This is a genomic window from Rhodococcus sp. SMB37 (genome assembly GCF_004345605.1).
GTDB lineage: Bacteria > Actinomycetota > Actinomycetes > Mycobacteriales > Mycobacteriaceae > Rhodococcus.
Window position 1 is genome coordinate 56,620 of the sequence record NZ_SLVY01000003.1, and the last position, 57,671, is coordinate 114,290.

Annotated in this window: 52 protein-coding genes and 1 riboswitch (2 of these 53 only partly in view); of the genes, 24 read left to right on the top strand and 28 right to left on the bottom strand. The window is 66.1% G+C overall.

From position 1 onward, the window contains the following. Both EV641_RS06025 and EV641_RS06030 read right to left on the bottom strand, forming a co-directional pair. On the bottom strand, positions 1-209 hold the 5' portion of the coding sequence (locus tag EV641_RS06025) for an NAD(P) transhydrogenase subunit alpha (RefSeq protein ID WP_054715668.1). 121 nt of this gene lie to the left of the window's left edge; the window shows 209 of its 330 coding nt (coding positions 1-209); the start codon lies at positions 207-209; its stop codon lies beyond the left edge, outside the window. Further along, a complete protein-coding gene (locus tag EV641_RS06030) occupies positions 210-1,337 on the bottom strand; it encodes a Re/Si-specific NAD(P)(+) transhydrogenase subunit alpha (RefSeq protein WP_132471154.1) in 1,128 nt (375 codons plus the stop codon). Positions 1,338-1,594: 257 nt separating this feature from the next. On the opposite strand from EV641_RS06030, the gene EV641_RS06035 reads away from it, so the two are divergent. From EV641_RS06035 to EV641_RS06060, 7 genes are read left to right on the top strand one after another with little or no spacing between them, the layout of a single operon-like run. Next, positions 1,595-1,957: a DUF488 family protein gene (locus tag EV641_RS06035; protein ID WP_054715677.1), complete on the top strand. Its 363-nt coding sequence runs from the start codon at positions 1,595-1,597 to the stop codon at positions 1,955-1,957. A 9-nt stretch (positions 1,958-1,966) separates the two neighbouring features. Next, positions 1,967-2,107: a hypothetical protein gene (locus tag EV641_RS29400; protein WP_199233158.1), complete on the top strand. Its 141-nt coding sequence runs from the start codon at positions 1,967-1,969 to the stop codon at positions 2,105-2,107. Between the two features lie 22 nt (positions 2,108-2,129). After that, a complete protein-coding gene (locus EV641_RS06040) occupies positions 2,130-2,873 on the top strand; it encodes an NAD-dependent deacylase (RefSeq protein ID WP_132471155.1) in 744 nt (247 codons plus the stop codon). Positions 2,874-2,877: 4 nt separating this feature from the next. Next, positions 2,878-3,318 (top strand): HIT family protein, encoded by a 441-nt coding sequence (locus tag EV641_RS06045; protein WP_054715680.1) that lies wholly within the window; start codon positions 2,878-2,880, stop codon positions 3,316-3,318. Positions 3,319-3,356: 38 nt separating this feature from the next. Then, positions 3,357-4,160 (top strand): maleylpyruvate isomerase family mycothiol-dependent enzyme, encoded by an 804-nt coding sequence (locus tag EV641_RS06050; protein WP_241996904.1) that lies wholly within the window; start codon positions 3,357-3,359, stop codon positions 4,158-4,160. A 3-nt stretch (positions 4,161-4,163) separates the two neighbouring features. Continuing rightward, positions 4,164-4,802, top strand: coding sequence for a Type 1 glutamine amidotransferase-like domain-containing protein (locus EV641_RS06055; protein WP_132471157.1), 639 nt, complete (start codon positions 4,164-4,166; stop codon positions 4,800-4,802). 10 nt (positions 4,803-4,812) lie between these two features. Further along, positions 4,813-5,100, top strand: a complete 288-nt coding sequence (locus tag EV641_RS06060) for a GNAT family N-acetyltransferase (RefSeq protein ID WP_054715694.1) — start codon at positions 4,813-4,815, stop codon at positions 5,098-5,100. Between the two features lie 10 nt (positions 5,101-5,110). On the opposite strand, the gene EV641_RS06065 is transcribed toward EV641_RS06060, so the two are convergent. The 4 genes from EV641_RS06065 to EV641_RS06080 are packed head-to-tail and all read right to left on the bottom strand — an operon-like array spanning position 5,111 to position 9,945. After that, entirely contained in the window at positions 5,111-6,751 is a 1,641-nt protein-coding gene (locus tag EV641_RS06065; RefSeq protein WP_199233159.1) for a polyketide antibiotic transporter, read from the bottom strand. Further along, positions 6,748-7,674 (bottom strand): ABC transporter ATP-binding protein, encoded by a 927-nt coding sequence (locus EV641_RS06070; RefSeq protein WP_132471158.1) that lies wholly within the window; start codon positions 7,672-7,674, stop codon positions 6,748-6,750. Before EV641_RS06070 ends, EV641_RS06065 begins: the two co-directional genes overlap by 4 nt. Before the next feature lie 20 nt (positions 7,675-7,694). Continuing rightward, complete coding sequence (locus EV641_RS06075) at positions 7,695-8,348, bottom strand: TetR/AcrR family transcriptional regulator (protein ID WP_054716147.1); 654 nt, start codon at positions 8,346-8,348, stop codon at positions 7,695-7,697. Positions 8,349-8,403: 55 nt separating this feature from the next. Then, positions 8,404-9,945, bottom strand: coding sequence for a carboxylesterase/lipase family protein (locus tag EV641_RS06080; protein WP_132471159.1), 1,542 nt, complete (start codon positions 9,943-9,945; stop codon positions 8,404-8,406). Between the two features lie 86 nt (positions 9,946-10,031). Beyond that, positions 10,032-10,128, top strand: a riboswitch (TPP riboswitch). Here EV641_RS06080 and EV641_RS06085 point away from each other — a divergent pair. The 6 genes from EV641_RS06085 (at position 10,121) to EV641_RS06110 (ending at position 15,300) form a co-directional block, all read left to right on the top strand. Continuing rightward, a complete protein-coding gene (locus EV641_RS06085; RefSeq protein WP_054716157.1) occupies positions 10,121-10,831 on the top strand; it encodes a TenA family protein in 711 nt (236 codons plus the stop codon). Its footprint overlaps the riboswitch before it by 8 nt. A gap of 44 nt (positions 10,832-10,875) precedes the next feature. Next, positions 10,876-11,838 (top strand): ABC transporter substrate-binding protein, encoded by a 963-nt coding sequence (locus EV641_RS06090; protein ID WP_054716152.1) that lies wholly within the window; start codon positions 10,876-10,878, stop codon positions 11,836-11,838. After that, positions 11,819-12,682, top strand: coding sequence for an ABC transporter permease (locus EV641_RS06095; protein WP_132471160.1), 864 nt, complete (start codon positions 11,819-11,821; stop codon positions 12,680-12,682). The genes EV641_RS06090 and EV641_RS06095 overlap by 20 nt, the downstream gene beginning before the upstream one ends. Next, positions 12,679-13,428, top strand: coding sequence for an ABC transporter ATP-binding protein (locus EV641_RS06100; protein ID WP_054716144.1), 750 nt, complete (start codon positions 12,679-12,681; stop codon positions 13,426-13,428). Before EV641_RS06095 ends, EV641_RS06100 begins: the two co-directional genes overlap by 4 nt. 188 nt (positions 13,429-13,616) lie before the next feature. After that, positions 13,617-14,609: an alpha/beta hydrolase gene (locus tag EV641_RS06105; protein WP_132471161.1), complete on the top strand. Its 993-nt coding sequence runs from the start codon at positions 13,617-13,619 to the stop codon at positions 14,607-14,609. A gap of 124 nt (positions 14,610-14,733) precedes the next feature. Next, positions 14,734-15,300: a LysM peptidoglycan-binding domain-containing protein gene (locus EV641_RS06110; protein ID WP_132471162.1), complete on the top strand. Its 567-nt coding sequence runs from the start codon at positions 14,734-14,736 to the stop codon at positions 15,298-15,300. 77 nt (positions 15,301-15,377) lie between these two features. On the opposite strand, the gene EV641_RS06115 is transcribed toward EV641_RS06110, so the two are convergent. Next, positions 15,378-15,944 (bottom strand): potassium channel family protein, encoded by a 567-nt coding sequence (locus EV641_RS06115; RefSeq protein ID WP_054720154.1) that lies wholly within the window; start codon positions 15,942-15,944, stop codon positions 15,378-15,380. A gap of 120 nt (positions 15,945-16,064) precedes the next feature. On the opposite strand from EV641_RS06115, the gene EV641_RS06120 reads away from it, so the two are divergent. Continuing rightward, complete coding sequence (locus EV641_RS06120) at positions 16,065-17,477, top strand: hypothetical protein (RefSeq protein WP_132471164.1); 1,413 nt, start codon at positions 16,065-16,067, stop codon at positions 17,475-17,477. Here EV641_RS06120 and EV641_RS06125 read toward each other — a convergent pair. After that, complete coding sequence (locus EV641_RS06125) at positions 17,474-17,989, bottom strand: O-acetyl-ADP-ribose deacetylase (protein ID WP_132471165.1); 516 nt, start codon at positions 17,987-17,989, stop codon at positions 17,474-17,476. The two genes, EV641_RS06120 and EV641_RS06125, sit on opposite strands and share 4 nt — an antisense overlap. 58 nt (positions 17,990-18,047) lie before the next feature. On the opposite strand from EV641_RS06125, the gene malQ reads away from it, so the two are divergent. Continuing rightward, on the top strand, positions 18,048-20,186 hold the full coding sequence (gene malQ / locus EV641_RS06130; protein ID WP_132471166.1) for a 4-alpha-glucanotransferase: 2,139 nt from the start codon (positions 18,048-18,050) through the stop codon (positions 20,184-20,186). Here malQ and EV641_RS06135 read toward each other — a convergent pair. From EV641_RS06135 to EV641_RS06145, 3 genes are read right to left on the bottom strand one after another with little or no spacing between them, the layout of a single operon-like run. Continuing rightward, the gene (locus EV641_RS06135) at positions 20,171-21,967 is read right to left on the bottom strand and encodes a long-chain fatty acid--CoA ligase (RefSeq protein WP_132471167.1); all 1,797 of its coding nucleotides are present in this window, start codon (positions 21,965-21,967) and stop codon (positions 20,171-20,173) included. The genes malQ and EV641_RS06135 overlap by 16 nt on opposite strands. Further along, positions 21,960-22,451 carry a MarR family winged helix-turn-helix transcriptional regulator gene (locus EV641_RS06140; protein ID WP_054717495.1) on the bottom strand — a complete coding sequence of 164 codons (492 nt, stop codon included), beginning with the start codon at positions 22,449-22,451 and terminating at the stop codon, positions 21,960-21,962. The genes EV641_RS06135 and EV641_RS06140 overlap by 8 nt, the downstream gene beginning before the upstream one ends. Positions 22,452-22,511: 60 nt before the next feature. Next, entirely contained in the window at positions 22,512-23,099 is a 588-nt protein-coding gene (locus EV641_RS06145; protein WP_132471168.1) for a DinB family protein, read from the bottom strand. Positions 23,100-23,201: 102 nt separating this feature from the next. On the opposite strand from EV641_RS06145, the gene EV641_RS06150 reads away from it, so the two are divergent. Genes EV641_RS06150 through EV641_RS06170 form a run of 5 tightly spaced genes read left to right on the top strand, consistent with a single transcriptional unit; the run spans position 23,202 to position 32,113 of the window. Next, a complete protein-coding gene (locus EV641_RS06150; protein WP_054717502.1) occupies positions 23,202-24,680 on the top strand; it encodes a DUF2397 domain-containing protein in 1,479 nt (492 codons plus the stop codon). Beyond that, entirely contained in the window at positions 24,677-25,825 is a 1,149-nt protein-coding gene (locus tag EV641_RS06155; protein WP_241996880.1) for a TIGR02678 family protein, read from the top strand. The genes EV641_RS06150 and EV641_RS06155 overlap by 4 nt, the downstream gene beginning before the upstream one ends. Then, positions 25,822-29,979 carry a TIGR02680 family protein gene (locus tag EV641_RS06160; protein ID WP_132471169.1) on the top strand — a complete coding sequence of 1,386 codons (4,158 nt, stop codon included), beginning with the start codon at positions 25,822-25,824 and terminating at the stop codon, positions 29,977-29,979. Before EV641_RS06155 ends, EV641_RS06160 begins: the two co-directional genes overlap by 4 nt. 30 nt (positions 29,980-30,009) lie before the next feature. After that, positions 30,010-30,504 carry an NUDIX domain-containing protein gene (locus tag EV641_RS06165; RefSeq protein ID WP_054716244.1) on the top strand — a complete coding sequence of 165 codons (495 nt, stop codon included), beginning with the start codon at positions 30,010-30,012 and terminating at the stop codon, positions 30,502-30,504. Between the two features lie 49 nt (positions 30,505-30,553). After that, complete coding sequence (locus EV641_RS06170) at positions 30,554-32,113, top strand: long-chain-fatty-acid--CoA ligase (protein WP_054716247.1); 1,560 nt, start codon at positions 30,554-30,556, stop codon at positions 32,111-32,113. A gap of 56 nt (positions 32,114-32,169) precedes the next feature. Here EV641_RS06170 and EV641_RS06175 read toward each other — a convergent pair whose 3' ends face one another. After that, on the bottom strand, positions 32,170-33,354 hold the full coding sequence (locus EV641_RS06175) for a thiolase family protein (protein WP_054716249.1): 1,185 nt from the start codon (positions 33,352-33,354) through the stop codon (positions 32,170-32,172). A 169-nt stretch (positions 33,355-33,523) separates the two neighbouring features. After that, the gene (locus EV641_RS06180; protein ID WP_241996881.1) at positions 33,524-34,402 is read right to left on the bottom strand and encodes a hypothetical protein; all 879 of its coding nucleotides are present in this window, start codon (positions 34,400-34,402) and stop codon (positions 33,524-33,526) included. Between the two features lie 314 nt (positions 34,403-34,716). Between EV641_RS06180 and EV641_RS06185 the strand changes: the two genes are divergently transcribed. Then, on the top strand, positions 34,717-35,016 hold the full coding sequence (locus EV641_RS06185; protein WP_054716255.1) for a chorismate mutase: 300 nt from the start codon (positions 34,717-34,719) through the stop codon (positions 35,014-35,016). 83 nt (positions 35,017-35,099) lie between these two features. On the opposite strand, the gene EV641_RS06190 is transcribed toward EV641_RS06185, so the two are convergent. Together EV641_RS06190 and EV641_RS06195 are read right to left on the bottom strand one after the other, a co-directional pair. Then, complete coding sequence (locus tag EV641_RS06190; RefSeq protein ID WP_241996883.1) at positions 35,100-35,588, bottom strand: hypothetical protein; 489 nt, start codon at positions 35,586-35,588, stop codon at positions 35,100-35,102. A 131-nt stretch (positions 35,589-35,719) separates the two neighbouring features. Then, the gene (locus EV641_RS06195) at positions 35,720-37,144 is read right to left on the bottom strand and encodes an aldehyde dehydrogenase family protein (RefSeq protein WP_132471170.1); all 1,425 of its coding nucleotides are present in this window, start codon (positions 37,142-37,144) and stop codon (positions 35,720-35,722) included. A gap of 341 nt (positions 37,145-37,485) precedes the next feature. On the opposite strand from EV641_RS06195, the gene EV641_RS06200 reads away from it, so the two are divergent. Both EV641_RS06200 and EV641_RS06205 read left to right on the top strand, forming a co-directional pair. After that, positions 37,486-42,975: a glutamate synthase-related protein gene (locus EV641_RS06200; protein ID WP_132471171.1), complete on the top strand. Its 5,490-nt coding sequence runs from the start codon at positions 37,486-37,488 to the stop codon at positions 42,973-42,975. Next, a complete protein-coding gene (locus EV641_RS06205; RefSeq protein ID WP_132471172.1) occupies positions 42,972-44,729 on the top strand; it encodes a sulfite reductase subunit alpha in 1,758 nt (585 codons plus the stop codon). Before EV641_RS06200 ends, EV641_RS06205 begins: the two co-directional genes overlap by 4 nt. A 77-nt stretch (positions 44,730-44,806) precedes the next feature. On the opposite strand, the gene EV641_RS06210 is transcribed toward EV641_RS06205, so the two are convergent. The 11 genes from EV641_RS06210 to EV641_RS06260 all read right to left on the bottom strand — a co-directional run bounded on the left by EV641_RS06210 (position 44,807) and on the right by EV641_RS06260 (position 55,046). Beyond that, positions 44,807-45,358 carry a hypothetical protein gene (locus EV641_RS06210; protein ID WP_054712789.1) on the bottom strand — a complete coding sequence of 184 codons (552 nt, stop codon included), beginning with the start codon at positions 45,356-45,358 and terminating at the stop codon, positions 44,807-44,809. A gap of 53 nt (positions 45,359-45,411) precedes the next feature. After that, positions 45,412-45,765 (bottom strand): hypothetical protein, encoded by a 354-nt coding sequence (locus tag EV641_RS06215; RefSeq protein WP_054712792.1) that lies wholly within the window; start codon positions 45,763-45,765, stop codon positions 45,412-45,414. Further along, positions 45,765-46,466: an ABC transporter ATP-binding protein gene (locus EV641_RS06220; protein WP_054712795.1), complete on the bottom strand. Its 702-nt coding sequence runs from the start codon at positions 46,464-46,466 to the stop codon at positions 45,765-45,767. The genes EV641_RS06215 and EV641_RS06220 overlap by 1 nt, the downstream gene beginning before the upstream one ends. Next, positions 46,463-47,176 (bottom strand): ABC transporter ATP-binding protein, encoded by a 714-nt coding sequence (locus EV641_RS06225; protein WP_054712798.1) that lies wholly within the window; start codon positions 47,174-47,176, stop codon positions 46,463-46,465. The genes EV641_RS06220 and EV641_RS06225 overlap by 4 nt, the downstream gene beginning before the upstream one ends. Then, complete coding sequence (locus EV641_RS06230) at positions 47,154-49,280, bottom strand: ABC transporter permease (protein ID WP_347238218.1); 2,127 nt, start codon at positions 49,278-49,280, stop codon at positions 47,154-47,156. Before EV641_RS06230 ends, EV641_RS06225 begins: the two co-directional genes overlap by 23 nt. Further along, positions 49,277-50,668, bottom strand: a complete 1,392-nt coding sequence (locus EV641_RS06235) for an ABC transporter substrate-binding protein (protein WP_132471174.1) — start codon at positions 50,666-50,668, stop codon at positions 49,277-49,279. Before EV641_RS06235 ends, EV641_RS06230 begins: the two co-directional genes overlap by 4 nt. A gap of 313 nt (positions 50,669-50,981) precedes the next feature. Then, on the bottom strand, positions 50,982-51,686 hold the full coding sequence (locus tag EV641_RS06240; RefSeq protein ID WP_132471360.1) for an SDR family oxidoreductase: 705 nt from the start codon (positions 51,684-51,686) through the stop codon (positions 50,982-50,984). Further along, on the bottom strand, positions 51,683-52,489 hold the full coding sequence (locus EV641_RS06245) for a TauD/TfdA family dioxygenase (protein ID WP_054712801.1): 807 nt from the start codon (positions 52,487-52,489) through the stop codon (positions 51,683-51,685). The genes EV641_RS06240 and EV641_RS06245 overlap by 4 nt, the downstream gene beginning before the upstream one ends. Before the next feature lie 69 nt (positions 52,490-52,558). Beyond that, positions 52,559-53,098 (bottom strand): hypothetical protein, encoded by a 540-nt coding sequence (locus EV641_RS06250; protein WP_132471175.1) that lies wholly within the window; start codon positions 53,096-53,098, stop codon positions 52,559-52,561. A 47-nt stretch (positions 53,099-53,145) separates the two neighbouring features. Continuing rightward, positions 53,146-53,616 (bottom strand): hypothetical protein, encoded by a 471-nt coding sequence (locus EV641_RS06255; protein ID WP_054712805.1) that lies wholly within the window; start codon positions 53,614-53,616, stop codon positions 53,146-53,148. A gap of 50 nt (positions 53,617-53,666) precedes the next feature. After that, positions 53,667-55,046: an aromatic ring-hydroxylating dioxygenase subunit alpha gene (locus tag EV641_RS06260; RefSeq protein WP_132471176.1), complete on the bottom strand. Its 1,380-nt coding sequence runs from the start codon at positions 55,044-55,046 to the stop codon at positions 53,667-53,669. Between the two features lie 291 nt (positions 55,047-55,337). On the opposite strand from EV641_RS06260, the gene EV641_RS06265 reads away from it, so the two are divergent. Continuing rightward, on the top strand, positions 55,338-56,015 hold the full coding sequence (locus EV641_RS06265; protein ID WP_241996884.1) for a TetR/AcrR family transcriptional regulator: 678 nt from the start codon (positions 55,338-55,340) through the stop codon (positions 56,013-56,015). Here EV641_RS06265 and EV641_RS06270 read toward each other — a convergent pair. Continuing rightward, complete coding sequence (locus EV641_RS06270; protein ID WP_132471178.1) at positions 55,999-56,610, bottom strand: class F sortase; 612 nt, start codon at positions 56,608-56,610, stop codon at positions 55,999-56,001. The genes EV641_RS06265 and EV641_RS06270 overlap by 17 nt on opposite strands. A gap of 1 nt (position 56,611) precedes the next feature. Then, positions 56,612-57,671 carry the 3' portion of a prealbumin-like fold domain-containing protein gene (locus EV641_RS06275; RefSeq protein WP_054712808.1) on the bottom strand. It continues 140 nt past the right edge of the window, so only the last 1,060 of its 1,200 coding nucleotides appear in the window; its start codon lies beyond the right edge, outside the window; the stop codon is at positions 56,612-56,614.

Genomic DNA, 57,671 nt, shown 5'->3' on the forward strand with positions numbered 1-57,671 from the left:
ACGAACAGAATGATCTTGATTCCCCAGTGGGCGTCACCGGGCAGGTGCCCGAGGACCACCAGGGCACCGAGCACGACGATGCCGTGAATGGCGTTGGTACCCGACATCAGCGGCGTGTGCAGCGTGTTCGGAACCTTGGAGATGACGGCGAATCCGACGAATCCGGCAAGGACCAGAATCGCGATGTTCGCGAGCAGTTCGTTGTACATCTAGACGTTCTCCTTCGGCCGCGTCACGCAGGCTCCCTCGAGGATCTCGTCCGAGAAGTCGGGCGCGAGCGCACCGCTCTCGTCGAGCAGAAGCTCGATCAACGCGGACACGTTCTTCGAGTAGAGCTCCGACGCGTGCTCGGGCATCGTCGCGGGCAGGTTCAGCGGGGAGCAGATCGTCACATCGTGTTTGACGACGGTCTGTCCGGGCTCGGTGAGCTCGCAGTTGCCACCGGTTTCCCCGGCGAGGTCGACGATGACCGAACCGGCCTTCATACCTTCGACGGCTCCGGCCGTCACCAGACGCGGCGCAGGGCGACCCGGCACCAACGCGGTGGTGATGACGACATCGAAGCCCTTGATGGCATTCTCGAGTGCCTGCTGCTGCTGAGCGCGTTCTTCTTCGGTGAGCTCACGGGCGTACCCGCCCTCGCCTGCGGCATCGATGCCGAGGTCGAGCCACTGCGCGCCCACCGACCGCACCTGATCGGCGACCTCGGGTCGCACGTCGTATCCGGTCGTACGGCCACCGAGACGCTTGGCGGTGGCGAGAGCCTGCAAGCCCGCAACACCCACACCGAGCACCAGCACCGTCGCCGGCTTCACGGTGCCGGCGGCCGTCGTGAGCATCGGGAAGAAGCGCGTCGATTCCGAGGCAGCGACGAGCACTGCCTTGTAACCCGACACGTTGCCCTGCGACGACAACGCATCCATCACCTGGGCACGCGAGATACGCGGGATGGCCTCGACGGCATACGCCTCGACCCCCGCGGTGGCCAGTGCACCGATCTGGTTCTCCGCGTTGCGCGGGGCGAGGAAGCCGATGAGCTTCTGCCCCGACTTCAACCGGGCGACCTCGGCGTCCGACGGCGGTGCGACCTTGACGACGATGTCCGCCGACCACGCGTCGCCGATCGTGGCGCCCGCTTCCTTGTATGCCGCGTCCGGGATCAGTGCGTTCTGTCCGGCACCGGCCTCGACGATGACATCGAGCCCCTTGGCGATCAGTGAGGGCACAACTTTCGGCACCAGCGCGACCCGCCGCTCGCCGTCGTTCGTCTCACGAACGACACCGACGGCCGGGCGGCGACGGTCCCCGCTCTCCGTGTTCGATCCTTCGCTACTCAATATTCTCTAACTCCTGCGTCGAATGAAATTGCCGCGCGCGGCGCCGCGATCGGCGGCGAATGTGCGTGTCTTCGGCCATGTGACGGCCGCACACGTGTGTTGCAAGCCTTGCCAGACCTACCGCGCCCACTCGCGAGCCGCAACTGGCCCGGCCTGTCTGAATCGAGTCCGAACAGTAAGAAAATGCAAGAATGTGAGGCACCTCACTTCACAGTTGTACCTTCGCATCTGTGAGAAGACGACATCGGGAGGTAGATATGTCGCGACGTGAAGTCAGTGTCGAGCGGGTCTACGACCACCCCGGCGCCGAGGAATCCGTGCGTGTCCTCGTGGACCGGTTGTGGCCCCGAGGACTTCGCAAGGACGCATTCCACTACGACGACTGGGCGAAGGAACTTGCACCCTCGACGGACCTGCGGAAGTGGTACTCGCACGACACCGCGTTGTTCGCCGAATTCCGCGATCGGTACATCGAGGAGTTGACATCCCCCGGCGGTCGCGCCGCGATCGAGCGACTCGACACGCTTGCCGACGGTCGCCCCCTCGTGCTTCTCACCGCGACCCGCGATGTCGGACACAGCGGAGCGGAGGTTCTTGCCGAGCATCTGCGCGGGGAGTAATACGAAGCAATGACCGACGACACGGACCTCGGCGGCGACCCGGCGTGCTGGCTCGACCGCGTCTGTCCGAAATGCGGACTGTTCCTCGACGACCGCGATGCACCGTGTCCGCGCTGCGGGCACGAGTGGGACAACTCCCCCGCAACCTGATCGGGTCCCCTAATCTGACGCCATGGCCGTCCCGACCGCGATCCTCGACCTCGCGCGACCCGCGCGGCGCATCGCCGTCCTCACCGGCGCCGGTATGTCCGCCGAGAGCAGTGTACCTACTTTCCGCGACGCACAGACCGGATTGTGGGAGAACTTCGACGCCGCATCCCTCGCAACTCCGGAAGCATGGAATGACGACCCTCCGCTGGTGTGGGCCTGGTACCAGTGGCGTGTCGGGCTGGTACGGCGAGTGACACCGAACGCAGGTCATCTCGCGCTGTCCGAGTGGGGGCGGCGAGCGGATCTACAGATCACGACGCAGAACGTCGATGATCTGCATGAGCGCGCGGGCAGTGCAGTGCTCGCCCACCTGCACGGCAGTCTGTTCGAACCGCGCTGCGCCGACTGCGAGCAGGTTGCAGACGTTCCCGAGCCACCGGAGAACCCTGTCGAACGACTCGATCCACCCACGTGCCGGAACTGCAGCGGGGTCGTCCGCCCCGGCGTCGTGTGGTTCGGCGAGATGCTGCCCGAGCAACCGTGGGACGCCGCGACTGCGTCTCTACGCAATGCAGATCTACTGCTGGTAGTCGGCACATCGGGGGTGGTGTACCCCGCGGCCGGTCTGCCGTCACTTGCACGGAACCACGGAGTTCCGGTGGTGGAGATCAATCCCGAGGACACGGACCTGTCCGATCAGGTCGACGAGGTGTGGCGTACGACGGCCGCGGTCGGACTGCCGAAGCTGGTGTCGGCGCTACAGTAATTCGGTGGACTCCTGTGTGTTCTGCGCCATAGCCGGGGGCGCGGCGCCGGCCGCTCTCGTCTACGAGGACAACCACGTGGTCGCGTTCCTCGACATCCGGCCGCTGGCGCGCGGCCATCTTCTGGTGGTGCCGCGGACCCACTCGGAACGACTCGAGGATCTCGATCCCGCCCACGGGGCATCGATGTTCAAGGCCGGCCAGCGTTTGGCCCGTGCACTCGCCCGATCCGATCTCGCTACAGACGGAGCCAATCTGGTGGTTAACGACGGTCGCGCCGCATTCCAGACCGTCTTCCACACGCACCTGCACATCATTCCCCGATGGAACGGCGACCGCTTCCGTCTGGGCGTCGGAGTCCTACGCCGCAAGCACCGTGCCCCTGAATCCACCGCGGCGGCCATCCGCGCGGGTCTCGACCGTCTCTCGACAGAGGAGAATCTGTGACAACCCCGTCCGGCAAAGCCGGAACCAGCGAATTTCCCATCGACGTCATCCGGCCGTTGCTCCTCGAACAATTCGAGGTCCTCGACGCACTGTTGGCCGGGATCGAGGGAGATGCGTGGTTCACCCCCACCAACCTTCCCGGGTGGACGGTCAAGGACATCGCCGCCCACCTGATAGGGACCGAATCTCTGCTCGCCGGTGTCGCCGCACCGCATGTCGACATCGATGTGCACACGCTGGGCCACGTCCGCAACGAGATCGCCGCATTCAACGAGCAGTGGGTCGAACACCTCCGCCGCGTCCCCGGACCCGAGATACTGGCCCGCTACCGCGACATCGTGGCGCAGCGGCGCGAGAGCCTGGGCTCGATGACACAGGCCGACTTCGACGCACCGGCCGACACCCCGGTCGGCCCGGCCACCTACGGCCGTTTCATGCGCATACGGGTCTTCGACTGCTGGCTCCACGAACTGGATATCCACGACGCGCTGGGCACAACCGGGAGCGAGGGCGGACCGCGTGCCGAAGTCGGATCCGCCGAGATCTTCGGTGCGGTGCCGTTCGTCGTGGGCAAACGCGGGAAGGCACCCGAAGGTGCGCGGATCACGATCGAGCTCACCGGACCACTCGCCCGCACGATCCATCTCGAGGTGGCGGGTCGCGCGAGCGTGGTTCCGTCATTGTCGGAGCCCGCGACGAGCACAATCACGATGGACTCGGTGTTGTTCGTTCGGCTCGCCGGTGGGCGGGTCAGCGGCGTCGACAAGCTCGGCGAGGTCGATCTCGGCGGAGACACCGAGGTGGGGCGCCGTATCGTCGAGAATCTCGCGTTCACGATCTGACCGATGCGCCTGTTCCTGTCTTCGTACCGCTTCGGGTCCGATCCCTCGCGTCTGCTGCAGGTGACGCGCGGGCCCGGGCGGGTCGCCGTGATCGCCAATGCCGGTGACACGTGGCCGTCCCGCGCCCGCGAATCCAGTGTGACCAGCGAGTTCGGGCCCTTACGTGGTCTCGGATACGAACCTGAGGAGGTGGATCTCCGCGATCACCTCGGCGATCCGGGTGGCCTCCGGGCACGGCTGGCCACTTTCTCCTCGGTGTGGGTGCGCGGCGGCAATACCTTCGTACTGCGCGCTCAGCTCGCCCGCAGCGGCGGCGACACGGTGCTCACCGACCTGGTACGCACCGGTGCCCTCGCATACGCGGGCTACAGCGCCGGGGCGTGCATCGCGACACCGACACTGAAGGGGCTCGAGTTCTCGGACGATCCCGACAAAGTCCTCGAGATCGGGGCGGGCCCGGTGGTGTGGGACGGGCTCGGCTGGGTCGATCTCGCGATCGTCCCCCATGCAGGGGACTCGGTGCTGGGTGACGACGGAGTCGACCGCACACTGGAATATCTTCGCCGCGAGTCCATCCCGTTCGTGGCGCTCGGCGACGACGACGCACTGGTGATCGGAACCGACGATCCGGACCGTATGTAATGTCGTGAGCATGTCGAACAACACTGAGACCGCCACCCGCATCGAACACCTGCCCGAGCAGTCGCGGTTCGCACTGTTCGTCGGCGACGACCTCGCCGCATACGCCGACTACAGCGAAGTCGACGGACTCCGCGACTTCGACCACACCGTCACCCAGGCCGACTTCCGTGGTCGCGGGCTCGCCGGGCAGGTCGTGCAGCACGCGCTCGATGCGACCCGCGAGCAGGGTCTCGAGATCGGCAGTTCCTGCTCGTACGTCGAGAAGTTCGTCTCCGAGCACCCCGAATACCGAAACTGACGCGCTCTCGTCACACCGTCACGTCGCGGCGGCGGAAGCCCACGACCGCCGCCGCGGCCAGCACCACAGCAGCAATGCCGAGCACGAGCATCGGCACAGCACTGGCGCTTTCGTAGGGGACCAGCGATATGTGCGAGAACGGCGAGAGATCGCGCAGCCACTGCGACAGGTTCAGCAGTTCACCGAACCACGCCACGAACACCGCGTAGACGACGAGGATCCACGCGAGGCCGGCCAAACGCGGGACGAAACCTACCAGTGCGAGGGCCACTGCCAAGGCGAACAACACGGCGGGCGCGTATGCCAGTGCGGCACCGCACATCCGGATGATCCAGTCCACCTCGCCGGTCGCGGCGGCCATACCCAGGCCGGTGGCGGCACCCGTGATGACCAGTGCGACGACGACCTGCGCCACGATCACTGCGATGGCCCACAGGAACAACCGATTGCGTGGTGTTCCGGTGACGATCAGCAATCCCAGTCGGCCTGCCTCCTCGTCCCCGCGGACGCGTATGACCGCCGACACGGCGAATGCTGCGATTCCGACGACGAGGAACATCAGCATCGTCGCACCGAACGACGCGGTGAGCGATTGCGCGTCGGCCCCCAGGAACTCGACGATGTCGGGAACACTGTCGACCATGTCCTCGATCGAGTTGGCGAGCGTGCCCATCGCGAGTCCGATGATCGCGAGAGCCACGGTCCACGCGACGAAGGTCCCGCGCAGCAACCGCCATACCGGACCGGGCGGCGTGAGCAGCGCCGACGACGACGTCGCCGGCCCCGGCTTCGGGGCGCGCAGGCCCGCGCCGATGTCGCGACGCCTCGACAGTGCGACCGCGACCGCGAGCAGCACTCCGATCGCCACCACCGACAGCAGCAGCGGCCACCACCGTTCGTCGACGTAGAGGCGGGTCTGTTGTGCCCATGCGATCGGCGACAGCCACGACACCCACGAGCCGGTGGCTTCGATGATGTCGCCGAACCCCCGCACGAGAAACGCCACCGCGAGGACGGCGAGCGCAGAACCTGACGCCGCACGTGAATGCTCACTGAACTGCGCCGTCACAGCGGCCACGGCACCGAACAGCAGGCCGGTAACGGCGGTGGCCACGCCGAACAGCAACGATCCCGTGAAGTCGAGCCCCCCGGCCAGCAGCGCGAGGACCACCCCACCACCGACGATCAGATCGGCTACGGCGACGGACAGCAGCGCGGCCGCGGGCGGCGCGAACGGGCCCACCGGGAGCGCGCGCAACAGTTCGAGTCGGCCGGCCTCCTCCTGTGCACGCGTGTGCCGCACGACGAGCAGAATGTTCATGATCGCGACGGCGACGAACAATGTCAGACTCAGTTCGTTCGCGGTCATCGCGCCGAGGGTGTAGTTGTCGGCACCGTATGCCGGCCCGGTCATCAGTACCGCGGCGGGATTCTCGAGCAGTGCGGCTCGAGCCTGCCTTGCTGCCTCGTCCGGATATGCGGCGATGAGGCTTTCGACGGTCGCGTACACGGTGAGCGCAAGCGCGAGCGTCCACACTGTGATGCGGACGCGATCGAGCCGGAGATACAGGCGCAGGAGGTCGCCGATCCCATTGAACCGGTGGGAATTTCGGACCTCATGGTCGGCGCTGGGGGCAACAGTGGCGGTCATCGGGACGGCACCTCCGCGCTTTCGGATACGTCGGTGGGCGTGTCGCCGTAGTGGCGCAGGAACAGTTCTTCGAGCGATGGCGGGGTGATCGTCAGATTCGCGATGTCGAGTTCGGTGAGCTCGCGTAGCACCGACGTGACGGAGGCATTGTCGACGTCGAAGACGAGATGCCCGTCGTCGTAGGTCAGATCGTGCACACCGGGGAGCGACTCGAACCCACTCGGGAGGGTGGGCACGGTGGCCCGCACCGCGGAGCGGGTCAGGTGCCGCAACTGCGCGAGTGTTCCCGTCTCCACATCCTTCCCGGAACGGATGATAGTCACTGTGTCGCAGAGCTTTTCGACTTCTGCAAGGATGTGACTCGACAGCAGCACGGTCCGCCCGGCATCGCGCAGCGCACGCACTTCGTCGGTGAACACAGCCTCCATGAGCGGATCGAGTCCGGACGTGGGTTCGTCGAACATATACAGTTCGACGTCCGATGCGAGCGCCGCGACGAGCGCAACCTTCTGCCGGTTGCCCTTGGAGTAGGTGCGCGCCTTCTTGGTGGGGTCGAGTTCGAACCGTTCGAGGAGTTCCGCTCGGCGGGAAGGGTTGTCGCCGCCACGGATGCGGGTCAGCAGATCGATGATCTCACCGCCGGTGAGCGCCGGCCACAGGTTGGTGTCGCCCGGGACGTACGCAATGCGGCGGTGGATCGACACCGCGTCGGTCCACGGATCCGACCCCAGGACACGAGCCGAGCCGGAATCGGCACGGAGCATACCGAGAAGCACGCGGATGGCCGTGGACTTTCCGGCGCCGTTCGGCCCGAGAAACCCTGCCACTGTTCCGGTTCCGACTTCGAGCGAGAACCCGTCGAGCGCCCGGGTGGTGCCGAATGTCTTGACGAGATCGATGGTTTCGATGGCGGGTGTGTCCATGGTGCAACCTCCGTGGTCGGTTACGAGGGAGCCGCCTCGCGGGCAGCCAGATATGCGGCGAGCATGGCCGAGTCGGTGAGCAGCGGTTCGGTGTAGAGCTCGAGCACCGGGGGCATCAGACGGTCGGTGTACGAGCGCAGCCACGTGGGCAATGCGTCGAGGTCGAGGGGCTCGTTCGGTCCGGGAACATGCAGTAGCAGCGCGCCGGTGCTGAATTCGACGAGCGCCCGCGCTCGGGCCTCGGGATCCCGACTGGGGCTCACGACACCGGACTCGACACCAAGCTGAAGATACCCTTGCGTGGTCGCGACCAGGTGATCGAGGAAGGACTGAGATCCCGGCCCCCGCGCCTGGAGGCTCCGGATCAGGTAGCCGATGAGCGGGGCATAGCTCCCGACGTCCTCGATCTGAGCGAGCATCGCCGCGACCCCACTGCCCGGTTCGAGGACCGAGGACTTGAGCTCACGGATGCTGTCGAGAACGTACCTATCGCAGTGCTCACGCAGTCCGGCGCGGGAGCCGAAGTGGTGCACGATGAGCGAGGCGCTCACTCCGCACTCCGAGGCGATGGCCCGCAGCGAGACGTTCACACCGTCGCGGGCGACACAACGGATTGCCGCGTCGCGGATGCGAGCACGGGTGGTGAGGTCGGAGACACCCTCGGCTGAACGCATGTTCCAAGGGTTGCACACGTGTTCAACGACGTCAACAGTACTTGCGGAGGCGGGTTCAGGAGAATCCCATCACCTGATCACCCCACACCTCGCGCATCGCCCCTTCCGGATCCGACACAACCGTGTCGCGCGCATCGATGAGCAGGGTCGCCCGCTCGCCGGGCTCGTATTGCGGCCAATGCTTCGAGGCGTCCAGAGCCGCGGGCACCCCATGCTCGGCGAATGCCAGCCATCGACGCTGGATCCGCCCCGACACCTCGATCGCACCCTTGCGACCACCGAGCCAGAAACTCGGGTCACGACCGAGAGTCCCGAAATTACCGAACACGTACGGCAATTCGGTTGCATGCCCGGCACCGATCCGCGCCGCCTTGAGCATCGGCGTCGCGTGGTCGAACCGGTACACCCACGTAGCGGAATGCTCGGCATGCGCTTCCGCAACCCACAACACCGGCATCCGGAACCCCGCATCGCGCGACAAGGCCATCGCACCACTCGGCTTCGGCAGGTCGGGATACGCCGCGGCGATCTCGGCGAGCCGTTCCGGCTCGAGATCGGGACGGTCCTTCGCGAGCGCCTCCAGCATGGCGCGCACAGCCGAATCGTCGACGGGCATCAGCGGCGATTTCATGAAGCGGAAGATCGACGGCTCGTCCTTGTTCGAACCGATGATGAGCGGCACCCGGTGCGACAGGCCCTTCTGGAACGCCGCGACCGGATACTTGGGCACCAGGTCGCGGTCGACCACCGGTGTCATCGCCAGTGTTCCCGGAACTTTCGTGGGGATCTCCCCGACCACAGTTTCGGCCGCCTCGACAAGCTGCTCGTAGGGCATCTGCCGTAACCGCCCCACCCCGGACGACGACACGTCGAGGATCTCGAGAAAACGTTCCGCGACCATCGCGGCACGTTCACGCCCGTATACCGACGTCGCAGGCGGCGACTGCGCGATGGCCCGGTGGAACAGCCCCTCGGCGCGCGGCACGATCATCAGCGTCGTGACCGAGCCCCCGCCGGAGGATTCGCCGAACAAGGTGACCTCGTCGGGGTCCCCTCCGAAGTCCCCAATGCAGTCGCGGACCCATTCGAGCGCCGCAATCTGGTCCCGCAGACCGAGATTCGACTCGAAGGTATCGGCGGCGGTGGAGAACGACGACAGGTCCAGGAACCCCAGCGCCCCGAGACGGTAATTGAGCGTGACCACCACGATGTTGCCCGTCTCGCTGAGCACACGTCCGTCGTAGATCTTCTGGCCCGAATAGCCGATCACATAGGCGCCGCCGTGGATCCACACCATCACCGGGCGCTTGTGTCCGTCGGGTTCCGGAGCCCAGATGTTGAGCGAGAGGCAATCCTCACCGATGGTCATGTCGGAGGAGATCCCGATCGGGCTGTTCCGGCTCTGCGGAGCGATCGGCCCGTATCTCTCGCAATCCAGCACACCGGACCACGGCTGCGGCACGTCCGGCGACCGGAATCTCATGTCGCCACCCGTCGAGGCGGCAAACGGAATACCCTTCCACGAGTACACCCCGCCGTCGCGGTATCCGCGGGCTTCGCCGTACTTGCATCCGACAACGAGCGTCTCGGCGTCCACATGACCTCCCGGTGAGCTACTCGCATCCCAACGTACCCATCGGACACCCAGCCGACAGCCGCTCCGCGAAGGTGCTATTGTCGCCTCCGACCGACACGGGGTGCTCCGCAACAGCGGGGCTGAGATCACACCCGTCGAACCTGATCAGGTAATGCTGACGAAGGGATGTTTCGGGATGACTGTGCCTGCGCACGATTCACCGACCGACCGTTTCACCGATGTCCTGTGGGACCGCACGAAGATTCTGCACGATTCCATCGACGACCTCGAGTTCCTGCGCCGCCTCGGCGACGGCACACTGCCGCTCGAGTCGTTCCGCTTCTACATCGAGCAGGATGCGCTCTACCTGGCCGGATACGCCAAAGCGCTCGCATTGCTCGCCGCCAAGGCGCCGGATCCGGTCTCCGGCGCATTCTGGGCCACGAGTTCCTCGACGGCTGCAACCGAAGAATCGGCGCTGCATCAGCAGCTCCTCACCGGGGGTGTGCTCCCCGCGAACGACGATCCCGTCGCGCATTCCCCCGCGTGCCTCGGCTACGTGTCGTATCTGACGGCCACGGTCGCGACCGAGCCGTATCCGGTAGGTGCCGCCGCGGTGTTGCCGTGCTTCTGGATCTACGCCGAAGTGTGCCGCGACCTGGCGTCCAGCGCAGCCGACGTGCTCGCCGCCGATCCGGCCCACCCCTACGCGCGATGGGTCGCCACCTACGACGACCAAGGATTCCAGGATTCCGTCGCCACCGCACGCGCACTCGTCGACGCTGCCGGGGCCGCAGCCACCGAACCCGAACGAGACGCGATGATCGACGCGTTCACGCTCGCGACCCGCTACGAGTTGCTGTTCTGGGACACCGCCCTGAACACGCAGCCGTGGCCCGCATCGTGACACTGCGGCACCGGATCGCCTCGCTCGCCGTCGCCACCTTCACGCTGTGCGCAGTCAGCGCTTGCGCCGGTGGCGGTTCCGACGACACGATCCGGTTTGCACTCGACTGGACTCCCAACACCAACCACACCGGTCTGTATGTGGCGCTGCAGGAAGGACTGTTCGACGACGCCGAGCTCGACGTCGAGATCCTGCCCTACAACGATGCATCGCCCGACACACTCGTCGACTCCGGAAACGCGGAGTTCGGCATCTCCTCGCACGGGGGGTCCACCTTTGCCCGCGCCGCCGGAGCACACACCGTCGCGGTGCTTGCACCGCTGCAGCACTGGGCCACCGCCATCGCCGTCAAGGCCGACCGTAGCGACCTCGCCCGACCCGCCGACCTCGACGGCCGCACCTATGCGGGATTCGGCGATCCAGGCTCCTCGGCGACCCTCGCACAGGTGATTCGCAACGACGGAGGTCGCGGCGAATTCGAGGAAGTAGTACTCGGTACGTCAGCGTACGAAGCGGTGTATTCGGACACTGCGGACTTCACCGTCTCGTTCCTCGCATGGGAGGGGCTCGAAGCCGAACACCGTGGGTTGCCGATGCAGTATCTCCCCTACACCGAATACGGCTTCCCCGACGCCTATTCCATTGTCGTGAACGGCAACGAGGATTGGCTCGACGAGAATCCGGATCGAGCCCGCGCGTTCGTGCAGGCTCTCCAGCGGGGGTACGAGATCGCCGCCGACGAACCCGATCGGGGTGCCCGCGCGCTGCTCGACGCCAACCCGGGGGCGTTCCCCGACGAAGAGCTCGTCTTCGAGAGCCAGCGGATGCTCGCCGCCGACTACATGCGCGACGAGCAGGGTCGCGTCGGCACTCTCGACGCGGAGAAATGGGCAGGTTACGCCCGCTTCCTGTACGAACAGGGACTGCTCACCGGTCCCGACGGCGCGCCGTTGACCGCCGAACCCGACTGGTCGACCTACCTCACCGATGACTATCGAGCGCCTTGAACCCGGCAGCTCCGACACCGGGGTCACGGCAGACCGGAGCAGCGCTGTCCGGCGCCGCGTGAATCGCGCGCTCCCGGCGATCGTCGTCGCGGTCACACTCGTCGCTGTGTGGCAGTTCTACGTGATGGTCAGCGGAATCCGCCCACAGGTGTTGCCGTCTCCCGCGCGCGTACTGCAGCAGGGGTGGGCACATCGCACCGACATCGCCGGGCACGCTGCCGCGACACTGCAGGTCACGATCGTCGGGTTCGCGGTGTCGTTGACCTTGGCCTGGGCACTGGCGATCGCCGTCGATTTCTCGCCGTGGCTGCGGCGGGCGTTCGTGCCGCTGTTCGTGGCGTCGCAGACGTTGCCGATCATCGCGATCGCCCCGCTCATGATCATCTGGTTCGGGTTCGGTCTGCTGCCGAAGATCCTGGTGATCGCCCTGGCCACGTTCTTTCCGATGGCGATCGGATTGATCGAGGGGTTCGCAGCGACAGACCGGGAGGCGGGCGCGCTTCTGCGCAGCATGGGCGCCACGCGGTGGCAGGTGTTCCGGTACGTGCGGCTCCCGTCGGCACTGCCGCGGTTCTTCACATCGCTGCGCATCGGCATCACATATGCCGTGGTGGGTGCGGTGTTCGCGGAGTACGTCGGCGCCACGTCCGGGCTCGGCATCTATATGGCCACCCAGAAGAATTCGTTCCGCACCGATCTGGTGCTTGCCGCGGTCCTCGTCACCGCGATCGTGTCACTGGTGTTGTACCTGCTCACCTATGTGGCCGAACGCATGATCGCGCCGTGGGCCCTCAGCACCGAGAACCGAGCCCCCGAGAATCGACCCACAGGGAGTCGCGCATGAGCGCCGTGACCGTCTCCGGCGTCCACCGATCGTTCGACGGCAACCACGTGCTCGACGATATCGGATTCGACGTGTCCCCAGGCGAATTCGTCTCGGTCATCGGCCCCAGCGGGTCGGGGAAGTCCACCCTGTTCGGGCTACTGGCAGGGCTCGACACCCCCGACGTGGGCGCGGTCATGGTCGGAGGGGCACCCGCGGCACCGGGACGCGCCGCACTGATGCCCCAGAAGGATCTCCTCTTCCCGTGGCGCACCGTCCTCGACAACTGTGCGCTCGCACTCGAGGTACAGGGTGTGCCACGCGGGGAGGCACGCGAGCGGGCGCAGGCCCTGTTCCCCGCGTTCGGACTCACCGGATTCGAGGATGCTCGCCCGTCCCAGCTGTCCGGCGGGATGCGTCAGCGCGCGGCGTTGGCGCGGACCGTGATTCAGCAACGCGAGATCCTGTTGCTCGACGAGCCGTTCGGCGCTCTCGACTCGCTCACCCGTACCGGCATGCAGCTGTGGCTGCAGGATGTGTGGCAGCGCGACCGCTGGACCGTCCTGATGATCACCCACGACGTACGCGAGGCCGTTCTGCTGTCCGACCGGGTTCTCGTCCTCTCGCCTCGACCCGCGAAGATCATTCACGAAGTCCGGGTTCCGCTGCCGCGACCACGGTCGTTGGAGTCGCTGACCGACCCGGAGTTCGTGGCATTGGAACGTGAGCTCGTGTCGGTGCTGCACGCGCGATCCGACATACATTGAGCGCTCACGTGATTCGGTGTAGCGGAATATCGAATCGGTAACAGGACGCCACCCCACCTGCATCGGACATTCCACCCCATATCTATCGGATTACAGCGCTCACCTGCACCGTATGTCGGGCGTACCTTGGGGAATCCGTAGTTCGAACACCTGTCCGGCAGTGGCGATGAGCACGAGGAGGCGACGACATGAGCGGTGCGTTGTCCGACCCATTCGTGTGGCCGACACCTGTGCGTACTCCGTATGTCAGGGAGTTCGACGGCGTCAGCATCGCGTCCCGTGCGCTGAGCGCCTCCGTGCGCCACACCGTGCGGCCGTTCCTCGATGCCTGGGCGCTCACCCCGACACTTCCGTGGCCGACGGGTCTGGTCGACCGGGCTGCGTTCCCTCTACTGCCGGTGCCCGGGACCGAACATCACCGCATCGCGTTGGACGCGTGTCCCGCCGAGTTCGTGCGCGCGCCCGGCGCCGACCGCACCACCGCGGTGCTGTACCTGCACGGCGGCGCGTTTCTGTGCTGCGGTCTGACAACGCATCGTCAGTTGGTGTCGCGCATCTCGGCGGCAGCGGGCGCGCCGGTGCTGTCGGTGGCCTATCGGATGCTTCCGCGTCACCCGATCCGACGCGCGGTCGACGACGGCCTGTCCGGATTGCGATGGTTGGCCGCCCACGGCTACCCGATCGAACGGACCGTCATCGCCGGCGACTCCGCGGGCGGGTTCCTCAGCTTCTCCGTGGCTCACGAAGCACTGGGCCTGGGGCTGGGTCGGGCAGCGGGCACCGTCGCGATCTCGCCCCTGACCGATCTCGACCCCCTCCACAAGCTCGAACACCCGAATGCTCAGAAGTGTGCGCTGTTCCCCCGACGCGCGGTTCCGGTGCTGTCCGCACTGATCGAGCGGGCCGAGCGGATCGACGACCGGTACGAACCGGTGTCTTCTCCTGTCGATCTCGACCTGGCCGGCATGCCCCCGGCACTGATCCAGACCGGATCCGAGGAAATGACCTTCGTCGACGCCGAGACCATGGCATACCGTCTTGCCGCGGCAGGCGTTCCCACGGAACTGCAGGTGTGGGAGAAGCAGGTGCATGTGTTCCAGGCGGCCGCGTCGCTGGTTCCCGAGGGCGGCCGTGCAGTCGCCCGGATCGGGAGGTTCGTGCGTTCGCTCGACACGGTGTGATCCGGCGAACAACGAGACCCGCATCGGCGTCCACAGGGAACCGTCGGGACGGCGGTACTGTGCGTGACGGCGTCCGGTTCGAGCCGGTTGCCCGAATCACAACGAATCGATCGAAAGGGACAGCGTGAGCTCTCTCAATGCCGGCCAGAGCCTCGGTGTGGGGCAGGAACTGAAGTCCGACAACGGCAAGTACACCCTCACCCTTCAGCAGGACGGCAACCTGGTTCTGTCCGAGGGAGGCAAGGCCGTGTGGGCTGCGGGAACCAACGGCTCGGGCGCCGTGCGCGCGAACGTTCAGGAAGACGGCAACTTCGTCCTGTACAAGGACGACAACTCCCCGGTGTGGGCGTCGGAGACCAGCGGCAACTCGGGCGCGCGTCTGACGGTGCAGGACGACCGCAACGTCGTGCTGTATGCAGGTTCGAAGCCCGTGTGGGCGAGCAACAGCGTTGCTCCGAAGGCTGCCGAGACCGCTCCGAAGCCGGCCCCCGCTGCGCCCGCTCCGGCAGCCGATCCCGCGCCCGCCGCTGCTCCGGCACCGCGCGTCCACACCGTCGCGTCCGGCGACACCCTCTGGGCGATCGCCGAGCGTTTCTACGGCGACGGCAACCAGTACCAGCGCATCGCCGATGCGAGCGGAATCTCCAACCCGGATCTGATCCAGCCCGGCCAGGTGCTCACCATCCCGTGATGCCTGCAGGCTCGTAGCGTCGACGTCCCATCACCGGACCCGGTGGTGGGACGTCGTCATTCAAGGACCCTGGTCGTTCACGGACCCTCACCCGGTATGGGATCCTCCCCCACCTGCTGCCGACGATGCTTCGCCGTGAGCATGAACAACCGCACCACCAGGGCGAGGAAGATCAAATTGCACACGATCTGCGCCGAGACCACCGCCCTCGTCCCATCGGTGACCGCGGCGATGTCCCCGAATCCGACGGTCGCGAACACCGTCAGGCCGAAGTACAGGGCTCCCATCCGGGTCAAGACCTCGGTGAACCCCTGCGGTTCGACCTGCGAGAGCACCGCGTACAGCGACGCGAAGCCGAAGATGTACACGGTGGCGGTCGCGGCGATCCCCTCCATCGCCTGGGCCACGGGATGCGGAGACCGCAGGACCCACCACACCTGCCAGCCGCAGACAGCGCACACCACCGCCGATCCGCACACCAGCAGGACGAGTGCGGGGAGGTCGTCCAGTTCGGTGAACGGCAGCGTGAAGTAGGCGACACCCACCACGCCGAGCGTCGTCACGGTGCGAAGCAACGCCCGCCACGTGAGTCCGCGCAGCTGCGCTGACCTGTCGGCATCGGATGACCGCGCGCGGTTCGGCACAGGTGCAAGTATGCGCCCTCCCACCCGATCCGCACGCTCTCCGACGGGCATCCTGTCGGTGGGTCCGACTAGTGTTCACAAAACACGGGTCAATGTCGGGAAGGGAAAGGGGGCAGGTTCATGGGCGAACCGGAGAGCGGATTCGACCGCGACGTCGACCGGGCCTGGCGCGAGTTCCGGGGGGACCTCGCCGACCACGTCGCCGCCATGCGCGACGGAGGCGGACTCGTGCTCGAGCCGCTGGCAGAGGAATCCGGGGGCCCGGCCGGGCCGTGCGTGCAGTTCTACGCGTGGGGCGATCAGCAGGTGCGTTGCGAGGTACCGTCGAATCTCCATCTGTCCGAGGATCGGCATCTGTCGCCGCAGGACGAGGCCTTGCTGCTGCAATTGGGCTGGCAGACACCGTCGCGGGATCCCGATGCACCGGAGGACGGCGGCTCGCCCGCGTTCTGGATGGATCTTCCGTCGTCGTGGGCCGATCGGCTCGCGGAGGTCGCGGTGCGTGTGCTACGTGAGGTGTGGGGAGTTCCGCACCCGTTGTTCCTCCGCGCGGAATCCTTCGGGACCGCCAGCACACACGAGTTCGAAACACCGGCGCCGGTCGCCGAGGCGTCCCCGAAGATGCCGGTGCGCGGACCTGTCGATCCGCTCGGTGAGGAACACCTGCGAGAGCTCATCGAAGACACCGTGGGCGATCGCGTCGGCGACACCCCGACGTGGGACGAAGACGGCGACCTCGTGCTCCGCATCGCCGATGTCCTCGTGTTCGTCGGAGTCGGTGCGGGCGCCGCGACAGTGGATCTGCTCGCCCCGATCGTGCATTCGATCAGTGGTCGCACCCGCGCGATGGAGGTGGTCTCCGATCTCAATCGGCAGTGGCCACAGTTGAAGTTCGTGCTCATCGACGATCGCGTCGCCGTAGTCAACCACCTTCCGGCGTCGCCGTTCGTGCCCGAGCACCTGGTGTCCGCCCTCGATCGCATGTCCGGGTTCCTCGAGGGCGTGGACCACGACTTCGCCGCGCATATCGGTGGGCTGCCGATGCACGGTCACGGCCTCGACGATTATTTCGAGTCCCCGGATTTCGAGGCCTCAGACGACCACGATCCGTTCGAGGACGACCTGTGGGAGCCTCGCCTCGAAGACGATCTTCCCTCCGCGCTGCTCGAGCTGCGTGATCACCACGTCCACGGGCGCTCCGACATCCCGGTCGAGACGGTCGCGGCGATCGGAGACCAGGAGGCCTCGCGCCTGCAGCAGTTCCTCGAACTCAGCACCGAGCAGCACGTGGGCTGGACCAGCGAATCCCTCAACCGGGCATTCGTGGGCGACGACGCCGGCGTCGCTGCCGCCGACGCGAAAGCCCTCGAGTGGAAGCTTACGAGCTGGTCTCTGGCCGCGGCTCTGAGCTACCTCGAACAACCCACCGACAGACCGGCCCGCCGGCGCAATGCGACGAAACCGAACACGGACGAGCCGCCACTGTTCGACAATCCGGACGAACCGACACTGTTCGACGGTTTCGGCGACTAGCGTCCCGCCACGGCGCGCCGCAGCACGTCTGCAGCGGCGGTGGAGTATCCGACGAGGGTGACCGTCGCAACCGACGTCGCCGTGGCACGGATCACCGAGACCGCCTGTCCGGCAGCATCCTCGACAGGCCATCGGTAGATTCCGGCGGAGATGAGCGGAAACGCGATGGTCGCCGCACCGAGCTCGTCGGCGACCATCAGCGATCGACGATAGGCAGAGCGGAGGATCGGCGACCGGTCGTTGCCGGCTGCGTACACGGGGCCGACGGTGTGGATCACCCATCGTGCGGGCAGTCGGCCCGCAGTGGTGGCCACCGCCTCGCCTTCGGGGAGGCCGTCGGGCAGTGTCGTGGCACGCAGGGCGCGGCACTCGGCGAGGATCTCCGGCCCACCCGCGCGGTGGATCGCGCCGTCGACTCCGCCCCCGCCGAGCAGCGACGAGTTGGCGGCGTTGACGATCGCGTCGACCGCGATCGTGGTGATGTCTCCCTCGACGACGTCGATGACCGTCATGTGTTCCCCTGTTCGTGGGTACTGCCACCGCAGGCGTTTGCTGGCATGATTCCAGAGCGTGACGTCGTCGGACAAGCTTCGCGAACTCGCCGGGCACCACGGAGTGTCCTGCACCTACCGTGGGTGGGACACCCACGAACATCACGTCTCCGACCGGACTCTGCGCACGATCCTGGCGGCCCTCGACGTGCCGGCCGATTCGGACGCCGAGATCCAGGATTCACTCGCGGACGTCCCGAACGTGCCGTGGCGGCAGATACTGCCGCTGTCGCTGGTCGTCGTCGAAGGCGAAAGGCGTTCGTTCGCCGTGCACGTGCCGCACGGCGATCCCGTGTCGGTGTGGGTGGTGACGGAGGACGGCGCCGAGATCGACGCCGACCAGCTCGACGTGTGGGTCGATCCGCGCACGGTGGACGGGCGGCTCGTCGGCAGGGCGACGTTCGCGGTGCCGGATCTACCGCTGGGCTGGCACACGATCCACGCGCGCAGCAACGACATCGAAGCGACCGGGACGCTCGTGGTGACACCGGCTCGGCTGTCCACGGCCGACCGGGTGCTGCGCTCCCGGCGGTGGGGTCTGGCCGCGCAGTTGTACTCGGTGCGGTCACGCCGGTCGTGGGGCATCGGTGATTTCGCCGACCTCGCCGATCTGACAGCGGTGACCGCCGGCCACGGCGGCGACTTCGTGTTGATCAACCCGGTCCACGCGGCGGAACCGCGGCCCCCGCACGAGCCGTCTCCGTATCTTCCGTCGTCGCGTCGGTTCGTCGATCCCCTGTATCTGCGGGTCGAGGACATTCCCGAGGTGGCCTATCTTCCGCGTAAACAGCGCAGACTACTCGACGAGAGCGCACAGGCCTGCGCGAAGGCGAACCGCAAAGCCGCACGCCTGAAGCGGGATCCGGTGTTCCGAGCCAAGCTGAAGGTGCTCGAACGAATCCACCGCGTCCCCAGGGGACCGGCCCGTCAGGCTCGTTACGCGGCGTTCTGCGCTGAAGGCGGCCAGGCACTCGACGACTTCGCACTGTGGTGCGCACTCGCAGAGAAGGCCGGGCCGCATCGCTGGGACGAGCGGGCGACGGCCCCGGACGATCCTTGGGTGGAGCGTCAACGCGTCGTGCTGGCCGAGCGCATCGACTTCCACCGCTGGTTGCAGTGGTTGTGCGACGAGCAGCTCGCCGCCGCGCAAGTCGCCGCACGTGCTGCGGGGATGGACATCGGGGTCGTGCACGACCTGGCGGTAGGTGTGCAACGTGACGGTGCCGATGCGTGGACTCTCGGCGACGCGCTGGCGTCGGGGGTCACGGTGGGCGCCCCGCCCGACGACTTCAATCGGAACGGCCAGAACTGGAACCAGCCACCGTGGCGTCCCGATCGCCTCTGCGAGCTCGGTTACCGTCCGTATCGCGAGATGCTCCGCTCGGTACTGCGGCATGCCGGTGGTGTGCGGATCGACCACATCCTGGGTCTGTTCCGCACGTGGTGGGTGCCCGAGGGGTCATCGCCGACCGAGGGCGCGTACGTCCGGTACGACCACGAGGCGATGATCGGCATCCTGATACTCGAGGCACACCGCGCGCATGCGGTCGTCGTCGGTGAGGACCTCGGGGTGTTCGAAGGGTGGGTCCAGGACTACCTCGCCGAGCGGGGGGTCGCGGGTACGTCGATCCTGTGGTTCGAGAAGGACGGCGACGTCCCACGCGCGCCCGAGACCTACCGGCAGTTGTGCCTGACGTCAGTCACCACGCACGACCTACCTCCGACTTCCGGCTACCTTGCCGGGGAGCATGTTTCGATCCGATCGAAGCTCGGTCTGCTGGAGGGGGATCTGGAGACAGAGCTCGCCGGAGCCGCGTCCGAACGCGATGCGGTGCTCGGGCTCGCCCGCGATCGGGGGTTGCTCGACGACACAGAAGACGGCGCGCTCACCACCGAGCGTCGGGTCGAGGCGCTGCATCGGCTCATCGCTGCGAGCCCGTCGGCCTTGCTGGCGCTGTCGCTGGCCGATGCGGTGGGTGAGCGTCGGAGCCAGAACCAACCGGGCACCATCGACGAATATCCGAACTGGCGTGTGCCGCTCGCAGACGCCGACGGCGAGGCCGTCCTCATCGACGACCTCGCCGGTCACGAGCGCTTCGCGCGCCTGGCCGAGGTGTTGTCCCGGCCGGACGCGAACGAGACTCACCGCCTCACGTAGATGCTCTCGATGTCTGCGGCGAACTTCTCGGCGATGACATTGCGCTTGATCTTCAGCGTCGGAGTCAGTTCGCCGGTCTCCTCGGTGAGGTCGCGCTCGAGGATCACGAACTTCTTGATGGCCTCGGTGTGTGAGACGGTGCTGTTGGCGTCGTCGACGATCGTCTGCATCGCGTCGCGCAGTGAGGGGTCGTTACGCAGTTCCGCGATGGTGGCGCCGGCAGGCTTGCCGTTCTCTTCCTTCCAGTTGTCGAACACCTCGGGGTCGACGGTCAGCAAAGCCGAGATGAACGTGCGTCCGTCGCCGAGGACGACAGCCTGTGACACGAGGGTGTGAGAACGCATCCGGTCTTCGAGAGGGCCCGGAGAGACGTTCTTGCCGCCGGCGGTGACGATGAGGTCCTTCTTGCGTCCGGTGATGGCGGTGTATCCGTCGGCGTCGAGCGAACCGAGGTCGCCGGTGCGGAACCAACCGTCGTGGAATGCGTCGGCGGTGGCCTTCTCGTTGCGCCAGTAACCGTTGAAGATGACCCCGCCGCGCAGTTCGATCTCGCCGTCCTCGGCGATACGAACACTGTTGCCGCCCAGGGGCAGTCCCACGGTGCCGATCTTCTGCGATCCGGGCATGTTGACGGTGTGCGCCGCGGTCGATTCGGTCAGGCCGTAGCCCTCGTAGATCGGCACGCCGACGCCGCGGAAGAAATGCCCGAGCTTAATACTGAGCGCCCCACCACCGGAGATGGCCATCTGGCACTCGCCGCCCATGGCCTCACGCAGCTTGCCGTAGACGAGCCTGTCGGCCATGGTCCGTTTGGCCTTCAGGAACAGGCTCGGACCACCGTGGTCGAGTGACTCGCTGTACGCGATGGCGGTTTCCTCGGCGAACTGGAAGATGGCCGCATTGAGCTTTCCGCCCGCGGCCGCCTTGCCTGCCGCGGCGTCGCGGACCTTCTCGAACACGCGGGGCACACCGAGGATCATGTGCGGCGAATAGCGGGTGAACTGGCCCGATACGGTACCGAACTCGGCCCAGTGCGCCTGCGCTGCGCCACCTTCGAAGACCGCGAGCGAGACCGCCCGAGCCAGCACGTGCGCCAGTGGCAGGAACGTCAGGATCCGGTTACCGGGCTTGGCGACCGCCTGACCGATCGCGGCCGTCAGGATTCCGCGGACCTCCGAGAGGAAGTTCCGGTGAGTGAGCATGCAGCCCTTGGGCCGGCCGGTGGTGCCGGAGGTGTAGACGAGCGAGGCGAGGTCGTCGGCGCGGATGCCTTCGCGGCGAGCGGCGAGCTCGCCGTCGTCGATGCCGGCGCCTGCATCGATGAGGGCGTCCACCGCCCCACCGTCGATCCGGTGGATTTCGCCGAGGGTGTCGGGCATACCGACGAAGAGCGCCTCGTGCGCGGCGGTCTCGACGATGGCGAGGCAGGCTCCGGAGTCCTCGAGGATCCAGCGGATCTGCTCGGTGGACGACGAATCGTAGATCGGCACCGATGCCGCGCCTGCCGCCCAGATCGCGTAGTCGAAGAGCGACCACTCGTACCGTGTGGCCGAGAGCAACGCGACACGATCGCCGGGCTGCACACCTCCGGCGATCAAGCCCTTGGCGACACCGGCGACCTGCTCCGCGAACTGCGATGCGGTGACCGCGACCCACTCGTCCCCCAGCGGGCGCGAGTACATCACGCGGTGCGGAGTCTTCTCCGCTTGGGTGAATACCGTGTGGACGACGGAATCGTTGTCCGCAACGGTGAACTGGGCGGGGGTCGAGTACTCACGCACTGAAATCTCCATCGTTCTGGTCGGTCGAAGGCGGCGTGGACGGGTCCACACCGGAGCGGAAGCGGCGCAGCAAGTGGATGAACGTGTCGATCTCATCCTGGCCCCATCCCGCCAGTCCTGCGGTGACTTCGTCGTATCGGCGAGTCACTGTGACGGCAAGCACCGCGTGTCCCCGGTCCGTCAGCCTGAGCGGGTGTCCCAACCTGGTCGGTCCGGAGTCCGCGGAGAGCCAACCCTCGTCGATGCAGTGGCGTACTTGCCTCGAGACGGTCGACCGATTGACGCCGAAAACCTCCGAGATATCGGTGGCGCGGCAACCCGGATTGCGGGCGATGAACCCGAGCAGCGAATGCTGCGCGAGCGACAGGGAACTGTCGTCGGACCGCTCCCCTGCAGTCAGGAAGCGCACGAGGTGAACGAATTCGTCGTAGACCTCGATCACTCCGGTCCGATCCGGTACACCGGACCGCCGATTCTGTTGCATAGAGCAACTATAATCCCGGTGTGCTCCACGCCTCAAACCAGGGCAAGATCACACCGCTGATCAGCGGAAACGGTCGGCGGCGGCCCGCACACGGGCATGGTGAGCGCGCACCCGGTCCCCTTCGCGGTACGGCAGGTTGTCGAAATCCCGCCGCCACCCGACCGAGCCGTCGATCATCTCCCGCACGATGTCGGCATGCCCGGCATGCCGAGCTGTCTCACTGTTCATGTGCACGAGAATTCCGTGCAACGTCACGCGGCCCCGTCCCCACAACTCCACGTGCGTCAGGTCATCGAGCTCGGTCGCAGCGAGAGTCTCCGCAGCATGCAGCCACGAGCGGCGATACAGCCCCACGAGGTACTCGCGCGACTCGTCGACTGTGGCCCACATGTCGATGTTCGCGCCGGCGGCATTCTCCGGATCCGCCCAGGGCAGCGCAACCGGGGCGGACCGGCCGAATGCCTCACCGAAATAGCCGAATTCACAGGTTGCGAGGTGCTTGACGAGTCCGAGGAGATTGGTGCCGGTCGGCGTCATCGGACGTCGCGCGTCATAGTCGGATACGCCGTCGAGCTTCCACAGGATCAGGTCGCGCGAAACCTGCAGCTGCTCGACGAGGTCGGTGGAAAACCCGTCGGTACCGGTCATGGACCCATCGTATGCGCGCACCTCACCTCACCCCGAGGCGCGACGAATCCGAACGACTAGCCTGTGCGTACCGTGGTGTTAGCGCAGAGGAGGGGGCAACCGATGGGTGATGGGGGGTCCCGCGGCCTGTTCCGCTACCTGGTCGCCGACGAATCCGACGACTATGTCGCGATCATGGACTACTTCACCGATGTCCTGCTCGCCGACACGACGGCCGCCGACATCGCCGCCACCCTCACTGCCGGTGGGCACCACCTCGACCGCGACGTTGCAGAGAACCGATGCCGGCAACTCGTCGCGTGGGGCAATCTCGGCGAGGCAGGGCGTGACACCCGCGTCGGATCGATCGGGGACTACGTCCGCGCCACCGCCCGCTATCGTCCGACGGTCCTCGGCGGCCGCGTGCACCGCGAGGCCACCGCACTGTTGTCGTCACACGACGGCGCCCGCGAGGTCACCCGAGAATCCCTCGCCCGGATCTGCGACGAACTCTCGCACATCGACGCGGCGACCGACACCGGATTCGCCATCGATCCCAACACCCTCGCCGGACACGTCACCGGGGTGTTCGTGCACCACAACGCGTTCACCGACAGCATTGCCGACTTCTACACCTATCTCGCGGAGGCTTCGGGGCGGCCGGACCTCTCCGATGAGGACTACACCGAGTTCAAGCTCCTGCTGCTCGACTACATCGACGTCATCACCTCCGACCTGAGCCGCCACGCAACCCAGATCTGCACAACAGTGCAGCGCCTGCTCCCCCGCATCGACGACCTGCTCTCGGCACTCCCCGATCCGGGCCTGCCCAGCGGTACCATCACCCGCTCCCCCGGACGCACACGCGACGAATGGGAACAGCTTGCCTCGTGGTACGACGAGGACGCCGGCCCCCGGCAACTGCGAGACGCCGCAGCCACGGCACTGAACCGGCTGCTCACCCATACCCGGAGCCGCACCTCCGAAGCTCCCGGTTTCTCCCACCGAGCCGATCTCCTGCGCCTGGCCTCCTGGTTCTCGGAGTCCTCGGACGAGCAGGCCCACCGGCTCCACGCCGCCACATTCGGTGCCTATCCGAGCCGACACCTACTGCTCGGCCCCGAAGAGCCGGATCCACGGATCGGTGCCGGAACATCCTGGTGGAACGCCGATCCGGTGTCCGTGCCCATCTCGCTGCGCGAACGCGGCGACCGCTCGCCGCGCGGCCGGAACGCACGGATTCCCGACCCGACGGCCGACCGATCCCTCATCGTGGCGATTGCCGAGCAGGAGTCGGGCGAACTCGCCGACGCCGTCGCAGAACTGCGCGCGGCGAACGACCTGCACGGCGCACAGATCTCGACGCCCGCGCGCGACGTCCTGCTCGACCGGCTCGCGGTACTTCTCGCACGACACCAGGAGCTCGACGGCGTGTACCGCATCGACGACCACGACCTCGGTCTCACCCTGACCGCCGAACCCGGTCGCGACACCACAGTGCACTGCCCCGACGGCGACCTCACCGTGCACGGGTTGGTCCTTCGCACCTCGTCGCCGCTCCTCACGCCCACCGAGTCCGCACCGACGACAGGGGTGTGGTGAGCACCGGTACCGCAGTCCAAGATGCCGCCGGCCGGCGCGATGCAGCCCGGGCAATGCTGCAGCGGCCGATCCTCACCGCACTCCACGACCCCGACAGCCTCGATCTGGTCCGTCGTCACTCCACGGCACTGCGCGCGATGTTCGCCGATCGTCTCGGCTACACGTTGATCGTGGAGACGGAGTTCGCTCGGCTGGTGAAGACACCGCTCGACGCCGCGGCACCTCTGCGGCCGCTGCACCGCGCGACCGGCGGGGAGTTCGGGGCGATCGGATACACCTACCTCGCGTTGACCGCCGCTGCGCTGCTCGCGCCCGGTCAGGGCGACCGCATTCCGATGGCGGTGCTCGTCGAGCAGGTCCGCGCCGACGCCGCAGCCCGAGACATCGAGATCACGGACGGACTGGCGGAGCGGCGACATCTCGTGGCCGCACTGCAGGGGTTGATGGAGTGGGGTGTGGTCGGAGAGACCGACCTCGGTAACGATCACGACCGCGACGATCACGACGGTGCCGATAGCGACGGGGACGAGGTGGTCCTCACCGTCTGTCGGCCGCTGCTACGGCATCTCACCGCATTCGCCCTACACGACCTTCCCGGCCCGTCGGCAGCGATCACCGCACGACCCGAGACGCCGCGACGCCGGTTGTACCGCAGGCTCGTCGAAGATCCGTTCACGGCGCGTGACGATCTGGATCCGGAGGCCCTGGGCGTGCTGATCCGCGAGCGAGCCGAGATCGCACGCCTGTTGGACGAGGACTTCGGCCTGGTCCTCGAGGTACGCACCGAGGGCGCGCTCGCGTACGACCCGGACGGCGACCTCACCGACCTCCTCTTCCCCGGATCCGGAACGGTGAATCAGGCTGCGCTTCTCCTGATCTCCGAGCTGGTCGACATCCTCGAACCCGTACCCGGCAGCGCGGTGCACGTCGACGCGACCACCTTGGAGAACACTCTGACAGGCCTCGTCGCCACCCATGCCCGGAACTGGCGCGGCGAGTACGTCCGCGATGTCACAGCGCTGTGCCGAGACGTCACCGCACTGTTGGTCCGCCTCGGACTCGCACGTCCTCGGGGCGACGGACTCCTTCTCGCTGCTCCCGCCGCCCGGTATCGCCCGACCATCTCCGAAAGCCCACATTCATGACCCATTCGTCCGACGCACCCGTGCTCGATACCGCCACCGCCTCACCACATCCGCAGCGATGGAAACTCTCCCGCGCGGGCATCGTCAATGTCTGGCACTACCTCGATACCGAGTTCACGCTCAGCGACGGGCGCATGATCCTGCGCGGCACCAACGGCTCCGGAAAATCACGTGCCCTCGAGATGCTGCTGCCGTTCCTGCTCGACGCGGACCGCAAGCGCATGGATGCGACCGGCGCGGGCAAGGTCGACCTCGACGAACTGATGCGTGTCGGTGCGGGCGGGCAGAGCAACCGGGTCGGCTACCTGTGGCTCGAGCTGTCGCGCCCCCAAGGGTTTCTCACGATCGGGGCGCAGGTCCGCTACAGTGCGACCGCGCATCGCAGCGAGGTGCATTTCTTCACCGCCGACGCCCGCGTCGGCACCGACCTCCCGCTGGTCGACGAACATCGGGTGCCGCTCTCGCGCGACGACCTCGCCGCCCGCATCGGCACCGACCGGATCACCCGCAGCCCCGAGGAACACCGGGACAGCGTCCGCGCGCTGGTGTTCGGCCTGCACGGCGAGTCCGGGCGCGACCGGTACACAGGGCTGCTGCAGCTGCTGCACACCCTGCGGTCCCCCGACGTCGGTAACAGAATCGACGAGGGCCGTCTGCCTCAGATCCTGTCCGACGCACTGCCCCCGCTCAACGAGAACATGCTCGCCGCTGCGGGTGATCGCCTCGATCTTCTGGGGGAGAGCCGAGCAGCCCAGACCCGACTGGAATCCTCGCTCACCCGGGTCCGTCAATTCCATGCCGTCTATCGGCGTTACGCGGCCGACCTGCTGCGCTCGAGCGCGGATGCCGCGATACAGGCCGCCGACCGGGTAGCCCGGACGCGGGCGGAAGTCGACGAGGCCGAAGCCGAGGTCGCAGACCTCGACGCGCAAGCAGCCGCGGCCGACACCCGCCTCGGCGAACGACGCGACCAGCTCGCCGAACTCGATCGCGCGATCCGAGGCCTCGAGTCGCACGCACTGTTTCGTCACGCGGACGATCTGGCTCAGCGCGCGCTCGCCGTCGATGCCCTCGTCCGCGCCGCCGACCAGGCCTTGCATCACGCCGCCCAGGCGAGAGAACACGAGTCCCTCGAAGCCGACCGCGCCGATGCGCACCTGGCCGACCTGCACGACACGGTCACCGGGGCATCCGAGATGCTCGTAGCCGCGAGACTCCGGCTCGCCACCGCAGCCGTAGCGGCCGACGCCCTCCCGGAGCGGATCCGCCTCGACATCGCGCGACCCCAGGAGCATTCGGAACCGGTCCGCACGCGGAGCGAAGCCGTCCCCGAGACCATCACCAGGCCCACCGTCGCACAGGTGCGGCTACTGCCGGAGGCCTGCGACGATGCCCGCGTTGCTGCCGACCACGCGGCCACGGCCGCACGACGCAGGCGGGATCAGGCGTCCAGGCGACTCGTCGAGGCCCGTCGCCTCGAACTCGCCGAGCGCGGAGTGCACGATGCCGAAGCCGAGGCCGAGCGCGCCGCACACGACGCCGAACGCGAGGCCCTCGAACGAGATGCCGCCGCGCGTGCGCTCGACGACGCCGCCCTCGACCTCGGGCATCGATGGCGTGCGTGGCTCACCTCAGAGCGCACCACCACGTTGCTGCCCCACATCACCCAGCACGGCGCGGCATTGATGCAACGCCTGATGGACGCTGTGGAAGCGCTCTCCGGTGACGACCCCGACCCTGCGGCCACGGACACGGTGCTCACCGAACTCGTCGCTCTCACCCGAAGCACAGCACCCGGCAACCTCGGCCGCGCAGTAGAGACCGGTATGGACGAGCCCCCCAGCACGACCCACACTGCGTTGCGGTCGGGGCTGCTCGAGGAACAATGCCGCCTCGAAAACGAGGATGCCGGCCCCGCAATGGCGCCGTGGCGCAGCCCGCAGAGTGGGGTTCCGCTGTGGCGGGCCGTCGATTTCGTCGACGCCCTCGGCGACGACGACCGGGCCGGTATCGAATCCGCGCTGCTGGCAGCGGGTTTCCTCACCGCGACTGTGGACGGGGAGGGCCGGCTGCGTGCTTCTTCGGGACAGATCCTCGTCTCGCCACGCGGCGAACCTCCGAGCCGGCCGCTCTCGACGGTTCTACAGCCCGATCCGACGTCCGACGTGCCGGTCGAGGCCGTCGCCTCGGTGCTCTCCTCGGTCGGGTTCGAGGATGCCTCGGCATTCGCCTCCGTGTCGCGCGACGGTCGCTGGCACAACGGTGTCCTACGCGGGCGGCACACCGCGGAGGCGCCCGGATTCATCGGGGAGGCTGCCCGCAGCAGAACCGAGGCCGCGCGTCGATCCCGGCTCGACGAGATCACCGGTGAACTGACCCGGTTGGATCTCGCCGAGCAGCAGCACGCTGTCGACCATCGCGCCGCACCGATCGGAAACGACGAACTCGACGCGCACATCTCCACCGCGCCGACCGCGCACACTCTGCACCGGGCATACGCGCGGTACCAAGCGCTCGCCGAACACGCGACCCGACGCACAGAAGCCGCCGCCCAGGCTCGCGGGAGGGCCGGCGCGCTGCGTTCCCGGTGGGCCGCCGACCTCGCGTCCCACCAGACCGCCTGCGCCCATTTCGGGTTGCCGACCGGTGTCGCCGACCTCGACACGACCGTCGTGGCGTGCGTCGAGGCCGACACCGCGTGCACGGGTCTTGCCCGCGACATCGACGATGTCCTCGCCGAATACGACCGGTTCGGCAGGTCTGCACGTGCGGTCACCCAGGCGGTCGAGTGCCGTGTACGTGCCGAAGAAGAGGCCGAGTCCCGCTGGCACGAGTGGCACGACCGGGCAGCGGTGGTGGCCGCACAGACTCAGGCGGTCGACATCGAGGTCGCCGACCTCGCGGAGGAATTGCAGAAGTCGGAGACGGAGCGAGCCCGCACCGACGAGAAGTGCAGGCGCACTCTTGCTCACCGCGAGCAGCTCGGCAAGGCGGTGGCAGCGGCGATGCAACAGGCTTCAGCGACGCAGGAACGCCTCACCCGTCACCGCGAGGAGCTCGAGACTGTGGCGGGCGTGCTGGGGGCGCAGCTGGCTGTACCCGCTCTGTCGGCGGCTGCCGATGTCGAGTGCGGCCCGATCGCACACGTCGACGACGCGCAGCATGTACGCGAGGCCGCCGAGAACTTGCTGGCGGCACTGCCCCGGGCGACGGACACCGGTGAGAACCGGGTCCTCGCCGCGCTGCAGCGATTCGACCGGGAGATCTCCGAGCAGCTCGACATCGAGCACACAGTGGAATCGGGCGCCCATGTGGTACGCCTGTCCGGCGCGGGCACCGACACCACTCCGACCGGTGTGCTCGCCCATCTCACGGTCCGTGTAGAGGAGGGCCGGGCCGCGCTGTCCCAGCGTGAACACGATGTGTTCACCGGTTTCGTACTCGGAGGCGTCGCAGATGAACTCCGCAGGCGGATCACGCAGGCCGAGAACTTGATCGCGGCGATGAACGAGAGCCTCACCGACAGCAGGACCAGCCACGGTATCGGTGTCCGGATCGGGTGGCACCCTGTCCGTGAGGATGCCGACGCGGCACGTATCACCGAGCTCCTCACCGATAGCGCCCGGTCGATCGGCGACAGCGACGACCTGATCGAACTGCTTCGTCACCGCGTCGAGGTCTCGCACGACGGCGACCCGTCGACCGGATACACGGCGCACCTGTCGCGGGCATTGGACTACCGGACATGGCACACGGTCGACGTCACCATCATCGGCCCGGAGCCCGATCAGGAGCGTCGCATTTCGAAGCGGGCCAAGATCTCTCAGGGAGAGACCCGGTTCGTGTCGTACGTCGCACTGTTCGCGGCGGCGGACGGATATCTGTCGGGGTTGCCCGACACCGACCTCGCGCTGCGGATGGTGCTGCTCGACGATGCGTTCGCCAAGATCGACGAACCCACGATCGGTGAGCTCATGGGCCTGCTGGTGCGCCAGGATATCGATTTCGTCATGACCGGGCACGCACTGTGGGGGTGTGTTCCGCAGGTACCGGCCCTCGACATCTACGAGGTCCGGCGTCTCGGCGACAGTTCCGCAGTCACGACCCGAGTCCACTGGGACGGACGCAGCCGGCACGTACGCACCGGCTCCTGATTCGTCGGATACCGGCCTACTCTCACTGCCGTGACATTCCCGAATCTCCGCCACTCGGTCCGCGCCCTTCTCGTCGACCCCGACGACCGACTCCTGTTGTGCCGCGCGTGCACACCCGACGGCTTCACCGTGTGGATCACTCCCGGCGGCGGTATCGAGGTCGGCGAGACGCGACTCGAGGCGTTGACGCGTGAACTCATGGAGGAGGTCGGTTTCCGGCTCGACGCCGAGCCTCCGCACGTCTGGCACTCGACGATCGTCTCGCCCGGTCACGTGCCGGGTTTCGACGGAACCGTCAACGACTACTATCTGATCCGCACGGCGCCGTTCGTGCCGAATCCCACTCTGACGGCCGCCGAACTCGCAGCGGAGAACCTCTCGTCGTTCCGTTGGTGGTCACTGCCGGAATTAGTCTCCTACACGGGGCCCGACCTGCTGGGTCCGCGTTCGCTCGCCATCGATTTCCCGCGACTGCTCGACGGCCCCGTCCCCGACCGCCCCGTCGATCTGTCCCCACCTCGCTAGGCCACACGACCGCTATCCTCTGTGACACACACCACACAGAGGAGTCCGAATGTCCGCGCCGCACTCGCCCACGCTCGTCAGCCGCCTCGAACACTGGGCGACAACCGTCCCCGACTCCCCCGCCGTCCAGTATCTGGATCGGGCGCACACCTGGAGTGAATGGCACGATCGGGTCCTGCGTCTCGCGGGCGCCCTTGCCTCGGCCGGGATCGGCGCAGGCGACACCGTTGCGTTCATCGACAAGAACAACCTCGCGTGCGTCGAGGTGACCTACGCCGCGTCCGCGCTGGGCGCCGCCGATGCGATCCCCAACTTCCGGTTGGCCGGAGACGAACTCGCCTTCATCCTCCGCGACTCGAACGCGAAGATCCTGTTCGTCGGCGCCGAGTTCACCGACGTGATCGCCTCGATCCGTGAACACCTCGGAACGGTGACGAAGGTGATCGTCGTCGGGGGAGACAACGACGAGTTCGAAGCGTTCCTCGCGTCCGGCGACCCGCGTCATCCCCTGCCGGAAGTCTCACCCGATACGACCGCGCTCCTGCTGTACAGCTCCGGGACCACGGGGCGACCGAAAGGCGTACAGCTGACCCACCGCAATCTGTCGGCGCACGCCGAGGCGATGCTGTCGATTCTTCCGTTTCGCGATCAGGACTGCCTGTTGGTTGCGATGCCGCTGTTCCACGTCGGAGGTACCTGCTACGCGATCATCGGAATCCACGACGGCCGACGGTGCATCTTCACTCGTGAAGCGGACGCGCCGTCACTGTTCGGTGGGATCGCAGCCGGCGCGAACGTCGCGTTCCTCGTGCCGCCCGTGATCTCGGGTGTCCTCGCCGCGGGCGACAAGGCGATCGCCGCACTGTCCCGGCTGAAGCGCATCACCTACGGCGCCGCCCCGATGCCGCTGCCGCTGTTACGCGCAGCGCTCGCAGCGTGGCCGGACTCCGAATTCGTGCAGGTGTACGGCATGACCGAACTTGCCGGGGTGATCACCGCGCTGATGCCCGACGTGCACCGCGACCCGTCGCAGGAACATCGGATGGCGTCGGCGGGCACTCCTATACCGGGGGTGGAGATGCGCATCGTCGATCCGGTCAGCAACGCCGATGTTCCGGTGGGATCCGTCGGCGAGTTGTGGTGGCGGTCAGCGCAGACGACACCCGGGTATCTGGGTCGGCCCGACGCGACAGCCGAGACCATCGTCGAGGGTGGCTGGCTGCGCAGCGGCGACATGGGACGCGCCGACGAAGGCGGCTTCGTGTTCATCGAGGACCGACTCAAGGACATGATCATCACCGGCGGCGAGAACGTCTATTGCCCGGAGGTCGAACGCGTGCTCGTCGAGCATCCCGCGGTTGCGGAGGTCGCGGTCATCGGGGTGCCCGACGAGAAGTGGGGTGAGACGGTCAAGGCCGTCGTGGTGCTCGCCGACGACGAGAAGGCCGACGAGGACGAACTGATCGACTACACCCGGACGCGCCTCGCGAAGTTCAAATGCCCGAGCAGCATCGATATCGTCGGTGACCTGCCCCGCAATCCCACGGGGAAGATCCTCAAGCGCTCGCTGCGTAAGCCCTACTGGGATGGGCGCGAACGCAGCATCTGAAGAAAAGACAGGTCGGGGGCCGGCAATCCGACCCCCGACCTGTCGTTCGGATTCTGTCAGCGCACGCGACGCAGCAGCGCGGCCAGAGCTTGGCCACCACCGATGCACATCGTGACGATGCCCAGCTCGAGGTCGCGGCGGACCAGGTCCTTGGCGACACGGACAGTCAGGATCGCGCCGGTCGCGCCGACGGGGTGGCCGAGAGCGATCGCGCCGCCGTACGGGTTGGTCTTGTCGGGATCGAGCTTCGCGTCGCGGATCACGGCGATCGCCTGCGAGGCGAAGGCCTCGTTCAGTTCGATCGTGTCGATGTCGGACGGCGTCGTGCCGGTCTGCTCGAACAGCTTCGCGAGCGCATGCGTGGGGGCGTATCCCATCAGGGACGGGTCCATCGCAGCGACGGCGACGGAGTCGATCACCACGGAGCCCGCAAGGCCCCGCTCGCGTGCTACGGACTGCTTGGCCAGCACGACCGCGCCGGCGCCGTCGTTGATGCCCGACGCGTTACCGGCGGTGACGGTGCCGTCCTTGACGAACGCCGACCGCAGTTTGCCGAGCCCTTCGAGGGTGGTCTCGGGCTTGGGATGTTCGTCGGTGGTCACAGTGAACGGCTTGCGGCCACCGACCTCGACGGGGGTGATCTCTTCAGCGAAGGCAGCCTTGGCTGCTGCGGTGTCGGCGCGCCGCTGCGACTCCAGGGCGAACTCGTCCTGTTGCTCGCGGGTGACGTTGTATTCACGGGCGACGTTCTCGGCCGTGACGCCCATGTGCTTGCCGCTGAACGGGTCGGTGAGCATGCCGGTGGTGCCGTCGACGAGCTCGCGGTTGCCGAGCTTGTAGCCGCTGCGGGCGCCGAAATCGTAGAACGGCATCCGCGACATGTTCTCGTCGCCACCGGCGACGGTGATGTCGGCGCCGCCCCACCGCATTTCCTGAGCCGCCGACCAGATGGCCTGCAGCCCGGAACCACACAGGCGGTTGACGGTGAACGCGGGGGTCGAGATCGGCAGGTCCGCAGCGAGGGCAACACGGCGTGCGTTGTATGCGTCGCCACCGACCTGACCGATGCAGCCCATGATCACCTCGTCGATGTCGCTACCGGCGACACCGGACCGCTCGAGCGCTGCGCGTACGGCAACCGCTCCCAGCTCGTGGGCGGGTACATCCTTGAACGCGCCGCCGAAGCTTCCCACGGGGGTACGCGCGCCGTCGACGATGACGATCGGGTCCGGAGTGGTCATATCTGCAATCCAATCTGGTCGAACACTATTGTGTTGGGCCGTGTGCTGTGCACCCAGACGCAGGCTACGGCACTCAGTGCCGCAGATTCCAGAAAACAATCTACTCTCACCCGGAACGTAAGGGAAGTGCCACTCTCACAATCAGAGAATCAGACTTCCGAACGACCGGTCAGCCGGCAACGCCGAGGCCCGCTCGCCGGAACCTCTCGATCGCCCGCGGAGTGCCGAGTTCGCTCCGCGCCGAAGGGTTGCAGGTATAGAACTCGAGGATCCTGTGCAGCAGCACCGGGTCGACCGCGTAGCGCCGCGAGTCGATCTCGATCCGCGGCGCTTCCGGGAACCGGTCCAGCCGGAACAACGTGCTCGTGCGGCGACGCGCCCAGGCCGCCGTCGTCGTTCCCTCGACCCACGTCTCCGGGTAGCCGTAATCCAGTGCCCGAACCCCGGCGACCGACATCCAGGGCAGGTACGACTCGAACGACCATCCTCGCTGCCGGATTCCGTCGGGACTGAGCACGAGCGCCCCCACCGCCAGACGACCGAGCGCGACTTCGACCACGAACGCCACACACGGCACACCCAACAGCGCCAGAACGAGGCTGACCCAAGGGATGCCGTTGTTGAACAGGAACACCTCGACCGCGGCCCCCACCGCGAGCGCTGCCGCGCAGCCCACCATCGCGACGAGGGCAACGAAGACCGACAAACGTGAGCGGATCTCGGTCGCCGCGCCGAGACCACCCCGACGAAGGGTCCGCACGCCCGGTCTACCGCGCCGCGGCCACCAGAACACACATCCGAACGCCGCGGTGAGCAACATCAGTGCGGAGAGGATCAAGAAGAAACGGGACTCCGGCCCGAGGTCTGAGTCGTCGGACGACAATCCACCGACGAACGCGACGACACTCACCACCGCGGCCAGGACTATCGAGATCGAGGCCCTGATATTCCACCTCGGACGCCCCCACTCCACCGGACGCACCAGGCCATCCGCATGCCCCTGACGTTCTTCCGGGCCCTGCCCCTTCCGAAGAATCGGCCGTTGCATAGGTACTCCCTTCCGGAGCACCGGAGGCCCCGACGCCTCCGGTGAATGCCGGTCGCGGCCCGACGCTACCGCACCCGGCCCCCACCGCCGAGCGCCCCATCGGACGCCCAGCACAAAGCCTTGGCACACGCCAGTGTGACGATTACCATACCAACCGGTCAGGTGGGGTATATATCCTGTTCACACCGGGTTTATGGGGGGTCGGATCGGTCATGGCTGCAGAGTCCGAGAATTTTCATGTACGGATGAGTAACACCCACGCCGGTGAACGCGACACAATCTGTGACGATTCAGACGAGACCGGAGGAATCTGCATGACCATCCAGCTTGATTCGCCTGGCATCGAGCGCGCCGAAGCAGCACCGTCGGCCAACGACACGGACCTGGGAAACCTCTTCGACCAGATCCGCGACCTCGATGCTCATATCCTCGAGGCGGTCAAGCGGCGCTCCGAATTGTCCCAGCAGATCGGCGCCGCAGCGAAAGAATCGGGTGAGACCCGCGAAGCACAGGCCAACGAGATGGGCGTGCTCGACCGGTTCGCCGAACTCGGCAACGATGGTAAGACCCTGGCCATGACCCTGCTGCGCCTGGGACGTACGCGCCGGTCCTGACCGCCCCGCTTCGACGAAGCCCCCGCACCACCGGTGCGGGGGCTTCGTGCCTCGATCTGCGCCGCCACGAACCGGACGCGCTCCTATCCGACGACCGTGCGAGCCGACTCGTCCAGTTCGAACTCGGCCAGCGCCCGGCCGGCCAATGCCGCGACCCGCGAGGAGGGCAGGCCGTCGTACGCACTCAGCACGATCGTGACCTGTTCGAGCGGCGACAGAGCCCCGAAGAGCACGGTGTCGTCCACGCCGAGATCCGGATGCGGAGGACCGAGCCGAGGCCGCTGCATCTGCAACAGATACCCGAACCAGTACAGAACGTAGGCACACAGCTCCGGACCCACGGGCTCATACCAGGTCGCCGCAGCGCGCGCGACCGCGCGATCCAGCAGTGCGGTGTCCACGTCACGCCTGCCGGCCAGAAGTCGCGCGCAGGGGGCGAGATCCGGAAGCTTGGCTTCGAGGATGCTGCGCAAGTGCTCGGCGCGACCACCGGGCGGCGAATCCCCTCCCGGACCACCGCCGAGGCCGACCCCGCCGGGGCCACCGTCACCCACATTCGCCGACCAATACATAGCCGCGCTTCTTCCTGTGCCGTTGTGCCGTGCGCCGCGATTCATCGCCTACTTCGACTATCGTCCGAAAAGCGCCGGACGTCACACACCGTCGAAGGTGGCGTGTCGCGGCGCACGGCACGGAGTGCCACTCAGCGCAGGATCGTCTTGATCTCCAGGAACTCCTCGAGCCCGAACACCCCGGCCTCACGCCCGATACCCGACTGCTTGTAACCACCGAACGGAGCGTCGGTGTTGAATGCGCCCCCGTTGACGAACACCTGCCCGGTGCGGATGCGGCGCGCGACGGCCTCCGCGCGCGCGGGGTCTCCCGACCACACACCACCCGACAGTCCGTACTCGCTGTTGTTGGCGATGCGCACGGCGTCGTCTTCGTCCTGGTAACCGATGATCGACAGGACTGGTCCGAAGATCTCTTCCCGGGCAATCGTCATGTCCTCGGTGACATTGCTGAACACCGTGGGACCGACGAAGTACCCCGTGGTGAACCCGTGCTCGCGTCCGTCGAGCGTCAGTTCGGCACCCTCGGCGACACCCTTGTCGATATAGGAGATCACCCGCTGCTGTTGCGTTCCGCTCACGAGCGGACCGAGCTTCGAACCCGGCTCGGACGGGAGCCCGACGGTGTAGGCCTTCGCCACCTCGGCAGCGATGGAGGCGGCCTCGGGAAGTCGTTCCGCGGGCACGAGCATGCGGGTCAATGCCGTGCAGGTCTGACCGGAGTTGAGGAAGCACTTGCCGACGCCCTCGGTGACGGCAGCAGCGAGATCGGCGTCGTCGAGAATGAGGTTCGCCGACTTACCGCCGAGCTCGAGCGCCACCTTCTTCACCGTCTCCGCAGCAACCACGGCTACACGCTTGCCCGCGCGTGTCGACCCGGTGAACGACACCATGTCGACGTCGGGATGCGCGGCGATGGCCTCACCCACGACAGGGCCGTAGCCGCTGACGACGTTGAGGACACCTGGCGGCAGACCCGCTTCGTCGACGATGTCGACGAGCGCGTACGTGATCAGCGGAGCCACTTCGGTGGGCTTGAGGACCACTGTGCATCCGGCCGCAAGTGCCGCGAATACCTTGAGGACCACCTGGTGCAGCGGGTAGTTCCACGGGGTGATCGCCCCCACGACACCGATCGGCTCGCGCACCACGAGAGCGTTGCCGATCTCCTGGTCGTCGAAATCGTAGGTGCCGGCCAGTGCGGCGTATGCGGCGATGTTCTTCAGCGGCATACCAATCTGCACCGGCTTCGCCAGGCTCAGAGGCATACCCATATCCTGCGAGACGGTCGCGGTGAGTTCGTCGACACGCGAGTTGGCGAGCGACGAGATCTTCCCCAGATAGGCGGCGCGTTCCGCACCGCTCAGGGCCGACCAGGCCGGGAATGCCGCGCGGGCCGCGGCCACCGCGCGATCGACGTCGGAGACGACGCCCTCCGCAACAGTCGCGATGACCTGTTCGGTGGCAGGATCGACGACCTCGATGCTGCCGTCGCAGTCGGAATCGACCCACTGCCCACCGATGTAGATCTTGGTGCGGTCGAGAACTTCACTCATCTGCAACACCCCTGCTCTTCTTCGCTGCTACCTGTACGTACGGACCGGTCGACGATCGCAGCGTATCCGACCGCTGTGACCTGCGGCACTCACGTGTTGGCCGGTACGCCTGTGACGTACGACGCGGACCCACAGCCGTAACCTGTGCGCTACAATCGACAACGCTGCTCGCGCGCTCCACCGTCGCAACGCTCGGCGCATTCGGACAAAGACGTCTGTTCCTATCTTTGATCACCGTCGTCGGCACCGGTCTCGCTTCCGCGCCCTCTGTGCAACACCTCTGCACACAAGCGCCCTCTGCCGCCGTCGGTCGACTTCGAATCGCCGAGGAGGATTGTCCGTTGACGCATCACGCCGACACCGGGTTGTACGACAGCTCGCTCGACAAAAGCAGTTGCGGAGTCGGGTTCATCACCCGCAAGGACGGTGTGCAGACGCACGAGGTCCTCACCCGCGGGCACGAAGCCCTGTGCGTGGTCCCTCACCGCGGCGGCATGTCCGCCGAGGGTGTGGGCGACGGCGCCGGCGTCAACGTCGACCTGTCTGTCGGCTTCTTCTCCGCGCTCACCGGAAAAGACTTGCGTGCACAGGAATTCGGTGTCGGCAACTTCTTCATGCCTGTCGATGGGTCATCACACGACGACGCGGAAGCTCTGGTCACCGACGCACTTGCCGGGGCCGGAATCGAGGTCGTCAGCGTCCGTGATGTCCCCGTCGACGACTCCGTGCTCCGCCCGGCCGCCGTGGTGCGTCAGCTTCCGATCCGTCAGTGGATCTTCGGCCGCCCCGAGAACTGCGCGTCGGCAGACGAATTCGACCGACTCCTGCACGAGGTGCTACTCACGGTGGAGGCCCGCGCCTACACCGAGCCCGCCCTCGCCGGGCTCTACCCCCTGTCTCTGAGTGCACGCACCCAGGTTCTCAAGGGTCGCTTGAACTCTCACGAAGTCATCCCCTACTTCCGCGACCTCGTCGACCCACGGCACGCGGTGCACACCCTGTTCTTCCACACCCGCTTCTCCACCAACACCGATCCGCATCCGACGATGGCTCAGCCGTTCCGGCTGATGGCCCACAACGGTGAGCTCAACACCGACCGGAAGAACCGCCTGTTCGAGGGCGCCCAGGCGCGGGCCGCCGGACGCGACATCATCCGCCCGCCCGGACAGTCCGACAGCTGCCGCTTCGACCAGACACTTGCGGCACGCATCGCAGCCGGCGACCTGGATCTCGTCACCGCTGTCGTGCAGATGGTGCCGCCCGCGTGGGAGAACGATACGACCGTGTCGCCGCAGGTGCGCGCAATGCTCGAGTACTTCTCGCTCTACGAGGAGAAGAACGATGGTCCCGCGGCACTGATCTTCGGCAACGGCACCGTCGTGGGTGCACGCCTCGACCGACTCGGCCTGCGCCCCTTGCGGACCGTCGAGACGGACGAGTATCTCGCCGTCACCTCCGAGGCCGGCCAGTTCGACTTCGCACCGGAAGCAGTGATCCGCCGCGGACGCATCGAAGCCGGCGGAATGCTGTACTTCGATCACCGCACGGGTAGGTCGTACGGAACCGACGAGGCACTCGAGATCCTTGCGGCCCAGCATGATTACGCGACGAAGGTCGATGAGGCCCGCCGCAACCTCGATGCGCTGCCCCCGGTCCCCGCCGAGAAGGCCGGTTCGCCGCTGCGCTACAACGGCGATCTCGAGCGCCACCAGCGCTACGTGTCGTACTCTCTCAACCAGGAATCGTTCCGGTTCATGCTCGACCCCATGCTCGCGTCCGGTCAGGAGCGGATCTCGGCGATGGGCTACGGCAACGCGATCAATGCCCTGTCCGACCAGGAGGGTGGTGTCGCGAAGTACTTCTCCCAGCGTTTCGCCCAGGTCACCAACCCGTCGCTCGACTCCATCCGCGAAGCGGACGGAATGACGCTGCGGGTCGCACTCGGGGCACGCCCCGGTAGCGGTGCGCCTTCTGCTGCCCAGCTCGTGGTGCCCACACCGATCCTCACCCACCTCGACATGCTCCGGATCCGCGAGCAGTTCGAGACGCCGGTGCAGCGTTTCGAGATGCTGTACTCCCCCGTGTTCGACGACACCGAAGCCAATTCTGCAGCTCTCGCCACCGCCGTCGACGGTGTCGCCGACAGCATCACCGAGTTCGCCCGCACCACAGGCGGTATCGCGGTCCTGACCGATCGTCACGTGTCCGCAGATCGTGCGCCGCTGCCGATGATCCTCACGGTCGCGGCCGTGAACCAGCGACTCATCGACGACGGTGTGCGCCTCCGGGTGTCCGTGATCGTCGAATCCGGTCAGCTGTTCTCGTCGCACCATATCGCCGCGACCCTCGGCTTCGGTGCCGCCTCCGTCTACCCGCTTACGGTGCAGATGCGTGCCGAGGAGAAGTTCAGCGACGACGCCGACGCGGCGTTCCTGAAATTCCGCAAGGCCGCCGAGAAGTCACTCATGAAGACCATGGGGCGCGTGGGTCTGTGTACCGTCGAGTCGTACATCGGCGGCGAGTTCTTCGAACCGAGCTATGTCGACACCGACGACGAGGTGCTGAGCCGCTGGTTCCCGAACGTCAAGACCCCGGTCGGCGGCGTCGGATTCGCCACTATCGCGCAGGCAGTCGCCGACTGGCACAAGCACGCCCTGAGCGTGCGGGGCGAGACCGACGTACCGTTGCTCGGCCTGTTCAAGGAACGCGCCGACGGCGCCGGCCACTCGTTCGGCACCACCGCGGTGCGCGGGTTCGTCGACATGACCGAGGAAGCGGTCACGCTGCCGGTCGAGCAGGCAGGCGAGGCCGATCTGACCGACGCGCTGCGCCTGCTTCCGCTGCACCGTCTGTCCGACGCGCACGGACTCGACGACGATGCCTATCGCTACAGCGGGTTCCGCGCGCTCACCCCGAACGAGATCGACGCGTTCGACATCGCCCCCGGCTACCGCGCCTTCGCGCGCACGATCGCCGACGAGCGCACTCACCGCCCCGCAGCGCTCCGCGACGTACTCGCGCTGCCTGCCGACGTCACCTACGTCACGGCCGCCGACGATTTCCAGCGCGAGATGGGCCGGTTCGCCCGGTACGGGAACAACTCCATGCTGGTGCGAGGACTCTCCGCGTCCCGTGTCGGTGACAACGAGTTCGTGCTGCGCCTGACCGGTCCGTTGGCCGACGATCACACCCGCCCCGAGGCACTCGCGCAGTCGCTCATCGCACGGTTCGGCGCCTCGATCGTCGGATACCGCTGCTACGGCGACACCCTGACCGTCGAGGCGCTCGGGGAGGCCGCCGACTACCTCGGCCGGATCCGACAGGCGCCGCAGAGCCTGCGTCTCGACCGGATCCAGCCTGCCCACGAGATCACCCGCACCCTCGCGTCGGGCGCGATGAGCCACGGCGCGCTCAACTCCAACGCCCACGAGGCCGTCGCGCACGGCACCAACATGGTCGGCGGCATGTCGAATTGTGGGGAGGGCGGCGAGCACATCTCCCGCTACGGCACCATCCGCGGCTCGCGGATCAAGCAGTTTGCGTCGGGTCGCTTCGGAGTGTGGGCCGGGTACCTGGCAGATCCGATGCTCGAGGAGATCGAGATCAAGATCGCGCAGGGCGCCAAGCCCGGCGAGGGCGGCCAACTTCCTGCGAAGAAGGTCACGGTCGAGATCGCCGCTGCCCGCGGCGCGACCCCGGGTGTCGAACTGGTCTCCCCGCCTCCGCACCACGACACGTACTCGATCGAGGATCTCGCACAACTCATCCACGACGCGAAGGCAGCACGCGTGCGGGTGATCGTCAAACTCGTCTCGTCGGAGGGCATCGGCACGATCGCTGTCGGGGTCGCGAAAGCCGGGGCCGACGTCATCAACGTCGCCGGTAACACCGGTGGCACGGGTGCCGCGTCGGTGACCTCGCTCAAGTACGCCGGTCGGTCCGCGGAAATCGGTGTCGCCGAGGTCCACCAGGCACTGTGCGCGAACGGATTGCGCGACAAGGTGATCCTGCGGTGCTCCGGTGCCCATCAGACGGCCTCCGACGTCATCGTCTCCGCATTGCTCGGCGGCGACAGCTTCGAGTTCGGTACGACCGCACTGATGATGCTCGGCTGTGTCATGGCGAAGAACTGCAACGTCAAATGCCCCGCGGGCCTGACCACCAACCCCGAGATGTTCAACGGCGATCCCCGGGCGATGGCGCAGTACCTGCTCAATATCGCGCACGAGACCCGCGAATTGCTTGCGCGCTTGGGCCTGCAGTCGCTCCGCGACGCGCGTGGCCGGTCCGACCTGCTGCACCTGCTCGACCATCCGTCGAGCGTCGGTGAATTGGATCTGCGGGCAATGCTCACGATGGTTCCCGAGGTCCACATCGACAACCCGGTATACCTGGAGAAGGACTACTCGCTCGACGACGAGTGGATCAGCCGGCTCCGCGGCGCCCTCGACCACGAGAACGAGCTCACCGTCGTCCTCGGCGAGGGCGTGCGCCTGACCAACAACAACAAGAGCGTCGGCGCGCAGCTCGCGATCGACATCGAGCGCATACTCAACCACGAACAGCTCGGCCACGTGCCGTCCGCGTTGTCCGACGAGCGTGGACGCCGCTGGCTGCGCGACGGCACCGTCACCATCACCACCACCGGCTCTGCCGGTCTGTCGTTCGGGGCGTTCTGCAACGACGGCATGGTGCTCCGACACACCGGCACCGCGAACGACGGTGTCGGCAAGGGCCAGTGCGGCGGGCAGATCGTCGTCGCCTCCCCCGGCGGCGGCGCGAACGACCGCGGCGGCAACGTGCTGATCGGCAACTTCGCACTGTTCGGAGCCACCGGCGGCCGCCTGTTCGTTCACGGCGAGGCCGGCGACCGGTTCGCCGTCCGCAACTCCGGCGCGACGGCCGTCGTCGAAGGTGTCGGCGACTTCGCGTGCGAGTACATGACGAACGGCGCGGTGCTCAACATCGGCGGGTTCGGCAAGGGCGTCGGCAACGGTATGTCGGGCGGGTTCGTCTACCAGTACGACCCCGAAGGCCTGCTCGCCGGCAAGGCCAGCGCCGATTCGATCGTGCTCGGCTCGATCACCGGCGACGACCCGCAGGCCACGATCCACAACGCGACCGTGCTGCGGCTGCTGCACCTGCACGTCGAGGCCACCGGATCCGAGAAAGCCCGGTTCCTGATCGACAACTGGCAGGTCGAGCAGCATCACTTCGCGTACGGCATGCCGCGCGCGCTGCTGCAGTACCAGGACTTCGATGAGATCCTCGCAGCCTCGACCCGCAAGGAACTCTCGAGCGAGGTCGCAGCAGCACTCGTCGCCCATCAGGTGCGCAAGTTCAAGGCGAGCTACCGATCGGGGACGCCCGTCGCCGGCGGCGTCACCCCGAACGGCACCGACACCGAGGCGATGTACGCGCTGCTCAACAACTACACGGTGCTCGCCGCCGCGCAGGAGATGGCGTTGCAGAAGGTGCCGGGCTCGACCGGAACCGAGGACCCAGCGGTCCAGAAGGCAGCGCGCAACCTGCTGCTCACCGAGGATTTCTTCCTCATCAACAAGCTCGAACGCTATGCGCTCGAGGCGATCTCGGGACACACCGACGCCCAGCTGGCGGCCCTCGTCGCCGACAAGCGGCTCACCGACTACAAGCAGGCGCTCGCACTGCGCAACGTTCGCTCGGTGGATGCGCCCGGCACCTATGGGTGGGTCCTGTGGCAGAGCCGCAAGAATCTCGACATCGCCGGTGATCTGCCCGGCTACGAGGAACTGTTCGCCCGCCACGCGGTGCCCGGTCTCGTCGCCCCGACCCTGGGAGTTCCCGCATGACCGCGCCTTTCATTCCCGCCGACGCCCCCTTCACCACCGACCAGCGCTCGTGGCTGGCCGGCTTCCTCGCAGGCATGCAGACCCGCCTGTTCTCCGGTGGTCCCGCCAGCGCTGTCGGGACCACCGGCTCGACCCCGGCCCTGCACATCCTGTACGGATCGCAGACGGGTAATGCCGAATCGGTCGCCGAGGATGCCGCCGCGGCTGCACGCACGCACGGGTTCGCTCCCGTCGTCTCAGCACTCGACGACATCGATTCCGCAGCCTTCGCGTCGCTCGGCCGGGTCCTGATCGTGACGTCCACCTACGGTGAGGGCGAGATGCCCGACAACGCCGAACTGTTCTGGGATGCGCTGTCGGCTGAATCCGCACCACGTCTCGACGGAATGGACTTCGCGGTACTCGCTCTCGGGGACACCGGATACGACGGGTTCTGCCAGGCCGGCAAGTTGATCGACATGCGCCTCGAACAACTCGGAGCCACGCGCATCGTGCCGCGAGTCGACTGCGACGTCGAATTCGAGGACGTTGCCGCAGCATGGATCGCCGAGACCCTGCCCCTCGTCGCAGCCGTCGAAGGCATCAACGGCGACGGTGTCGCTGCCCCTCCCTCCGAGGCCGCACCGGCACGGGTGAAGTCGCAGTGGACGCGGAAGAACCCCTTCCCCGCCACGCTCACCGCCAATCGGTTGCTCTCGGGCGAGGACTCGGCAAAGGAGATCCGGCATTTCGAATTCGCACTGGCAGACTCGGGTATCGAGTACGAGGCAGGCGACGCACTGAACGTCGTTCCGGTCAACGACACCGGGCTCGTGGGGTCGTTGCTCGGCGTACTCGGGCTCGACGGCGAGACGGTCCCCGACGGTCACGACGAGACACTCGAACACCTTCTGACCTATCGGTACGAGATCACTGCGCCGAATGTCGACCTGCTCGAAGCAGTGGAAGAGCGCACGGGCAACGAGGAACTCACCTATGTACTGCGCCACGGAGACAAGGCGGCCCTCGACGAATGGCTCTGGGGCCGGGATATTCTCGATGTCCTGTCGCTCGAACCTACGCCGACGTTCTCACCGGAAGAGCTCCTGTCGGTCCTCAAGCCCCTGCAGCATCGGGCCTATTCGATCTCGTCGAGCCCCAACAGCGCCGAGGGATCCGTGCACCTGACGGTCGCGGCCGTGCGTTACGGCACCGACGAACGTGAACGGCGCGGTGTGTGCTCGACCTTCCTCGCCGACCGTGTCGGTGAGAACCAGGTGGGGATCTTCGTGACGAAGAACAAGTCGTTCCGAGTCCCGTCCGACGACACCGCGCCGATGATCATGGTCGGGCCGGGTACCGGTATCGCACCGTTCCGCGGTTTCCTCCAGGAACGCCGCGCCCGCGGCGCGACCGGAAAGAACTGGCTGCTCTTCGGCGATCAGAAGCGCAGCTGCGACTACATCTACGAAGACGAACTCGCGGATTTCGTCGGATCGGGTCTGCTCACCCGCCTCGACCTGGCCTTCTCCCGCGACCAGGCTCAGAAGATCTACGTCCAGACCCGGATGAAGGAACACGGCGCCGAACTGTTCACATGGCTCGAAGAGGGCGGCCACTTCTACATCTGTGGCGACGCGTCGAGGATGGCGAAGGACGTCGACGTCGCGCTGCACGAAGTTGTCGCCGAGCACGGCGGCATGAGCAACGAGCAGGCCGTGGAGTACGTCACCGCACTCAAACGCGAGAAGCGGTACGTGCGCGACGTCTACTGACACGCACCATGGCCGAATGTCACCCTCATACACTCTAAGTGCACGAAATTGACATTCGGCCATGCCGCTTCGGCAGATCAGCAGCCGGGCACCGTGCTACCGTCGCCCTGAATCGCGAGCAGCGTGCAGAACGTGACAGCAGAGACCTTCCACTGACCATCCTCGAGCAGCGCTTCACCCGACTGGTCGGGAAGTACGGGAGCGCCGTTCATCAGTAGGGTCCACGAGACCGTGGCAGCATCATCGCCCGCGCTCATCACGCCTTCCACTGTCGCAGTGGTCGCCGTTGCCTGCGGGTCTGCGGCCATCCCCTGCAGCGCGGGGAGAAAGTCGTCGCCGTTCTCGACGAGACCTGCGCGGGTCTCGGGCGGGGTCGTTCCGTTGAAGAACGTGACCCAGGCGTCGGTGACGGCCTGCGTCGTCTCCGCGTCGGCAGCGCCCCCTGCAGCCTCCGACGTCTCGGCCTCTGTCGTCCCGTCGGCCTCTGTAGTCGCGGTGGCGACGGTGGTCGATGTCGTGTCGTCGGTCCCGTCCGACGAATCGTCGCTACTGCAACCGACGACTCCGGCGAGAGCAACGGCGGCGATTCCGGCGACCGCCAATGCCCGACGGATGGAATGTGTGCGCACTTGGTGTTCCTTTCGAAGAGTGGACCCTCGTCCACGTGGGTGGTCCAGCCGAGTCAGGGTGCGGTGGGGTCTGCGGGGAGTCGCTCACTGAGCCGAGCGAATTCGTACGACTGACGAGCCAGCCAGAAGCGCAAGAACCCTGTGATCGAATATCGCACGAATACAGCAGATCCCACGACTCCCACCGCGATCCCGAGCAGCGCGACGATGATGGCGTCGCGCTGGACGAGCGCATCGGAGGTGTTGTGCGACATGAGGTATGCCACGATCGCCAGCACAGGGCCGAGGACCATCAGCGCAACACCGAGTTTCAACCACAGTCCGGACCGGCCGGCGGCAGGATCAGGGATCTTCAGTTCGGTCAGCTCGCGTGCGAACTTGTCGGCACGTGTTTCCGTCGCGGTCATCATGCACTTCCTAGATAGAGGGACGCGAGCTCGTCGCCGAGTTCGTCCGGTGGGCCTTCGATCTCGATTTCGCCGCGGACGAGCACCGCGGCGTGATCGGCGGTGTGAAGCACCGCCGTGGCGAACTGTTCGACGACCAACACCGCGACCCCCTGCCGCGCGGCCTCGGCGACGTGCTCGTACAGTTCGGCCACGATCCGAGGTGCCAATCCCATCGACAATTCGTCGAGCATGAGCACCGCCGGATCGGTGGCCAGTCCGCGTGCCAGCGCGAGCATCTGTTGTTCGCCACCGGACATCGTTCCCGCCGTCTGCGCCACGCGCTTTCCGAGTATCGGGAACCGCGTGTAGGCGACCTCCTCGATCTCCTCGATCGAGCGGCCCGTGAACGTCATCATCACGAGGTTCTCGCGGACCGTCAGGTTGGGAAAGACCCCGCGCCCCTCGGGAACAAGGCACACGCCGATTCGGGCGAGGTCGCGCGGCGAGACACCTGTCATGTCGCGGCCGCCGAGCAGCAATTGGCCGGAACTGACAGGATGCGCGCCACACGCTACGCGTAGCGTCGTCGTCTTGCCTGCCCCGTTGGGGCCGAGCAACGCCACGATCTGCCCGGGCATCACGCTCACGTTCACGCCGCGCAGCACCGTGATCTTCCCGTAGGCAGCGGAGACGTCGCGAAGTTCCAGAATCGGGTTCATGTCGCTCCCAGGTACGCGGTGATGACGCGTTCGTCGCTGCGAACCTCGTCGGGTGTGCCGACGCTGATGATCTTTCCGAGGTCGAGCACGTGGACCGTGTCGCACACCTCCATCACCAGTTCCATGTCGTGTTCGACGAGGAGCACCGCCACGCCGTCGTCGGCGACCGTACGCAGCAGCGCAGAGAACCGCTCGGTTTCCTCCCTGTCCTGGCCGGCGGCGGGTTCGTCGAGCAGAAGGATGCTGGGACGTGCCGCCAGGGCCCGCCCCACCTCGACGAGGCGTCCCATACCGGTCGACAGCGCATCGGCGGTCGTGTCGGCAATGGCGCGCAGATCGAGGCGATCGAGGAGTCCGTCGACAACCGAGGACGCCGTCTTCCGGTCGGGACCCATCTCGGCTGCGACGAGCAGATTGTCGCGGACGCTGAGCCGCCCGAACAGTTCGAGCCGTTGGAAGGTACGGGACATCCCGAGCCGCGCGCGACGGGCCGGTCCGAGCTTGGTGATCTCCCGGCCGTCGAGGGCAACGCTGCCGTTCATCGGCTTGCGCAGCCCGGAGATCACGTCGAACAGCGTGCTCTTTCCGGCGCCGTTGGGACCGATCAGTCCGGTGACATGCCCCGGTTCGGCCCGAAGGTCGACACCGTCGAGGGCTCTGCGTCCCCCGAATGCCACGGTGACGTTCTCAACCTCGAGTTGCGATGGCACGTTCGAGCACCTCCTCGTCGTTCTCGTCCCACGGGCGCTGCAGTCCCCACCATTCGACGGGGACCTCGGGCTCCGAGTAGGTCTCGGGGCCTCGCCGCGTCCCCAACCCGAATGCGGCCGCGGCTGCGATTGCGATCCCGAGGACGAGCACATAGCCGTTGATCAGGTCGGCGAGCCGCAGCATCCACAGCACGACGACCGCCACAGCGAGCGAGCCCATCGCGATCGGGTTGCGCAGTGCACCGTCGAATCGTTCTCTCAGAGACGGCACGACACCGTCGTCGACCGAGCCGGATCCGTACGCGAGTCCGGCCAGTGCCGGGAGTGTCTGTACGAAGTTCTGTGTCGCCGGAATCAGCGCCACCAGCGCGTTCATCGGTCCGGCGATCATCGAGCCGGTGAACAGCCCGTTGCCGACCACGCCGAGGCCACCCACCACTGCGATCAGGAAGATGCCGAGACCTGCGACGAAGTTGAACTGTTCGGGTGCCACTGCTTGCAGTTGCATCCCGTACAGCGCCCCGCCGAGACCCGCGATCGCAGCCGAGATCGCGAACACCAGGGTCTTCATGAGCAGCAGACTTCCGCCGAATGTCGCATATGCGGTTTCGCTGTCGCGCAACGCAATCAAGCGGCGTCCGAGCTTGCCCCGTCGAATAGCCGCGACGAGAGCGGTCGCCAATGCCAGGCACACGGCTGCGAACACCGTCAGTTCTGCGGTGCTGTCGAGATGGAATCCGAACAGGCTGGGCCCGACCAGGTTTGCCGATCCCATGTTGAAGAAGGCGAACTCCTGCCCGAAGAGCTCGAGCGAGGCCATCGGGAAGATCCACCGATCGAGTACCACTGCGATAGCCCCGGTACCCAAGGCCAGATACACCCCGGACAGCCGAAGTGCGGGCAGCGCCACGAGCGCACCGATCGCACCCGCGACGAGCATCGCGAGGGGTATCGCCCACCATTGACCCTCTGCACCGAAGTTGGCGCACACCACGGCACCGATTCCCGCGATTCCCAATTGGGCCAGCGAGATCTGACCGGCGTACCCGATGAGCGGGACCATCGACAATGCGATCACACCGAACGCGAAGATCTGACCGTAGGTGATCAGGTCTCCTTCACCGAGCACCGTCGCCAGCATGAGACCGAAGACGACGATGACGACGGCGAATACGATCGTGCCCCGTACGGTGGGGACCGGCACCTGGGTGAGATTGCGTTCGCGTCCGCGCAGTTTCCGATGCGGGAAGATGAGCAGTGCGATCAACAACAGGATCGCCGGCGCCGCAAGCCGAAGACCTGGCAGATACTCGTTCTGCGGCAGATAGCCGGCGAGATACGCCTCCATGCATCCGACAACGATCGCTCCGACGAATGTCATCGGCAGGCTTGTCAATCTTCCGAAGATCGCCGCCGCGTACGCACTGACGATCAACAGCGACAGCTGCATTGCGTCGAGCGAGACCATCGAGGCGATCAGCACCCCACCGAGAGCGGCAAGCACCGTGCCTGCCACCCAGGCAACCCGGTTGGCCCGCACCGGATTTGCTCCGGTGAGTCCGACGAGCGCACGGTCGTCGACGGTGGCCCTCATCTCGACGCCGGTGCGGGTGTTGAACAGCAGGACGCGTAGTGCGAGCGCCACCGCGATGGCAATGACCATCGTCATTGCCTGGTGCCAGCTGACCGTCGCCGAACCGATGTGGAACGGCGTCCGGTCGGCGAAGAAGCTGGGCAGCGACCGCGGCTCCATCGGATCCCAGATCCACCGTGCAAGCGCGATGAGCCCGCTCAGCAGCGCGATCGTCATCACGAGTTTCTCGGCGTCGCCGAGCCCCTGGACGGGCCGCATGAGCAGTTCGACCAGGATCCCGAACAGCGGTGCCAGCACCACCAGGATGACCGGTAGCGCAAGCCATACGGGCCATCCCCAACCGACACTGAGCTGCCAGTAGGCGAACGCTGCCATCATGCCGGTCGCGCCGTGCGCGAAGTTGAAGACACCGGTGGTGGCATAGGTGACCACCAGCCCGCTGCTGATGATCGCGTAGATGGCGGCCGTCGACAGTCCGACGATCCCGAAAGCGATGAACTGGTCCATCATTCGAGGTCGTTCATGCTCTTGCCGACATCGGCGAGGGTGAGCGGTGCACTCGAGGTTCCGTCGGAGAGCTCACGCGCCGGGATGTCGCATCGGTACAGGCCGTTGTCGGCTCCGAAATCTGCGGGCTCCCATCCCTCGGACGTCGCGTGCTCGACGTTGAAGCACGGCTGCGGCGGAAGTGGTTCTGCCAGATCGTTGGCCACGTGAAGTCCTCCACCGGTCCAGGCGGTTTCTTCCCGTGCCGTCTCGTAGACGCACGTTCGTGTCAGGTCGTCGCCACATGCCGTAGCGGCCTTTGCGAAGAGCAGCCACGACGACCACGCGCGCATCGCGGGAAGTGTGATCTGTGCACCCGGCGCGTACTTGTCGAACAGAGCCTTCAACTCTTCCACCGCGGGCTCATCGCTCTCGAGTGGAGCGACACCGCTGAGGTCGACGACGTTGTTCTGGAAGTCCGCAGACCTCCCCAACAACTGGATGAACTGATCGTTGTATGCGTTGTTGTTGGCGTCGATCCAGTCGAGTTTGTAGTCCATGTTGGTGAGGGACTCCTCGAGTTTGGAGAGCGAGTCGAAAGTGCCGAGGAAGACGAGACCGCGAACACCGCTGGACTTGATGGCCTGCGCATACGGAGTCCAGTCCGTCACGCCCGACAGCGGGAACAGCTCGTCATAGACGATAGTGGCGCCGAGGTCCACGAGGGTCTCGCGGTTGATGTCGCCGATCAACTTGGATACCGCAGCATCGCCGTTCAGCATGCCGATCGCACCCTTGGACTCCGGGTACGCCTCGTCCATCAACCAGGTACGGATTCCCGCGTAATTGTCGTAGCCGGGAATCTTCGACGGCGATGCCGAGACCTCCAGGTCGGCGCCCGCCGACTTCTCCTGAACGGCCTGCGCAGGGAAGCTCGGAAGCAGGCACTCGAGACGGGTTTCGACGCCGAGCCCGTCGAGTGCTGCACCACCCCCGACCAGGGCGAAGTCGTCGCGGCACGCCTCGATCATTCGCTGGCGTGGTTCCATGAGTTTCGAGTCGCGGGTGTTGGCCACGAGTTCACGGCCGTTGATCCCGCCTGCCTCGTTGCACCACGAGGTGAAGACCTTCGCGGTGTCGACGAATTCGGAGTTCTTGGTGAATCCGATGTCGGAGAACACTCCGACCTCGATCGAGTCGGCCGTCACGCCTTGGGCCGAGGCCGTGGAGGCGTCACCCGGACCGCACACCTCGCTCAGGTCGCCGAAGTTCGCTGTCGCCACCGAGTCGGATTGCCCCGAGCCGGAGTCGATCTCCTCCGCGCCATCCCTGCCACCACATCCAGTTGCGAGCACTGCGAGAGCCGCGAACGCCACAACCACCTTGTGCAATTTCAATATCGAGTCCTTCATCCGGGCCGTTTCCGGCCGTGCTGATGATTCGGGCTATCCCCGCGCCCGGAAAACCCCAGGGAGAGTGGATCGTTGACAAAGCGAACGATGCCACTCGCCGCGCACTTTCTCGGAAATGCTGCCGTTTCAACCCCTCTGCCCCGTAGCCCCCCACCACATCGAGCGCGTTCGATCTGCGATCGACTCACATATGGTGCAACTCACATACTCGAATGTCAATAACGCAATTCTCATTCTTGAAATACGTTATTTCGACGTGGAATAACTTTCCTCGTGGGTATGTTTTCCGGCGCAGATCCATCACCACACCCGTTCAGGTGTTGCGCCCGCCGTTCACGCCGAGGATCTGCCCAGTGATGTAGCCGGCTTCCTCCGATGTGAGGAACGAGCAGGCGGCGGCGATGTCCTCCGGGCGTCCCGCCCTGCGCACCGGCGTCCGTTGGATGTGCTCGTCGATGGTGCCGCCGAGCAACCCTCGCTCTTCTGCGCGACGCAGCATCGGGGTGTTGACGAATCCCGGGGGCACAGCATTGACCGTGATCCCATGTGGGCCGTACTCGAGCGCGAGCGATTTCGTCAGCCCATTGACCCCCGACTTCGCGGAAACATAGGACGACATGAATGGCTGCCCCGAATGGGTGCTCGACGAGGAGATGTTGACGACGCGTCCCCAGCCGGCATCGATCATGTCGGGCAGCACTGCCTGGGTGCAGTGGAATACGCTGTGCAGGTTGACATCGATCGCCCGCGACCACGTCTCCCAGGTGAGGTTGATGAACCGTTTGTAAACCTCGGCTCCCGCACCGTTGACGAGAATCGTCACAGGTCCCAACCGTTCGCGGACCTCGGTCAACGCCCGGTCGATCTGGACACGGTCGGTCACATCGACCTTGTATTCCAGCTCCTGACCTGACGGCGCGATATCGAACACTGCCACCTGATGTCCGTCCTTGCGTAACCGGGCAGCCACGGCCTGGCCGATCCCTGATCCACCCCCGGTGACAACAGCCGTTCTCACGTCCATGGCTCGTCTCCCGCGATCGTTGTTCGCTGCATCAACCGCCCCGACGCGGAGTCGTAGGATTCGGCGCGGTGCAGGATCCCGGTGTTGTCCCACAGGACGAGATCCCCGACCTCCCATTCATGCAGGTAGGAGAACTGCTTCTGCGTGCTCCACGCCAGTACGTCGTCCAGCAGCCGGCGACTCTCATCCGGATCCATTCCGACCACATGATCTGCTGTTGCACCCACCACCAGCGAACGCCGCCCGTCACGACGATCCCAGATCAGCGATGATTCATTCTGCGGGAGCTTGCGCCACAACTCGACCTGCTCGTCGGTAGGATCCGGATACACGGTGCGCTGCGCAGCCTCGAAACTGTGGACAACGCGCAGCCCCTCGTACCGCTTCTTCTCGTGCTCGGACATTTGCTCGTACGCTGCGTACGTGCTGGCGAACTCGGTTCTGCCACCGACTTCAGCGACCTGCCGTGCGGTCAGCGTGGTGGCTTTCGCCGGAACCTTGTTGGTGGTGTCGTCGATGTGCCAGCTGAAGGTGCCCTTGAGGTACTGGGCCGACGCCGTCTTCTCAGGATCGAGTGAGACCGTCATGATCTTCTCGTTCTTCACCGGCTCCACTACCTCGCCGAGCCGACGACTGAAGGCGATCTGGGCATCATTGTCGAGGTGTAGGCCGCGGATGAGTACGACACCCCGCCATTTCAGGGCTTCGAGTACCCGGGCGACGACGACGTCGTCGTCGAGGTTCTCGATCCTGCGGAATTCTGTGCCGAACAACGGGGATAACGCTACGGACTCCATGTGGAGCGTTCCTTTCACACCTGGAAGAAACTCGGGGGCGGCGGTGCCGCCCCCGAGCGAGAAACCGAATCAGACGGTGACGCCCGCCTTTTCGAGGCATCGTTCGAGCGCCTCGAGGTACTCGGCGTTGCCGTGGAACGGACCACTCACACCGATCGCAGCTTCGAGGAACGGGCTGTACTCGTCGTTGACGTGAGTTTCCCAGCGGGTGATCTCGGCGTTCTCGTTGGTTTCGATGAAACTGTACGAATAGAAGCCCATCGAGGTTCCCTCTACGGTGGTTCCCTGCCACCGGGTCTTCCAGACAACTCCGTTGTCGGCGGGCCAGTATTCGAAACTGGTCGGCTTCCATTCGGGGAAGACGAGCGAATATGCCTTGGCCTCCATCGTCGCTGCCCGGCCGGTGTCGACGAGCGCTTCGCTCATCAAGATAGTCTCGTCACCCGTGAAGTAGGGTGAGGTGTAGATCGCACCGTCGGCAAACTTCCATGCATCGTGCCCGTTTTCGTCGGTGTACTCTTCGCCATCCTTCACACCCTCGCGCAGGTAGGCGTTCCGATAGCTCTCGGCCAACCGGCGGTGCTGTGTGATGCGCTCTTCGGGAGTCATAGATGTCCTTTCACGGTGGGTCGTTTCCTGTTGGGGTGGAAGAGAACTCATTCGGAGATCCGGACGTCCTCATAACTGCCGAGCATGGCGCCTTCGGGGAGTGCCATCTGCAGGTAGACATCGATGTGGCTGATCTTTCCCGCGTCGTCGAATTCGTAGACCGATACAGAATTCACGACGCTGGAGAAATCTCCGACACTGCTGCGTTCCTCGAGTTCGAGGATGACGAGGTCGGGTGTTTCGGTGAGTCGCTTGAACGAACCCTCCCAGGTGGAGGCAGTGGCCCAGTTCGTGAGGAAGTCGACGTACTCGGGCCAGTTCATCACTTCCTTGAAGTTTCCGACCCGGACGAACTCATCGGTGGCGACGATGTCGGCGAGCGGCGCCCAGCTGTCTTTCGAGAATCCCGGCCCTTTGGCGAGTTCCACGAGTGACTTCATGAGAAGGCTGTACTCGAGTACTGTGCGGGCTTTTCCGGTGTAGCCGTCCGCAACGTCAGCAATTTCGTGCAAGTCCATTTCTTTCCCCTCGAGGTGATGTGGTAGTGCATTCGAAGCGAAGAACCCCGTCAGGCGTCCGCGCCCGCCGCCAGGTACCGGTCGAGGACCGAATGGAAGTGCGCCACGACGACTTCCTCCGACACCAGCAACAGATGATCGAGTGCCTCGTTCCGCAGGCCTCGCTGCTGGCGGGGCATCTGCTCGTAGTCCTGTTGGAGTGCTTCGAAGTACTTGAACTCGCCGGGCTCCTTCACTTCGAAAGGTGTCGCACGCAGAGCGTCCGTCATCTCGTCGGGCAAATACATGAAACTGATGATCTGCCAGACGCACCGATTGGGATCCCCTTCCGGATCCGGCTGCGCGAGAATAACAGTGGCTTCGCCGGCCCTGACGGTCATGAAGAAGTTGGGGAACAGGACCCAGCCGTGATTGTCGCTCATCTGCGCGTCGGTGAGGCCGTCGACGTCGAGGCCGGTCTCTGTCAGAACTTCACGCGTGGCCTTCTGGAGGATCGTCCGCGCCGTGACGCCATCCGGGAAGGACAGGGGTTCGCCGTCGGTTCGGTGACTGTCTACGATTTCCTCGAACCGTGGGAGAACCCGCATGAGGGACGGAAATGTCTCGGGCAGTTCGCGAATCCCCTGAACCTGTTCTTCGGGGGTGTACTTGTCGACGTGCGCGACCTCAAACGGTGAGCACGACACCGCGTGACGCTCGAGCAGGCGATACCTACTCTTCTCCGATTCGATTGTCATGACGCGCAACAATTGCGGATGAATTCCGGAGATGTGATAGCCCTCGGAGAATGCATCGACTACGACTTTCCAGTTACAGTCGATCTTCTCGCGCACATCCATGACGGTGACCATCCGGTCGAGGTGGTACGGCTCGAGCATGTCGAGCACTTCGGCACCGAGATAGTCGCCGAGCGACTCTGCCTTCGGGTCCGGGTTGAGGAAGAGGAATCCCGCTGCGGTATCCACTGACACCTGAATGAGCGAGTTCTTCGATTTGTCGATCGGGGCTAGGTCTTTCTCCGCCAGGATCCCTTTCAGCGCGCCCTCGAGATCGTAGGACCACAAATGGTACTGACAAAGGAAACCACGCTTGGAATTCCCACTGCCGTTACACAAGGGGTTGCCGCGATGCCGGCAGGCATTGACGAAGCCGCGGACGACACCGTCGTTACCGCGAACGAGAATGTACGACTGGTCGAACAGTTCGAAGACCTTCCAGTCCCCCACCTCGGGCAGGTCTGCTTCGCGGCCGACCACCTGCCAGATTTTCATCCAGATCGACTCACGTTCGCGTTGCTGAACTTCAGGCGAGACATAGCGATCGGTGGAAATTTCCATATTGAAGCGTCCCGGTTCGAGATCAGCGAGTCGGGGCGCGGTATCGACCCAGTCCCCCGGGCGATTCGACGTCACGGGCTGTGTGGACGTCATGGCTGCACACTCCTTCACATTCGACGAACGATGCGTGGTTACACGGATGTTGAAGCAAAGCTGAAGCAGATCGGACAGCTGGTACGGCTCGGCCGAGCAGGCCGAGTGAGCCTCACACTGCTCGCTGGGCTGCGCGAGCACAAGAATCAATCGCGTGATTGATTCCATATGATGCAGCTCACACAAAGGGTTGTCAATGCCCGGTTCTTCCGCAGGCGCCCGCCTACTCGGGCACTGCGCCGGCGGGCATGCAATGCTTGGGACTCGGTCCACATATCCCGGAGGTGCCCGTTGTCGTCCGCGTCATCGCAGCTGGGCCGGCCGGTCGGAACCAAGAGCGAGGTAACGCGACGTCGCATCCTCGATGCCGCGATGCGCTGCGTCGGCGAAGTAGGGTACTCGCGAGCGACAATCCGCGAGATCGCACGGTACGCGGACATCACGAGTGGCAGCCTGTACCACTACTTTCCCAACAAGGCCGAGTTGGTCAAAGCGGCTTTCATGGAGATCGCGCAAGTGTCCCTTCCACGTCTGGCTGCCGCCGCAGACCGCGCCGAGGGTGTTCTGGACAAGCTCCTCGCCGTCTTCGACGAAGGCGCGGCGGTTCTGTACGAGAACCCTCACTCGGTGGCCTTCGATCGGGCGCTGCGAATGGAGAACGCCGAGCACCTCCATCTCAGTGAGAACAGCGACGTCATCTTCACGTCGTTGCACAGCGTGATTACCGGGATCGTCGAACAAGCAGCCGAGGAAGGCATACTCAACACCGACATCGACGGGGCAACCGACGCGATCTTCACGGTCCTCCGCGGCCTGCACGACCACGCCGCGACGGCGACCCCCGAGCAATACGAGGCCACGCATCATGCGGTCAGGATGCTGATTCAGGGCTCGTTGTTCAGCTTCCCCCGTCACTCGTCCGGACACTCGACCCGACCGGGGCAGGGCTCGGCTACGTCAGGGGCGTAGCGAACACGAAGTCGTTGTTCGCGTACCCCAGTGGCGGCCCGACGAACTCCCCACCGCAGGTCACGAGCATGAGGGTTTCAGGGCCGTCGAGGCGGTTCAGTTCGCCCAGGGGTAGTTCGCCGTCCTTACCGACGCTCATCACCCGATCGACCCGGTACCGCCGCGACGATCCGTCGCCCAGTTCCAGAGCCACCTCGTCGCCCTCGGACAGGCCTGCGAATCGCGCGGCAAAACCGTCGCCCTGCGCGATGTCGTCGATGTGCCCGGTCACCACGATCGAGCCTGCGCCCGATCCGGGCAGCGACGAATCAGCCCACCACCCCAGCCGCGACACGTCCTGCGGCGGGAGCAGTACCCCGGCGGCATCGGTCGCGACCGGGTCGGTCGGGGCCGAGGTGTCTCCGATCGTCAGCGTGATCGGAGCGGCCGGATCGTCGGCGATCACCACGACCGGAGGTGGCATGTCGTGCTTGCCCGGTTCCTGCGGTGTCGACCGAGGCGCGGAGTCCGCGACGGACTCTGTGGCCTCGGCGCAGCCGCCGGCGAGGAGGAGCGCAACCCCCGCCAGCGCTGCGATGACTGTGCGCGAACGCATCTCAGTTCCTTTCCACCGGCCCGGCAGGAATCGAGCGGATGGGGACGCGCACCGCAGGATTGCGGAAGATCGGCCCCTGCTGCTCGGGCATGTTCAGCGCCTGAACGGTGAAGAAGTCGTTCTCCGTCGCGTAGAACGTGATCGGCCCGGTGTCGGCGATGTAACCATCCGGGGCAGCGATCTCCTTCGCCACATAGCATCCGGGGACGAGGGCGAGCGGGATGTGGCCGTCAGGCCCGCTGACCTCCCGATGGCTCCACTCCGACTGGCACGGACCCACCACGAAGATCGCCCCCTCCAACGGTTCTCCGGAGATCCTGTCCATCTTGACGATGCGGCCGTGCGCGGTCGGTACCGGTGGCTCCGGTGGCAGCGAGAAGTTCAACGTGAACTCTGCGGTGCGAACCACGCCGGGGGCGTCGAGTTCCGCAGTGAACGGGCCGCCGTACACGAGTGCCGTGTCGGCCGGGATCGTCGTCGTCTCCACTACGTAGCAACCCAGCGGGAACTGCGCCGACGCATTGCCATTCATGTCTGTGGTCAGATAGCCGTACGGCACGTCGTCGACGCAGGACCTTACGGACGACGTCACACCGGCGACAGGATTCCCGGCATCGACGTGACGGGCCCGGACCGCGATCGTGCCCTCACCGGGCGGCGTCCAACGAGCAAAGACGAATCCCACGTTCTGGACCTGGCCGGGGGTCGTGAGATCGACCTGCCACGGACCCGCCGACGCGGGGTCGTACCCGTCAGGGAAACCCGCCAGCGACACCACGTAACACCCGAGCGAGACGGAGACGCTCGCGGTTCCATCAGGGCCCGTTGCCGGTGTACCGACGATCTCCCCGGTTTCACAACGTGCAACGGCGACGGACACGCCCGCGATCGGCTGATCGTCGGACAGCGTCGCCGCGCGGATCGCGACCGTCCCCATCTCGATCCCGACATCCGGTGGCGGTGTGGTCGGAGTCGTTGGATCGGACGGTGTGGTCACGGGCGGTGTGGTGACGGGCGACGTGACCTCCGGATCACTGACATCGTCCCCGACCGTGGTGGTG

Bases quoted from the DNA above. Each gene is read 5' to 3' on its own strand.
- EV641_RS06035 (WP_054715677.1), top strand. From the start codon at position 1,595: ATGTCGCGACGTGAAGTCAGTGTCGAGCGGGTCTACGACCACCCCGGC.
- EV641_RS29400 (WP_199233158.1), top strand. From the start codon at position 1,967: ATGACCGACGACACGGACCTCGGCGGCGACCCGGCGTGCTGGCTCGAC.
- EV641_RS06040 (WP_132471155.1), top strand. From the start codon at position 2,130: ATGGCCGTCCCGACCGCGATCCTCGACCTCGCGCGACCCGCGCGGCGC.
- EV641_RS06055 (WP_132471157.1), top strand. From the start codon at position 4,164: ATGCGCCTGTTCCTGTCTTCGTACCGCTTCGGGTCCGATCCCTCGCGT.
- EV641_RS06060 (WP_054715694.1), top strand. From the start codon at position 4,813: ATGTCGAACAACACTGAGACCGCCACCCGCATCGAACACCTGCCCGAG.
- EV641_RS06065 (WP_199233159.1), bottom strand. From the start codon at position 6,751: ATGACCGCCACTGTTGCCCCCAGCGCCGACCATGAGGTCCGAAATTCC.
- EV641_RS06070 (WP_132471158.1), bottom strand. From the start codon at position 7,674: ATGGACACACCCGCCATCGAAACCATCGATCTCGTCAAGACATTCGGC.
- EV641_RS06075 (WP_054716147.1), bottom strand. From the start codon at position 8,348: ATGCGTTCAGCCGAGGGTGTCTCCGACCTCACCACCCGTGCTCGCATC.
- EV641_RS06085 (WP_054716157.1), top strand. From the start codon at position 10,121: ATGACTGTGCCTGCGCACGATTCACCGACCGACCGTTTCACCGATGTC.
- EV641_RS06095 (WP_132471160.1), top strand. From the start codon at position 11,819: ATGACTATCGAGCGCCTTGAACCCGGCAGCTCCGACACCGGGGTCACG.
- EV641_RS06100 (WP_054716144.1), top strand. From the start codon at position 12,679: ATGAGCGCCGTGACCGTCTCCGGCGTCCACCGATCGTTCGACGGCAAC.
- EV641_RS06105 (WP_132471161.1), top strand. From the start codon at position 13,617: ATGAGCGGTGCGTTGTCCGACCCATTCGTGTGGCCGACACCTGTGCGT.
- EV641_RS06120 (WP_132471164.1), top strand. From the start codon at position 16,065: ATGGGCGAACCGGAGAGCGGATTCGACCGCGACGTCGACCGGGCCTGG.
- EV641_RS06125 (WP_132471165.1), bottom strand. From the start codon at position 17,989: ATGACGGTCATCGACGTCGTCGAGGGAGACATCACCACGATCGCGGTC.
- EV641_RS06140 (WP_054717495.1), bottom strand. From the start codon at position 22,451: ATGCAACAGAATCGGCGGTCCGGTGTACCGGATCGGACCGGAGTGATC.
- EV641_RS06145 (WP_132471168.1), bottom strand. From the start codon at position 23,099: ATGACCGGTACCGACGGGTTTTCCACCGACCTCGTCGAGCAGCTGCAG.
- EV641_RS06150 (WP_054717502.1), top strand. From the start codon at position 23,202: ATGGGTGATGGGGGGTCCCGCGGCCTGTTCCGCTACCTGGTCGCCGAC.
- EV641_RS06160 (WP_132471169.1), top strand. From the start codon at position 25,822: ATGACCCATTCGTCCGACGCACCCGTGCTCGATACCGCCACCGCCTCA.
- EV641_RS06170 (WP_054716247.1), top strand. From the start codon at position 30,554: ATGTCCGCGCCGCACTCGCCCACGCTCGTCAGCCGCCTCGAACACTGG.
- EV641_RS06175 (WP_054716249.1), bottom strand. From the start codon at position 33,354: ATGACCACTCCGGACCCGATCGTCATCGTCGACGGCGCGCGTACCCCC.
- EV641_RS06180 (WP_241996881.1), bottom strand. From the start codon at position 34,402: ATGCAACGGCCGATTCTTCGGAAGGGGCAGGGCCCGGAAGAACGTCAG.
- EV641_RS06185 (WP_054716255.1), top strand. From the start codon at position 34,717: ATGACCATCCAGCTTGATTCGCCTGGCATCGAGCGCGCCGAAGCAGCA.
- EV641_RS06190 (WP_241996883.1), bottom strand. From the start codon at position 35,588: ATGTATTGGTCGGCGAATGTGGGTGACGGTGGCCCCGGCGGGGTCGGC.
- EV641_RS06195 (WP_132471170.1), bottom strand. From the start codon at position 37,144: ATGAGTGAAGTTCTCGACCGCACCAAGATCTACATCGGTGGGCAGTGG.
- EV641_RS06205 (WP_132471172.1), top strand. From the start codon at position 42,972: ATGACCGCGCCTTTCATTCCCGCCGACGCCCCCTTCACCACCGACCAG.
- EV641_RS06215 (WP_054712792.1), bottom strand. From the start codon at position 45,765: ATGACCGCGACGGAAACACGTGCCGACAAGTTCGCACGCGAGCTGACC.
- EV641_RS06220 (WP_054712795.1), bottom strand. From the start codon at position 46,466: ATGAACCCGATTCTGGAACTTCGCGACGTCTCCGCTGCCTACGGGAAG.
- EV641_RS06230 (WP_347238218.1), bottom strand. From the start codon at position 49,280: ATGATGGACCAGTTCATCGCTTTCGGGATCGTCGGACTGTCGACGGCC.
- EV641_RS06235 (WP_132471174.1), bottom strand. From the start codon at position 50,668: ATGAAGGACTCGATATTGAAATTGCACAAGGTGGTTGTGGCGTTCGCG.
- EV641_RS06245 (WP_054712801.1), bottom strand. From the start codon at position 52,489: ATGGAGTCCGTAGCGTTATCCCCGTTGTTCGGCACAGAATTCCGCAGG.
- EV641_RS06250 (WP_132471175.1), bottom strand. From the start codon at position 53,098: ATGACTCCCGAAGAGCGCATCACACAGCACCGCCGGTTGGCCGAGAGC.
- EV641_RS06255 (WP_054712805.1), bottom strand. From the start codon at position 53,616: ATGGACTTGCACGAAATTGCTGACGTTGCGGACGGCTACACCGGAAAA.
- EV641_RS06260 (WP_132471176.1), bottom strand. From the start codon at position 55,046: ATGACGTCCACACAGCCCGTGACGTCGAATCGCCCGGGGGACTGGGTC.
- EV641_RS06270 (WP_132471178.1), bottom strand. From the start codon at position 56,610: ATGCGTTCGCGCACAGTCATCGCAGCGCTGGCGGGGGTTGCGCTCCTC.